Origin of the sequence: Paenibacillus montaniterrae (assembly GCF_018403185.1) — a bacterium.
Taxonomy (GTDB): Bacteria; Bacillota; Bacilli; order Paenibacillales; family Paenibacillaceae; genus Pristimantibacillus; species Pristimantibacillus montaniterrae.
In genome coordinates this window covers 516366-574036 of the sequence record NZ_BOSE01000001.1, presented here as the reverse complement: position 1 = coordinate 574036, position 57671 = coordinate 516366, and the positions used below count along the sequence as shown (strand labels likewise).

The window sequence follows — 57671 nt, the reverse complement described above, 5'->3', positions numbered from 1 at the left end:
CAAAAGTATTTTGTAAACGGTGTTATGCTCGGTGCTGTCAAGGAGTAAAGGATAAATATGTAACAGCTAACCATTAAAAAGGAGGCAATTTATAATGAGAATGAAAAAAAGCGCAATGGTTTTGTTAGCTTTGGTCATGGTTTTAAGCTTGCTCGCAGCCTGCAGCAAGAATAACAATGGTGGCGCAACGAACAATAATCCAACTTCTCAGCCTACCGCAACAAATAATGAAGAAGGAAATAGCGAGGTAGATTACTCACAAGGCTTCCCGGAAAATGTAACGATTGAAATTCCAGTTTACGAGCGCGCATTTGAAGGCTGGAATGTATCGGACAACTACTATACGCGCTGGATTCAAAAGGAGTTTGGCGATAAATACAATGTAACGGTTAAATATGTGCCGATTTCCCGCAGCAATGAAGTACAGGACTTCCAGCAGCTGCTGGCAGCGCATAAAGCACCAGATATTATTTTCCACTATGATATGCCGCAGCAAATCGCCTATTACGGTGAAGGCGTATTGCAGCCGATCGACTGGGATGAAATTGCCAAATACGCGCCAACCTATTGGGCGAATATGAGCTCTACAATTGAGCAATATGGCACAATTAACGATGAAAAAATCTTCTTCTTTGCAGCAAGACCAGATGCTGACAACTTTACAACGCTGATCCGCAAAGACTGGGTGGAGCAGGTTGGCATGAAGGTTGAGGATCTAACATCGCTAGAGAAATATAATGAAATGCTAGTGAAATGGAAGGAAGCGGGCCTTGGTGTAGCAGGAGGCAGCCTGACGCGCAACAACTTTACGTACAGCTATGGCTTCCGCGACTGGCCAATTGACGAGAAGGAGCGCGCGCTATATTCCGATCTGTCAATCGCAGACTTTACAACTGTAGCAACTGAGCGCTGGCTGCGCAATCTTAACTATCAATACAACAATGGACTTATTGATAAAGAATTCTACTTGAGAGATGATGACAACAAAATCAAATCTGAATTTGTTGCTGGCAGAACAGGCACTTACGGCAGTTATTTGACAAGCAATTCGGATGTCATTTCCGCTACACTTACGAACAATCCAGATGCAGATTTTGCAATTTTGCCGCCAACTGCTGGTATTCCTGAAGGACTTGTGCCGCAGCAGCGCGCTTACTGGCCATTTGGCTTTATTATGGGCATTAACTATGAAACACCTGAGCTGGAGCGCATCGCAGTATGGATGTTCCTTGAGTGGATGAGTCAGCCAGAGAACCTGTTCTTCCTGCAAAATGGTGTGGAAGGCGAAAACTATACGATTGATGAGGACGGCATTCCAGTACGCAATCCGGATTTCCAAGGCGAATCGGTACTTTCGGCCAACAACAATAAAGATTACTGGGCGCTCGTTATTGAAAGCGTAGTCTACGATGATCCGGAAGTAAACAAAAAGGCGCAAATTCGCAACTGGGCACCTCCAGGCTATGAGCATCTTGTTGAGCAGCATCTGAAGTACTATGAAGAAGCAGCTCCTTACCGTACACCAGATGCATTGTTCACGGAAGTAGTAGAAACAGTAAGCGAGTACAAAGCTGATTTGAATGAGCTGTTCCAGGAGCTATACATTAAAGTAGCGACAGCGCCTGAAGATCAATTCGATGCGGTGTATGAGCAAGCTAAGCAAACCTATCTCGATGCAGGCTATCAGGACATTCTTGATGAGAAGCAAGAGATCATTGACAAAGGAAATTACAGATAATATAGATAACGAAGCTGTGAATACTACACTTGCCAAAGCCCTTGCTTATGCCAGGGCTTTGGTTCATGGAGGTCAAGCATGCTGAATTTGAAAATCGACAAGGCTGAATTGAACAATGTCATTGATTGTGTTGTGGACTATACCTTGAACATGGATTTAACATGGGATTGGCCATGCGGCGTAGCTTATTACGGAGTCAGTCGCGCCTTTGAGGTAACGGGCGAACAAAATTATTTGGACAGAATGGCTGCCTGGTGTGATGAATACATGGAAGCGGGGCTGCCGATCTGGACGGTCAATACATGCGCGATGGGGCACATGCTAGTGACGCTTTACAAGCAAACGAATGAACAGAAATATCTCGATCTCATCATGAGCAAAATCGCTTACTTGAAAAATGAAGCGTTGCGCTTCGGCGATCGAGTGCTTCAGCATACTGTTTCGGCTAATAATGACTTTCCTGAGCAGTGCTGGGCAGATACGTTGTTTATGGCGGCTTATTTCCAGCTTCGCGTAGGCGTAATGCTGGACGATAAAGCGTTAATTGAAGATGCTTTGCATCAATACTACTGGCATATTAATTATTTGCAGGATGAGAACACAGGCTTATGGTATCATGGTTACAATCATATCAATCGGGATCATATGTCAGGCATTTACTGGGCGCGCGCCAATGCATGGGCTGCTTATACGATGTCCAGAGTTGGCTGGGTGCTGCCGCAGCCGTATCTATACCCGCCATTTATGCATATAGATTGCTCGCTGCGCGATCAGCTCGCTTCATTAAAAAGGTTGCAGCGGGAAGATGGCTTATGGGGGACGGTGCTGGATTATGCTGAATCTTATGGAGAGGTTTCAGCTTCTTCAGGCATTGCAGCTGCTATGGTGATGCAAGGCAATCCATTGCATGGCAAATATGTGCAAAAAGCGTATGAAGGCATACGCAGCAACTTTGCAGACAATGGAAGAGTGCTCAATGTGTCGGCAGGGACAGCGGTTATGAATGATATACAAGGATACCTCGACATTCCTAAAAAGTGGGCGCAAGGCTGGGGCCAAGGCTTGGCTCTTGCATTTTTATCGGCGCTTGCGGAGCGGCTGAAATCATAGTAGAAAGCGAAGCGCTTGAATGAGCTAACATAAGATAATTTTGGCGAACAAGGAATGGAGATTATAATGAAAAAGGTTGGAATTATTACGCTTTGCCGTGGGTTATTGCTGATAGAGCTCGCTCGAAAAAATATCCTTGCTTCACATGTTAATGCCTTAGACTTTGTTTCTGTTCGTGAAAAAAGTGCAATCTCTTTTGTGTCAACGATGAAAAATGGAGAGGTTACTCATGTATTGGATTCTGTAATGTTTCTTGATACATCCGAATGGGATGATATTGCTGCTGCTCCACCAGAAAAAGCGTATATACTTACTTATGATTTAGGAGATACAGGGCTTCAGAAATATGCTGAAGCCCTGTCGCAAAAGTACGGACACGAAATAATCTCTCTTGCAACTGCTGGAGCAGCTACGGTTGGTCCGAAGGAATTTGTAGGGTACATAAAACACGCAAAGTATTTTATTACTAGCGCTTTTCATGGGGCTGTTTTTGCCATCTTATATATGGTTCCATTTTTGGTTTTCCCGGTATCTAATAATCCACAAGATCCCAAATCAATGGATTCACGACTGATAGCTCTGCTCGATGCGTTTGACTTATCTTCTTGCTATGTTTATGATCCATTTCTAAAAGATGCTTTGGAATCTTAAATTCGTTAGTCGTTCGCCTGAATCACTAGCAGCTTGCCGCTGCCAATTACGATTGTTCCCTGCTCCTCCAGCAGCTCATTGCTAATGCCTATCGACAGCCCTCTTGTTAAGGTGGCATCGGTCAGCGGATATTTAAAGCCGTGCAGCGTAATGCCGGTCACCTTTTCAGTGTGGGGGAGCAATGAAACATAGCGATACCCGTTGCGTGTAATCTGCAGCTGCTGCTCCATTAGCTGCAGCACATTATGCTCGTCGATGATCATCATTGCAATCTTTCTCTCCAGCGCCAGCTCCAGCAGCTGAATATTAGCGAGCGAATGATCAAAACGGCTGCCCAGCGCCCCGACAATGATAATGCGCTCTGGCTTAAGCTCCAGCGCGTGCATAACAGCGAGCTGCGTGTCGGTATAATCCTTGTCGATTGCATCAAACCCGAGAAAGGTGCTGCTCATTTTTTCAATGCGTTCATACTGCTCGCTGCTTACAGAGTCAAAATCCCCCAGCGCCAAATGCGGTGTAAAGCCTTGCTCCACTAAAAAATGAGCCCCCTGATCGGCTCCAATCAAATAATCAGCTTGCTCAAAATAGGGAACGGCCCATTGACCAACGCTGCCACCACTGCAAATCGTAACAATCATCCTCTACTGTCCTTTCTTTAACGTAACCTCTATGATCTCATATTATCGTAACAAGTAGCAGTCCAATAAACAACTCCCTAAAATGCCGTCGACTAAGCTACAAAGAAGTTACCTCGTCATCAAAGTCCGGTGGTTTAAACTTCCTCTCTAAAAGGTTGTTTGGAGTAGCGGGATTCGCTATAGTAATACTGATACCAATTGAAATGAGGGTGTACATTGAAGCAGAAGGTTTTGTTTGTGTGCTTGGGCAATATTTGCCGTTCGCCGATGGCGGAAGCGGTCATGCGCCACTTTGTGGAGCAGGAGGGACTGTCCCATTTAATTGAGGTTGATTCGGCTGGTACAGGGGACTGGCATATTGGCAAGCCGCCGCATGAAGGTACGCGCAAGCTGCTGGATGAGAAAGTAATTTCCTATGCAGGCATGAAGGCAAGACAAGTCAGAGCAGAGGATCTTTACGATTTTACTTATATTGTGTGCATGGACAATCAAAATTTTAAAGATGTGCAGCGTGTTTTCAAGCAGGCAGCAGAGGAAGGACAGCAAGGCAAGGTAATCACGTTTATGAGCCTTGTAACAGGCGCCCATGTTACGGAAGTGCCTGATCCATACTATACGGGCAACTTTGAAGAGGTATACCAGCTGGTGGAGCAGGGCTGTCGTACCTTGCTTGCTGAAATAAAGCGCAGTCTTGCATCATAGACAAGCATTTATAAACGAATAAAAGGAGTGCGGCAGTCCCGCGGCTGGCAGACTGCTGCACTCCCAAGCATGCTGTTCTCTTTAAAACTGAGGGATAAAGTAGCGGATCGCCTGCGGCACTTCCTTTTGCCAGAAGCCCCACTGGTGCTTGCCGTCTTTTTCCTCATAATGAATTGTAGCGTTGCGCTCCTGAAGCAAACGATGCATGTCGCGGTTCAGCTGGACAAAATTATAGACGCCGCGATCGGTTTCAAATGCTTCCTCCTGCAAGCCGACAATCATAAAAATAGTGAGCCAGTCCAAATCGCCTGTAGCAGCAACGATGGCTTGCGAAGCCTCGTAAAATGCGCCAGACATGCTCATAACGCGAGTGAACAGCTCCGGATGCTGCAAAGCAATATGCAATGATACTGTACCGCCAAGCGAATCGCCGGCGAGCACCCGCTCGTCCGCATTTTGACGGACTGGATATTTGCCTTCAATATAAGGAAGCAGCTCAAGCGCAAAAAAATCTACATAAGCCTGATGTCTGGTTCCGTCCGGAGAGTATTCCTCTGTGCGGACAGATTTATCTACATCTACACCAACAATAATGAACGGCTCTATCCCTTCATCCAAAATAAGCTGCTGTGCTGAAGTAGCAATTCGTCCAAAGTTGAAAAAGTCCTCGCCATCCTGGCAATAAATGACGGGATAGCTTAATACCTCGTTATAGCCGGGCGGTAAATAAATACGCAGGTTTCGTTTGCCTTCAATTAAATAGCTGCTGTCAATGCTATCTTTCAAGATTGTGCGCTTTAAGAAGCGATCGTCTGTCATGATGAAAATCTCCTTTAAACTGTAGTATGGAATGGATGGGAATAGGGAAAATAAAAATAGAATTTGCATTTTCATTCAAGTTGCAGCTTTGCAAATACTATTATGTGGAAAAAAACAGCTTTGTATTATGCTGTTATACTGAATTTATGTAGCTGTTATATATACAATTTGCTGATCAAATGGTGTGAATTCGTTAAAATTAGAGAGTTTTCACTTTTTTGCTTTGACCATTTACATTGAACAGCGGTATAATAATTCTATAACAGAGACACACAATTTTCAAATATTATAAGATGAGGTGAGCGTTCTCAATGAGCAAATTGCCATATGAGGTTCAAACAGAGCCAGTTACACCGTTATCCGTGCTGACACTAGATGGTGATGTAGCACATCCAGAGTATATGCCAGATCTTACTGACGAGCAATTGAAAGAAATTATGTACCGCATGGTGTTTACACGCACTTGGGATGAGCGTGCGATTAACCTTGGTCGTCAAGGTCGTCTTGGCTTCTATGCACCAGTTTCTGGTCAAGAAGCATCCATGATTGGTAGTGAATATGCATTGAATAAAGAGGACTTTATCTGTCCTGGTTACCGTGACATGCCGCAAATCGTATGGCATGGCTTGCCGCTTTACCAAGCTTTCTTGTATTCCCGCGGCCATCAGCATGGCGGTCAAATTCCAGAAGGCGTAAACGTACTTATGCCGCAAATCATCATCGGTGCGCAAGTGCTGCACGCGATGGGCGTTGCAATGGCGTTCAAAAAGAAAAATGAAAAACGCGTTGCGATTACATTTACTGGTGATGGCGGTTCTTCCGAAGGCGATTTCTATGAAGCATTGAACTTCGCTGGAGCTTACAAGCTTCCTGCAATCTTTGTTGTACAAAACAACGGTTATGCGATTACAACACCTTTCTCCAAGCAAACTGCTGCGCTGTCTATTGCGCATAAAGCGGTTGCTGCAGGTATCAAAGGTGCGCAAGTAGACGGTATGGACGTGCTTGCCGTAATTAAGGCTGTGCAAGAGGCGGCAAAACGCGGCTACGATGGAGAAGGCGCTACATTGCTTGAGCTTATTACGTACCGTTATCGTCCACATTCCCTTGCAGACGATACAACCAAATATCGTACTAAAGATGAAGAAGCAGAAAAAGCATTGCTTGATCCACTTACTCGCTTCGGTAAATTCCTTGAGAAAAAAGGTCTATGGACTGAAGAAGATACAGCTCGCGTAAAAGAAGAAGCTAAAGCGGCTGTTGCTGAGCATATCAAAAAGGCAGAGCAAACAGAAAAAATGACTGTATCTGGACTAATTGATTCGATGTTCGAAACTACACCGCAGCACTTGCAAGCTCAAAAAGCTGATTTCGAGTAATAGGGAGGATTAATCGACAATGGCACAAATGAATATGTTAGAAGCAATTCGCGATGCGATGCGCGTTGAACTTAATCGTGATCCTAATGTCGTCATCTTCGGTGAAGACGTAGGTCATGTCGGCGGTGTATTCCGTGTAACTGAAGGTTTGCAAAAAGAATTTGGTGAAGATCGTGTATTTGATACTCCGCTAGCGGAATCAGCTATTGCTGGTATGGCTGTCGGTATGGGGATTCAAGGCTTCCGCCCAATCGCTGAAATCCAGTTCGTAGGGTTTATTTTCGAAGCGCTTGACCAAATGTTCGTACAAGCAGCTCGTATGCGTTATCGCTCTGGCGGTCGCTACAACTCTCCAATCGTTTTCCGTACGCCATTTGGCGGTGGAGTAAAGGCTGCTGAGCTGCACACTGACTCTTTAGAGGGCTTGGCTATCCAAACACCTGGTATCAAGGTTGTAATTCCATCCAATCCGTACGATGCTAAAGGTCTTTTGATCTCTGCTATTCGCGACAACGATCCTGTATTCTTTATGGAGCATCTTAACCTGTACCGCGCGTTCCGCGATGAAGTTCCTGAAGGCGAATATACAGTTGAAATCGGCAAAGCAAATGTTGTCAAGGAAGGCAAGGATGTTACAATTGTTGCCTACGGCATGATGGTTCATACGGCTAAAAAAGCAGCTGAAGAGCTTGAAAAGCAAGGCGTTAGCGTTGAAATTATCGACCTTCGCACATTGCTTCCGCTTGATATCGATACAATTGTGGCATCGATCAAGAAAACAAATCGCTGCATCGTTGTACAAGAAGCACAAAAAACTTCTGGTGCTGCTGCGGAAATCATCGCTCAAATTAACGAGCATGCTATTTTGCACTTGGAAGCTCCAGTGCTTCGTGTTGCTGGTCCTGATACTGTATATCCATTTGCACAAATCGAGGATCAATGGCTTCCTACGCCAGCGCGCATTATTGCTGCAGTGAACAATGTATTAAATTTCTAATCGTTACGACATACTGAAATAGATATAAGGCGACGGTCTGCAAATGAGCAGGCTGCGCAACAAGGAGGTAAATATCGGTGGCTAAATTCGAATACCGATTTCCAGAGCTAGGTGAAGGTCTTCACGAAGGCGAAATTGTTAAAGTACTCATCACACCTGGGCAAGCTGTAACAGACGATGATGTCATCATGGAAGTGCAAAACGATAAAGCAATCGTTGAAGTTCCATGTCCGGTAAATGGTAAAGTTGTCGAAGTGCTTATGAAGGACGGAGACGTGAAAAAGGTCGGCGAGGTTGTAGCGATCATCGAGGCTGAAGGCGATATTCCTGAAGGCTTTGGCGCTCCTGCTGAGGAAGCGAAAGAAGAAGCTCCTGCTCCAGCAGCGGCAGCACCGGCGGCTGCGGCTCCAGCAGCACCAGCTGAAGAATCAGCAGTTGTGCTAGCTACGCCAAGCGTTCGCAAATTTGCACGCGAGCAAGGTGTTGATCTGAAGCAAGTAACTGGCACAGGCAAAAATGGCCGTATTACACGCGAGGATGTTGCAGGCTTTACTGGCGCACCAGCTGCTGCTCCAGCAGCAGCACCAGCAGCTCAAGACGCTGCTCCTGCTCAAGAAGAAAAAGCAGCAGCTCCGGTTGCTACAGGCGGCGCATATCGTCCGGAAGAGCGCGTACCATTTAAAGGCATCCGCAAAGTGATTGCAAACGCAATGTCCAAATCCGTGTACACTGCACCTCATGTAACGATTATGGACGAAGTAGATGTTACTGAGCTAGTAGCGCTTCGCGCGAAATATAAGCCTTATGCAGAGAAAAAAGGCTCCAAGCTTACGTATTTGCCATTTATCGTTAAAGCGCTAGTATCGGCTTGCCGCGAGTTCCCGATTATGAACTCTACGCTTGATGAGGCAAATCAAGAAATCGTATACCGCAAATACTACAACATCGGGATTGCAACAGATACAGAGAACGGCTTGATCGTTCCAGTTATCGAAGATGCGGATCGCAAAAACCTGTTTACGATCGCTGACAACATCCGTGATCTGGCTGTTCGCGGCCGTGACGGCAAGCTTGCTCCTAACGAGCTAAAAGGCAGCACCATTACAATTTCCAACATTGGTTCTGCTGGCGGTATGTTCTTTACTCCAGTTATCAACTTCCCTGAAGTTGCGATTCTGGGTACAGGCCGCATTTCAGAAAAAGCTGTTGTACGTGATGGTGAGCTTGTAGCTGCTCCTGTCATGGCGCTTTCCTTAAGCTTTGACCATCGTCTAATTGATGGTGCAACTGCACAGAACTTTATGAACCACATTAAAAAGCTTTTGGCACAGCCTGAGCTATTCATTATGGAGGTGTAAGACATGGTAGTAGGTGACGCTTCATTAGATATTGATACACTAGTCATCGGTGCTGGTCCTGGTGGTTATGTAGCAGCCATTCGTGCGGCTCAGCTTGGTCAAAAGGTGCTTTGTGTAGATAAAGCAAATGTTGGTGGTGTATGTCTTAACGTTGGATGTATTCCTTCCAAAGCGTTGATCTCCGCATCTCATCAATATGAGAATGCATTGCATGCTGAAACATTCGGTATTGAAATCAGCAAGCCAAATGTTGACTGGAACAAGGTGCAGGAATTTAAAAACGGCATCGTGTCCAAATTGACAGGCGGTGTAGCTGCGCTTCTTAAAGCAAACAAAGTGGATTATTTCAACGGCGAGGTTATGTTTATTAACGAAAACGAAGCTCGTGTATTCAACGATCAAGAGGCTCCTCGTTACCGTTTCAAAAACTGTATCATCGCAACTGGCTCTCGTCCAATTGAGCTAAAAGCATTCCCTTACGGCGGACGCATCGTTTCTTCTACAGAAGCGTTGTCCTTGCCTGAAATTCCAAAAAGCCTTGTAGTAATTGGCGGCGGCTATATCGGTATCGAGCTTAGCCAAATGTATTCGAACTACGGTACGCAAGTAACGGTAATCGAAGGCTCCGATTCAATTCTTCCTGGCTTTGATAAGGATGTATCTGCTGTTGTTGCGAAGAAATTCAAAGCCAAAGGCGCAAACATTATTACTGGCGCTCAAGCGAAAGCTGCAACGCAAACCGATAAAGACGTTACTGTAACCTATACAGTTGGCGACAAAGAAGAATCTGTAACGGCTGACTACTTGCTTGTTACAGTTGGACGTCGTCCAAATACAGACGGCGAGCTAGGTCTTGATCTAATCGGCGTGAATGTAACTGACCGCGGTCTAATCGAGGTTGATGAGTTCGGCCGTACGAACATTCCTCATATTTATGCAATCGGCGATATCGTTCCTGGTCTTGCGCTTGCGCATAAAGCAATGTACGAAGGTCGCGTTGCGGCTGAGCATATTGCAGGCGAAGCTTCTGCTGTTGACTACAAAGCGATCCCTGCTGTCTGCTTCTCCGATCCGGAAATCGGCAGCGTAGGTATTAGCGAAACAGAAGCGAAAGCAAAAGGTCTGAACATTAAAGTTGGCAAATTCAACTACGGTGTTAACGGTCGTGCAATGAGCTTGAATGCAACTGAAGGCTTCGTGAAGCTGATCGGCGATGCAGAAACTGGTCTATTGCTAGGTGCGCAAATCGTCGGTGTTGAAGCTTCCAACATGATCGCTGAGCTTGCACTAGCAATTGAAATGGGTGCGACAGTTGAAGACATCGCGCTTACGATTCATGCTCACCCAACGCTTGGCGAAATCGTGCTTGATGCAGCAGAAATGCTGTTAGGCCATCCAATTCACGCTATTGCGAAAAAATAAGCAGTTCGCTTCATAACGGATTTATACATTCTTTAGTTTCAGGTTGCATATGCATGCGTATGCAGCCTGAAACTTTTTTGATAGAGGAGAGTGGAGCATGGATAAGAAGAAGCCGCAAGATTCACTAACGCTTATGACACAATTAATTTTTCCGTCCGATACGAATCATTATGATACGATGTTTGGCGGACGGCTGATTGAATATATGGATAAAGCAGCCGCTATTGCAGCGATGCGGCATGCCCGCACAAGAGCGGTTACCGCTTCGATGGACAGCATCGACTTTCTAACACCAATTATGGTAGGAGAGGTTATTGAGGTGAAAGCATTTGTATCGTGGACGCATCGCAGCTCGATGGAGATCTATGTAAGTGTAACGAGTGAAAACTTGCTTAGCGGAGAAAAGAAAAACAATGCGCAAGCCTTTTTTACCTTTGTCGCACTCGGTGAAAATGGCAGACCGACACCAATCGCAGAAATCGAGCCGGCTACAGCATTTGAGAAAAAATTGTTTGCCGATGCGCCTGAACGCTATGCACAGCGCAAAAAGCGCAAGCAGGAACGGTTAATGGAAGCGGAGGGGCCGGAGCCGCAGCAGTAAGATGTGGATACGGCGGATAGTAAAAAAGCTCCAATAGGAGCTTTAATCAAGCAAGTGAAAATGATAAATGGATAGAAGCTGGACATTAGAAGTATTTACGTGTTTCCCGATCCTCTTTAATGATTTCCACCGCTTCGCGGAAACGCAAAGAATGCACAATCTCGCGTTCTCTTAAAAATTTCAGGCTATCCTGCAAATCCACATCGTCAGTCAAATCGATTAGCCATTGGTAAGTCGCGCGCGCCTTTTCCTCGGCTGCTATATCTTCATAGAGATCTGCGATTGGATCGCCTTTAGCTTGAATGTAGGCGGCAGTCCAAGGAACACCCGCTGCATTGTTGTAGAATAAAGCACTATCATGATTGACAAAATGAGGGCCCAGGCCTGCTGCTTCCAGCTGCTCAGGCTTCGCATCCTTCGTCAGCTTGTAAACCATGGTTGCGATCATTTCCAGATGTGCAAATTCTTCAGTACCGATGTCCGTAAGCAAGCCGATAACTTTGTCTGGAATCGTATAGCGTTGATTCAAGTAGCGAAGTGCAGCCGCAAGCTCGCCGTCTGCTCCGCCGTATTGCTCGATCAACAGCTTCGCCATCATTGGATCGCATTTGCTTACCCTTACGGGGTACTGCAGCTTTTTCTCATAAATCCACATATCCAACCTCCAGTTATCATTTAATTAAACCTGCCATGGCCAAGGCGGTTCACTCCATTTCCAGCTTCCAGGAGAAGGGCTGCGGCCAAATTGCAATAACGGTCCATAATTTGCCTCATAGTGATGAGCGACCTTTTTACGAAGCTCGGCAAATTGATTGAATTGCTGCAGGGCTGCATCATCATGTGGATGAGTGTCCAGGTACAGCGTTAATTCAACGAGTACAAAGTCGATCGCTTGCAGCTCGTGCAACAGGGTGTAATACGCTTCATCAAGCTGTATGCTCATGCTTTCACTCCTTCCTTAGCGGCTGCCGTACGGACTATAAAGCGGCTGCCACAGCGTACCTAACCTCAGTGCGTCATACGGTGAAAATTGCGGCCAATTAGGAGGCTGAAACGTCACAAATTGGTTCGGAGGAACAACATAGCTTTTTACCCCAATTGGTGGACATGGATCAAACGGCCCGCGAAACGGTTCATAATAACGGACTTGATCGTTATTCATAGAAATCTCCTTTCCTATTATGTTTAGTTAACAATATGTAAGAAGAAACTTGTCTTATGCTTAAAACCTAACAGTGGAATGCAATCACCGCTTAAAAAGCATGAATCTCAAAAAAAGCAGGACTTTCAGGACCAAGAGGGAGGCACGTTACTAGAAGGAAGGGAGCAAATTAGCTGAGGTACAAGCGTCGGTTTAATGGAAGCTTAAAGCAAATGGGACAAAAACATGAGAAAAGATGAAAGGAACGTTAATTTGGTTAATTCTTTTTAAATCCGCTGCAAAGAAGCGTCTTCCAACTCATACGAAAATTAGTGCTTGCTTAAAACCAGTAGCATAATATATATTTAAGAGAACATATGTTCTTATTTAGTGAGAAGGAGATGCTACTTTATGGCGGGTAAGTTAGAAGGTAACGGAGTTTGGAAATTATCTCGAATGACGTTACCCGAGCACGTCCAGGTGATAAACGTTTGTAACGAGAATTTAAACCGCATGCCACCTAAACAACTTGCAGAATATGAGATGGAACAATTAAATCATATGTTGCAACAGTCGATGCTCAATCGTGTGCCACTTTGCATTAAAATGTACGACTCACTCGAAGATTTGTACATAGTAGGTGTTGTAGAGGCAATCAGCCGATTATACGGACGGTTTAAGGTTGGTGATGATTGGTTCTTGGTTGAGGACATTGAAGCCATAGAACAGGATGATGGTCCATGTTAGGAGTTCAGCGCAGCGTAGGCACTTACTACGAGAGCACCGAAGCCTTCGGCAGCGTGACATATTCGAAGGCGACTAAGCTACAGAGAAGTCGCCTCGTCATCAAAGTTGGCTTTTTAACTACCTCTTTCAATGAAGTTTAAAAATTGGGCTTTCAGGACCAAGAAGATGGCACGATACTAGAAGGCGAGGAGCGCAGCGTAGGCACTTGCTACGAGAGCACCGTAGCCTTCGGTAGCGTGACATATTCGAAGGCGACTAAGCTACAGAGAAGTCGCCTCGTCATCAAAGTCCAGCTTTTTAAATCTCCTCTTCCAATGAAGGTTCAAAAGCTGGGCTTTCAGGACCAAGAAGATAGCATGAAGCTAGGGAATGAGGAGCGCAGCGTACGGTTTTTGGTACGTGAGCACCGCAGGCTCCCGATGAATGCTATATTCGCCGTCGACTACGCCACTTTGACATCACCTCGTCATCAAAGTCCAGCTTTTTAACTACCTTTAAATGATTTTAGAGTGGTGTACATGGGTATATTCCCTAACCCAGTCCTCATAATCGTAAACTGATCTACCTGCCATGCAAGCGGGGGCAATCCATCAGCAAGCGCTGCAGCCTGGAAAGGCTGCTTGCCTTCATAGTAACGGGCAATTGTAATATGCGGACGATAGCTGCGCTCCTCTGCTTGAAAGCCGCTGTTTGCGACAACCTGCTGCTGCAATTGCTGCAACGCAGGCAAGTCGCCAGACAATCCCGCCCATAGTATGCGCGGCGCTTGCTTGGAGCCGAAGCTGCCAAGCTCATTCAGCTGCAATTGGAAGGGAGAAAGCTTTACTGAAGCTAAGGCTTGGCATAGCTGCTCATATTGCTCCTGGCTCGTGTCGCCAAGAAACTGCAGCGTTATATGATAATCCTCCGGATGTGTCCATTTGCGAAATGACAGCTGATGCTTATGGCTCGAAACCCATTGCTGAAGTGCTTCTTTAACCGATGAAGGCAACGGAACGGCAATAAATAACCGCAATGTATCTTGTTTTTGTGACATATTGACACCTCCGAATATAAAATTGAAGCCTTGCGTTAATTCGCCATAGTTTGCCCGAAAGGGCAGGTATGTATCATTCTAATCTTAATCGTTGTATGGTATAATGTCACGAAGTGAGCGATAGCATGCATGTCATGCTATTCATATATAATGAAGAAACTGGGAGTGACTACGGTGCAAACAAGTGAACAAACCTATTTGCAGCTGCTGCGCGATGTTTTGGACAAGGGGGAGCGGAAGGAGGATCGCACTGGAACAGGAACGATATCATTGTTCGGTTATCAAATGCGATTTCCACTGGCTGACGGCTTTCCTCTTCTTACGACCAAGCGCGTTCCATTTAAGCTCGTCGCTAGCGAGCTGCTTTGGTTTATTAAAGGCGATACGAATATTAGATATTTGCTGCAGCATAATAACAATATATGGAATGAATGGGCCTTTAAACGCTGGGTGGAATCCAGTGAATATACAGGTCCAGATATGACCAACTTCGGTTTGCGCTCACAGCAGGATCAAGCATTTGCCAAGCTTTATGAGCAGCAGCTCGAGCTATTTAAGGCTCAAGTGCTTAATGACGATGCATTTGCTGCAAAATACGGCGAGTTGGGTGATGTGTACGGTAAGCAGTGGCGGGCCTGGCGCACAACGCAAAATGATGTAATTGACCAACTGGCCGACGTAATTGCAATGATCAAAAACAATCCGGATTCGCGCCGCATGATCGTTTCTGCCTGGAATCCAGAGGATATTCCGACTATGGCGCTGCCGCCATGCCATACGTTGTTCCAGTTTTACGTTTCACATGGCAAGCTAAGCTGTCAGCTTTATCAGCGCAGCGCTGATATTTTCCTCGGTATTCCATTTAATATTGCAAGCTATGCGCTGCTGACTCATTTGATTGCTCATGAATGCGGGCTTGAGGTTGGCGATTTTGTTCATACGTTGGGCGATGCTCATATTTATTTGAACCATTTGGAGCAAATTGAAACACAGCTGTCGAGAACGCCTCGCGCTCTGCCGAAGCTAATTATAAACAGTGACAAGACTTCTGTATTTGACTTTGATCTTGATGATCTGAAAATAGAGGGCTATGATCCTCATCCGACGATTAAAGCTCCAGTTGCGGTTTAATCGGACAAGCATGCAAAAGAAGGCGGGGAGCAAAGATGACGGTATCTTTAATTGCTGCAATGAGCAGGGAGCGTGCGATTGGCGCAGATAACAAAATGCTGTGGCATTTGCCAAAGGAGCTGGCTCATTTCAAGCGTACGACGCTGAACAAAACGGTGCTGATGGGACGTAAAACGTATGAGTCGCTTGGCAAGCCGCTGCCTAATCGGCACAATGTCATTTTAACAAGGCAGACAGGTCTGCAGATCGAGGGCTGCGACATCGTTCACTCTGTGGAGGAGGCACTGCAAAAGTATGGTGACGGCGAGCTGATGATTACTGGCGGTGGGGAAATTTATCAGCTATTTATGCCAATCGCGGATCGTCTTTATCTTACTGAGGTTGATGTAAATATTGCAAATGCGGACGCGTTTTTTCCTGAGTTTGATGAGAATCAATTTCAGTTAATTAGCTCTGAGAAAGTGGAAAAAGACGAAAAAAATAAATACAGCTTTACGATCCATACATATGATCGTGTAAAATAGTGCAAATTATCTCGTTTGTGTATAGATTATAAATTCATACAAAAAGTGCAAATGATTGTGCTGATAGTCCATTACTGAAATGCCAGTTCAAATGATAGCATATGTGTATAACCTACGGATACACTGCCTCTTTTGAGGATGAATAAATTTGACTGTTTTCAGCTCATTTTAACACTCGGAGCTGAGAAAATCGGTAAATGGAGGAACGCTATCATGTCTATGCCAACTGGATTTATGGACTTTCAACGAGAAGTGCCAGCAGATCGTGATCCGCTTCAGCGTGTAAACGACTGGAGAGAATTTCACAAGCATATGTCTGATCAACAACTACAAACGCAAGGTGCACGCTGCATGGACTGTGGTACGCCTTATTGCCACACTGGAATGGAATTCGAAAATACGGTGTCTGGCTGTCCCGTCAACAATCTGATTCCTGAGTGGAACAATCTTGTTTATCGTGGACAGTGGAAGGATGCGTTGGAGCGTCTGCACAAAACGAACAACTTCCCTGAATTTACAGGTCGCGTATGCCCTGCGCCATGTGAAGGCTCTTGCACAGTCGGCTTGATCGGTGATCCTGTTACGATTAAAACAATTGAAGAAGCGATTATTGAGCGCGGCTTTGCTGAAGGCTGGGTTGTGCCGCAGCCTCCGAAAGCTCGTACTGGCAAAAAGGTTGCTGTCGTTGGTTCTGGACCAGCAGGCTTGGCAGCAGCTGCACAGCTGAACAAAGCTGGACATACTGTTACAGTCTATGAACGCGCTGATCGCATTGGCGGCTTGCTAACCTACGGCATTCCTACAATGAAGCTGGAAAAGCATGTAGTAGATCGCCGCGTTAATTTGCTTAAACAGGAAGGCATCAGCTTTGTAACGAATACGGAAATCGGCAAAGACATTGCTGCTGCTGATCTATTAAAGGAATTTGATGCAGTTGTGCTTGCGCTTGGAGCAACGAAGGCTCGTTCTGTCAACATTGAAGGCTCTGATCTGAAAGGGATTTATCCGGCAATGGACTATTTGAACAGCACGATCAAAAGCTATTTGGATACAAACTTAGAGGATGGCACTTACATTAGCGCTAAAGATAAAAATGTCGTTGTGATCGGCGGCGGCGATACAGGCACTGACTGCGTAGCGACTGCACTGCGTCACGGCTGTAAATCGGTTGTACAATTCGGTACTGTAGCGAAAGCGCCTGAAAAGCGTGACCAGGACAACAATCCATGGCCGCAATTTCCTAATGTATATACGCTGGATTATGCGCATGAGGAAGCAAAAGCTGTTTTTGGCGAGGATCCGCGTCAGTTCTCTATTCTTACGAAAAAATTTGTGGGCGATGAGAACGGCAATTTGAAGGAGCTGCACACTGTTAAAATCGAACGCTATATCGATGAGCAAGGCCGCAAAATTTACAAAGAGATCGAGGGCACAGAGCAAGTATGGCCTGTAGATCTGGCATTGGTTGCGATTGGCTTTGAAGGACCGGAAGCGACTATTATCGAAGAGCTGGAGCTGGCAACAGATTCTCGCTCCAACATTAAAGCGCGCTATGGCGAGTATCGCACGAATATTGACAAAGTGTTCGCTGCTGGTGATGTTCGCAGAGGGCAAAGCCTTGTAGTTTGGGCGATTAATGAAGGGCGTCAAGTAGCACGTGAAGTAGATAAATATTTGATGGGAAGCACGATGCTGCCTTAACCGCGGCTGGCTGGCGACGCATCAGCTATTGGACGAATAGAAAACGATAGTAACACTTGGCAAGAGCATTGCTGCAGGAATTTTCCACGCGGCAATGCTCTTTTTCGTTGCATGATGCAGATGCTACATCCAACGTTTTTGTACCTTGCCTGTTAGCTTTCAACGCTGCAATATTGATTCGTAAAAGGCAATTCTATTAAGCTATTAGCAAATATGGTAAACTAGAGGTATTGGAAATACTAGCGCGAATACTATGAAAAGTTTGAGGAGAATAACTGTGATTAAGTATGGCTCAGATCGAATCGAGGAATTGAAATTTGCCAGCTTCAAGACGCTGATAGAACGGCGCAACGAACAATGGATCGATATTAATCTTGTTCCGCAATTGTCGCCGGACAGCGCAGAGCTGCCGACGGATTTGATTGATTTTTCTATTTTGGTAATATGCAATCATTCAGGTGTTATTGCACAAATGGTGCCCCAGGATATTGGCTGCGATTGTGAGTATCAGCTCACCTTTTCGGAGAAAGAGCAGGTTAAGGCGTGGATCACGACTGAAACGGTCCAAAGTCAAATTAAACTGGCAGCTGAGCTTTCGGGCGAATAGCCGCGAATCAAGCTTTTAAAGTGAGGCGAATATGGTGGAGCAACGGGATGTTTTATCTTTGGCTTCTGTTGATCGAATTCGTTTTTATGTTAGAAGAAAATATGAGCATCTGCCCAAGGAAAAGCATGCGGAAATTGTAGCGGATGCAATTGTCAAAATTATAACGCGCCAGCTTCCGCATTTCGACGCCGAGTTAAACGAAACCATTTGCCAGCAATTGATTAAGCATGTCATCATTGCGGAAAAGCGTCCTGTCCATCTGCAGGATATTGACCAAATGTGCACGCGTTGTACGCTTGATCGGCCAGAGGCGCAGCAGTTATTGTCCGCATGGAGAGCAGAGCATGGTTTAGCAGGCAATGGCTTGAATGCTTCGCCAGCTGAGACAGGCTGTAAAGCTGAAGCTCGTGGCAAGCTGCAGAGATGGCTGGACAAGCTCGCAGCCGCAGCTAATCAGCGAAATAAGGCAATCCGCTATGGACTCGGCTGCCTGGCTATTGTCGGTGGTGCTTTAACAGCGCAGCTGCTGCATGAGCAGGAGACCAACGTTGCCAAGGAGCAGCCGATTGTGCTGGCTGAATCGCTGAAGCAGGCGGAAATATTGCCAGAAAACGAGCTGCCTGAGAAATATCAGTATCATGAGGTCGATCATGACAAGCTGAAGGCTTATTTGGAGACGAGATCGTCGCTGCTTGCGGAGCAGCAATATTATGATGTCATAGTCGAAACAGCCAAGCAGTTCAACATATCGCCAGTGCTGCTGTTTGCTATTACCGGGCAAGAGCAAGGCTTTGTACAGCGTGATCATGAGCTGGCGGAGGAAATTGTCAACAACCCGTTTAATGTATTTCACAGCTGGCAGGATTATAATACAACAATCGCAGATTCTACAGCAATTGCGGCCCGAACGATAGTTAATTTAAGCAAGGATCGCCCGGAAGATGTCGAAGCGATTGTCTGGATCAATCGCAAATATGCCGAGGACCCGAATTGGTCCAAAGGGGTATCGAGCCTATTTGAAACGATCATTAACTATATAAATGATTAATGCCATAAACAATTCCGTTGCCATGCCTGATTGCAAGTTTCTAAGCTGGCGTCAGGCGGGCAACGGTACGCGATGGATAATTGTGTTCGAACAATGATGATAGAGGAGTTATGATGAAAACGTTAATTATAGCGGAGAAGCCGGATATGGGGCGGAATATCGCAGCTGCAATAGAACGCAATGCGAAAAATATGAGAAGCTATATTGAAGGGGATCAGTACATTATTACTTGGGCAATCGGTCATTTGGTGTCGCTTGCAGAGCCGGATGCTTATGATGAGCGCTACAAGAAGTGGAACATTGCCCATTTGCCGATTATTCCTTCACGCTTCAAGCTTGTTGCCAATAAGCGCACGGCAGATCAGCTAAAGGTGATTAAAGAGCTGGCTGCGCGCTGCGACTCAATAGTCAATGCATGCGATGCTGGACGGGAAGGACAATATATTTTCTCGCTTATTCAGCGCTATTTGCAGCTGAAACAGCCGGTGCAGCGCTTATGGATTTCTGATTTGACAGCGGAAACGATTAGAAAAGGCTTCGCTGAGCTGAAGCCTGGCCAAGCGTATGATAATTTAACGAAAGCAGCCTCGGCGCGCAGTGAAGCGGATTGGCTGATTGGCATGAATGGCTCACGCGCTTTTACAACAAGGCATAATGAGCTTCTGTCAGTAGGCCGTGTGCAAACCCCTGTTCTTGCGCTTATTTATGATCGTGAAGCGGAAATTGCCAAGTTCCAATCCGATACTTATTATGTCGTCGAAGCCAGCTTCAAGCAGGGGAAGACGACCTATAAGGGGCTTTGGCAGGGCGATCGCCTGACAGATCAGGCAAAGGCCCAGCAGATCGCGACAGCGGTCAAGGGACAAGCTGCTCAAATCGAGCATTATGAGCAGAAAGAGGTAAAGGAATATCCGCATCGCCTCTATGATTTGACGCTGCTGCAGCGTGAAGCGAACAGCAAGCTTAATTTTTCTGCCAAAAAGACGCTGGATATTGCGCAAAGCTTGTATGAAAAGCATAAGCTCATTACCTATCCGCGTACCAATTCCAACTATGTGAATGAGCAAAATATTCCCGAGATGCATAAAGCGCTGCAGGCGCTGCAAGGAACGTCGTACGGGCAATGGGTGGAAGGAGCGAATCGCTCCTTCGTACATGCTGGCAATAAAAGCATTTGCAATCCGGCAAAGGTCGAGGATCATCATGCGATTTTGCCGACCGCTAAAAAAGCGGGCTCCTTGTCGAGCGACGAACAGAAGCTTTATGATCTGATCGTCAAGCGGTTTCTGTCGCAATATTACCCGCCAGCCCAATACATTAACCATCTCATCATGACCAAGGTGGGCGAGCATCGCTTTAAAACGACGATTAAGCAGCTTGTTGCGTTAGGCTGGAAGGTCATTTACGGCGATCAACAGGAAACGCCGAGCAAGCGGAAAACGAAAACAAGCAATGAAGAGGACGAAATTGTAGAGCTGAGCGGCAGCTTTGAGCTTGATGCCAAAGCGCCGGTGCAATGTCAGCAGGCCGTGGCAAAGGAGAAGGAAACACAGCCTCCCAAGTCATATACAGAGGGCACATTGCTCAAGGCTATGGAAAGCGCGGGCAAGCAGATCGAAGACGATGATATGCGAGAGGCGATGAAGGATTGTGGTCTTGGTACGCCAGCAACCCGTGCGGCCACGATCGAACGCTTGAAGCAGGTTGGCTATATTCATATACAAGGCAAAAAAATTACGATAACCAATAAAGGCAAGGCCGCCATTGAGCTCGTCCGTGGTGCTGGCGTTGAGCTGCTAACCTCGCCCGAGATGACGGGCATGTGGGAGAAGAGGCTGAATGATATAGCTCGAGGTCAAGCTTCGGCTGAACAATTTATGGAGAATGTGAAGAAGTTCGCCAGCATGATTGTCGATAAGGTAAAAATCCAGCCGGCCGCGGCAAAGGATCAATTTGCACAAGCCGAGAAGCCTGTCAAGAAGAAAGGCGCACGCACAGCAGCCGCTAAGGCTGGTAAAGGGAGTACAGCATCCGGCAAGCAAAGGGCAGCAGCGGCAGCAGTTAAGTCGCTAACCAGCATTGCTGCTTGTCCGCGCCCTAATTGTTCTGGTTTTATTATTAAAGGCAAGAGGGGCTATGGCTGTTCCAACTATAAAAGCGGCTGCGGCTTCGTGATATGGAAGGATTCATTTGGACGCGAGCTGACAGACAGTCAAATTAAGGCGCTTGCAGAAAAAGGTAAAACAGCACGCCTTAAGCTGATTATGTCCAACGGTGAAGAAGTACAAGGGAAAATTATATTGAAAAATCGCAGCAGCGGCGAATTAGATATAGAGATGTAATATCGTGCAAGCAACAGGAAGCAGTCAGTTGTCGATCGTGTATCGGCGGCTGGCTTTTTTTTGTTGGCAATGTTGACGAAAGAGAGAATCAGTTGTTAAAATCTGAACTATATCAATTAATCCGATTGGTTTACTTGAAATTAATTTCAGCCTATCACAGCATAAAAGGGAAGGAATGGCAACTTATGTATCATGTTGTTGTAGCGGAGGATGAGCATTGGATTCGCAGTGGAATTGTAAAAATGCTAGAGCGTATCTCATCGGGGTTTACGGTTGTTGGCGAGGCAGAGGATGGAGCAGAAGCGTGGCAGTTGATACAAGAGCTGAGTCCCAATGTATTAATTACTGATATTGAAATGCCTCATAAGGATGGACTGGCTCTGCTTAAAGAAATTCATGAACATCAGTTGCCGGTAATTAGCATCATTTTGAGCAGCTATGACAAATTTGAGTATGCACAGCAAGGCATTCGATATGGCGTGTCAGAGTATTTGTTGAAGCCGGTCAGGGAAGAGGTGCTGAAGGAATCGTTGCAGCGCTCGATTGACAGATTGGAAATGCTAAAGCCCATTCATGAGCAAATGTTGAAAATTAATGCTTTTCTTGAACGGCTACCGTTGATGGATGAACAACAGGTACAGCAGGAACAGTCGAAAATCGTACAAGCAATTATGAGCAGTCGCCATAGCCATCCCAGTTCAAAAATCGGGTTGCTGCGTATTTTCACTGTGAAATGGAACGAACTGCTGAAAGTTTATTATCCTGAAGACATAAGCATAGCTAGCGAAACAAATGAAGCTGGTGAAGCGGCAGGTCATGCTGATGCTGCTGCGTACAAACAACAAATTCAGCAGTTGGCAGATCGCTGGTGTGGTAAAAGCCAAAGCGGACAAACCAAACGATCATATCGGCTGGCTATAAAACAGGCGTGCAGCTATGCAGAAACTTCCTATATGCATGAGATCAGGATGAACAGTGTAGCTGAGCATGTCGGGCTTAGCGTATCGCATTTTAGTGCATTATTTAAACAGCATACCGGGGAAACATTCGGCAATTATGTCAACCTGATCAGAATCGAGAAAGCTAAACAATTGCTGCTTGAACCGGATTTGAAAGCATACGAGGTAGCTGAATTGGTCGGTTTCACCTCTGCCCCCTATTTTACGCGACTGTTTAAAAATACAACAGGCTTGTCGCCGAATGAATATCGAAAAAGGCTGGGCTTGCTATGACACATATATGGCGTAAAGTCAATCTTCGCTGGAGCATGAGTCTGCTGTTCCTTGGCATTAGTCTGCTGTCTATGATATGGGTTGCTCTGTTTTCTCATATCAATTACAGTCAGGCAGTAAAAGAGGATTTTCACACCGTCACGGATGAAGCTGCCAAAAGGCTCAATCATCATATTGAGTTTTATTTGGATCATATATCAAGCTCTACCCGTACGTTGGCTAACACAGACAACGTTCAAGCTTGGTTTGAGCATGGCGAAAGCATGAGCCTGCTTGAGATTGAGGATATAGAAGCACAATTGCGGCGCAGCATTGCTTTTCAGTTTCCAGAAGTAGTCGGTATTTTTCTTAAATCGACAGATCGGCGTGTATTGTCTGCACCGAGTTATTCCTTCAAAGAGCCAGACTACAATCAAGAGCCGTGGTATGATATTGCTGTTTCGGCAGAGCGAAGACTGCTTGCTACTCATACGATCAGCTACCCGCAAAACAAAAGCATGAATGTAATCTCCATACTGGTTCCCGTATTTAGCAGAACGAATCTGGCCTTGATCGGAGATATTGTCATTGATTTATCGCTTAGTGAAATAGAAACGACGATGACCCGCTCCAAAATAGGAGAGACGGGTCAATTTATGCTGCTTTCTCATAGAGATACGATCGTCTACGCCGATGAAAAAAGCTGGCGAGGCGCCAAGTTGTCTGATACGCCGCTCAAATCTATTAAAATGCCCGATGATGGCGGTGTGCAAGCTGCTGATTGGCATGGTACAAGCGTGCTGCTGTCGGCGAGTACATCACAGGTTACGGGCTGGAAAGTCGTTGCGATGGTTCCGTTTGATGAAATGGCAAGCGGCTATTACTCCGCTCGTCAAGCTGCGATTTTTTCCTTTGCTGTCATTGCATTTGTCGTCATGCTTATTATCCCCGTTCTTTCCAATTTGTTCGTTTCTCCTATTTTACGGCTGCAATATCAAATGAAAAAGGTAGCGCAAGGCGATTATACTGCAAGAGCCAACCCTGAGCATGCGAACGGCGAATTTCAAAAGCTGAGTGAAAGCTTTAACCAAATGGTGGCTCAACTGGAATATCAGTTGCAGCAAATTACCGATCTTAAGCTTCAGGAACTGCAAGCACGATTGCAACAGAAGGAAGCGCAAATCCAAGCGCTGCAAAATCAAATCAACCCTCATCTGCTGTACAACTCACTAGATGTCATCAAAAGCATTGGTCTGGTTAATGACGATCAACTAGTCGTTAGCATGGCGGGCAACTTGGCGGATGTTTATCGCTATACTGCCGATATAAGTGACGATGAAGTGCTGCTGATCGAGGAGTTGACTATTCTTGAAAAATATTTGGAAATGACGGCTATTCGCTTTCCAAAAAAATTTAAAAGAGTAATTAAGGTGGAGCCGGTGCTTTACAACTGCCGTGTAGTCAAGCTGGTGCTTCAGCCGATCGTGGAAAATGCTGTGAAATATGCCGTGGAGTCGGGGACGAGAGGTTCGCTTATTAAAGTGCATGCTTATGAGGATAATGGAGATCTAGTAATGGAAGTATCCGATAACGGCAGTGGCATGCTTCCAGAAGTGCAAGCCAAGCTGTCGCAGGATTTGCAAGCTATTACGCATAACAGCAGCTATCAGGAAATGAAACAGCGAAAATCACTAGGGCTTGCCAATGTTCATGCACGATTGTTTCTGCGATATGGTCAGCCATACGGTATCAGCATCGCTTCAGTGCAAGGTGAAGGCACTTTAATTACAATTCGTCACCCTCTAAAACCAAGTAATTAACTCAGGATAAGAAATCAGAGAATCGGATAAGGCGTAATTTGGTTTAATACGCTACTATTATATAAAGTTAATTAAACCAATGGAATTAGAGGGGATTAAGATGAAAAAGATTTTAAGTGTTGTGCTGCTAACGATTATGCTGCTCGGAGTGTTGGCAGGATGCTCCAGCCAAGTTGCTAATGAGAACAGCGCTAATGTCAGCGGTGGCGGTAAAAGCGGCAATGAGCAGGCTGCTGCTAACGAGGTCGATAATTTTAATGAACAACTGGATATTACGTGGATGGTTCGCTCCTTTCAAGGAGGAGGCTGGCCAGAAGATCATCCGATGATTGAAGCGATTAACGAAAAGTTTAATGTAAACCTGCATATTCAGTGGATACCTGCTGCCAATTATGCTGAAAAATTGAATGTGCTTGCGGCATCTAATGATTTCCCCGATATGTATCTCGTGCTTTCAGAGGAATTCAGCAAGTGGAAGGATAAAGGCTTGTTTCTTGATATTCAGCCATTGCTTGTCGACTATCCGCACCTGGCCGCTATTCCAGCAGAAGATTTGCACAATCTTAATCCGAAAGGACAAGTGCTCGGCCTTCCTTATTACTTGACCAAAGCGAGAGATTCTCTGTCCGTACGCGAAGATTGGCTGGAAAAATTAAATTTGCAAGTGCCTGAAACACTGGACGAGTTTTATGAAGTAGCCAAAGCTTTCGCCACGCAGGACCCGGATAACAACGGACAGCATGATACAAGCGGCTTTTCCTTATATATCGATCATACCTCGGGTACATTAGTTGGAATTGAGTATATTATGGCAGGGTTTGGGCTTGCCAATCAGTGGAAGGAAGAAGATGGCAAGCTGATTCCTTATCAGACGCAAGTTACAGAATGGAAGCAAGTGCTTGCCTACTTGAATCGCGCTTACACCGAAGGCGTGCTTGATCGTGATTTTGCTGTTAATAAGCTGGGAGCGCCGCTGGAGAAGCTGGAAACGAACAAAATCGGCTTTGCCTATGCAAATCCTAATCAGTATCAAACTAGCATCAACAGCTTGAAGAAGTTAGTTCCAGAAGGCAATATCGTGCCGATCACTCCTCCAACAGGACAGACTGGATTAACTGGCACCAGTACACTGAACATGCTCGATAAAAATGTGATTAATGCCAATATTGATTTAAAGAAGCAAAAACGGATTTTAGCGATTTTGGATTATTTTCTATCACCAGAAGGCTCAGACTTTATTAAGCACGGAATTGAAGGCGTTCATTACAATAAAATTTCCGAAGATCAGTACGAGAAGCTGGAAGCAGCAGATAAAGACCGGCAAAATTTAATCAATAACTGGATTTTCCGCCCATTTGATCCAGGTATTCAAATGTATAAGTGGGATAATGCCGAAACGCATCAAAAGATTGCCCGGATGTTTGCTGAAAATGAGCAGCATATTTGGCAAAATCCCGCAGCAGGTCTTGAATCCGACACATTAAACAAAAGCGGCGCCAACATTAACGGCAAATTTATTAGTACAGTAGCTGAAATTATAGTAGGACGTAAGCAGGTAGATGAAATCGAGCAAGCCTCTGCCGATTGGCTGGCGAGTGGCGGAAGTAAAATAGCCGAAGAAATCAATGAAGCATATGCCATCACGCAATGAGCTGAGAGCTGAAACAGGAGAGGAATTTCATGCAGCAACAACGATTCTCTAATCCCGTCCTATTTGTGAAGAATCGGATTAAACAAGCATCTTGGACACATTGGAAGCGGGGGATTCCGCTATATGTGATGATTTTGCCGGGCTTGCTGTATTTTTTAATATTCCGTTATTTGCCGATGGGCGGCATTATTATAGCGTTTCAAGACTTCAATCCATTTAGCGGACATTCAGGCAGTGAATGGGTTGGGTTGGCGCAGTTTGAACGCTTGTTCAGCGATGTTGATTTTTGGCCGCTGCTGAAAAACACATTATTGTTAAGCGCATTAAATTTATTTCTATTCTTTCCAGCTCCCATTGCGCTTGCATTGGCGATTAATGAAGTGAGGCTGAGATGGTTCCGCAAAGCAGTGCAGACCGCACTTTATATGCCGCATTTTTTGTCTTGGGTAGTTGTAGTTGGCATGACGATTACGCTGTTTGCGACGCAGGACGGCACAGTCAATAAGCTGCTTGCCAGCTTAGGTTTGAATCGGATCGAAGTGATGACCGATCCTGCTTACTTCCGCTATGTATATGTATTGCAAAACATTTGGAAGGAAGCAGGTTGGAATGCGATTATCTTTTTAGCGGCACTTGCTGCCGTCAATCCTGCCTTGTATGAAGCAGGAGTGATGGACGGAGCGAGCCGCTGGCAACTGATCTGGCATGTTACACTACCTGCGATTCGCTCGACGATTATTGTATTGTTTATTTTACGGCTTGGCGATGTACTCGATATTGGCTTTGAGCACATTTATTTGCTGCAAAACAGCTTGAATTTGCAAGTATCCGACGTATTTGATACCTATGTGTATCGTACGGGCGTGCTGCAAGGAGAATTCAGCTATACAACGGCAGTGGGCTTGTTCAAGTCGGTTGTCGGTTTAATTCTCATTGCCTCGAGTAACTATTTGTTCCGCAAATTTGGCGAAGAGGGGGTTTACTAGCATGAAGGCTTTGCGCTACCGTGGCAGCGATCTGTTGTTTGTTGTTTGTGTGTACAGCTTTTTGCTGTTATCTCTGCTTGTCGTCGGTTTGCCGTTTTTTTACGTGATAACCAGCTCCTTTACAACGGAGCATGAATATTTAAGTCGCGGCTTTTTTCTCATTCCGCGTGAATGGACTATTGAAGCCTACGGATATTTGCTCCATAATCGAAACTTTTTGCAAGCCTTTGAAAATTCAATAATGATTACGTTTTTTGGCACATTAATCAACATTGTGCTGACCAGTCTAATGGCTTACGGCTTATCGAAAAGCTGGCTGAAAGGCCGTCGTCTGCTCAATTTTATGGTACTGTTTTCGATGATTTTTGCGGGAGGGCTTATTCCGACTTATTTGGTTACTCGTGAGCTGGGGCTGTTGAACAGCTATTGGGCGTTGTTTCTAAACTCTGCAATTGCCCCTTTTAATTTAATTGTGATGCGCAGCTTTTTTCAGGCGATACCTACCGAGCTTGAGGAAGCTGCCAAAATTGACGGCAGCTCGGAATACCGGATATTTGTGCAAATTATGTTGCCGTTATCGCTGCCGGCGCTGGCTACGTTTACCCTTTTTTATGCCGTGTTTAATTGGAATACGTATTTTTATGCGATTTTATTTTTGAACAACTCGTCAGACTGGCCATTGCAAGTATTTTTGCGGCAAATGCTAATTGAATCCGATCAGTCGATGGAAGCAGACGCCGGCATGTTCCAATATACACCTGCGGTTAAAATGGCGGCTGTGCTCGTTTCTTCTGCGCCACTGCTCGTCGTGTATCCATTCTTGCAAAAGTATTTTAATAAAGGCATGCTGCTAGGTTCGGTTAAAGGCTAGAAGGGAGAACGGTCAATGAAAATATTATTTTTGGATTTGGATGCTTTAAGCCCTGCTCATCTGGGCTGCTATGGCTATCATCGCAATACATCGCCGAATATTGACAACATTGCCGCTGAAGGAGTCAGGTTTACGAACTACTATACATCGGATGCACCGTGTGCGCCTTCGCGAACTGCATTGATGAGTGGAAAGTTTGGCATTGTCAATGGGCTTGTCGGGCACGGAGGAACGGCCGGAGATATGAAGCCGGAAGGGATTTCACGAGAGTTGATGGGAAAGTTAACAAGAGGAACAGCACTGCCTTCCTATTTGGGGCTAGTTAAAAATATGAATACAGTGCTGATCAGTCCATTTGCGCAGCGGCACTCTACCTTTTCGTTTTATGCTGGTTTTAATGAAATTATAAATACGGGGCAGTATGGCAATGAATCGGCAGAAAAGGTGACGCCGATTGCGCTCGACTGGATAGAGCGCAATGCGCAGAAGCAGGATTGGTTTTTATATATCAACTATTGGGATGCTCACACGCCGTATCGAGCGCCGCAGTCATTTGGCAATCCGTTTGCAGAAGAGCCGTTGCCAGCGTGGCTTAATGAAGTAGTCTTGGAGCAGCATAAGAAGCTGGTAGGTTCCCACAGCTCGTCTGAGTTGAAAATTGATTTTAGAAACAAGACCTATACCAATGAAAGCGACGCTTTATTTCCACGACAGCCGGGGGAAATTGGCAATATGCACGATTTGCGCACGATGATCGATGGCTATGATTGTGGAATTGCTTACATGGATCATCATCTGGGCATGCTGTTCGATGCGCTGCGCGAGCAAGGGGTAATGGATGAGCTGATTGTTATCATTACTGCAGATCATGGTGAAAACATGGGGCAGCTTGGCATTTACGGGGAGCATGCCACTGCCGATCAGGCTACTTGCCGCATTCCGATGATTATTCGCTGGCCAGGTATGCAGCAGGGGCTTGTTGATGAAGGGCTGCATTATCATCTCGATTTGCTGCCGACGCTTGCCGAGCTGCTGAATGGACCGATTTTGCCAGACTGGAGCGGCAGCAGTTACGCGCCTGTTTTGACGAGCGCAGCAGACTGCGGCAGAGATTATTTAGTTATTTCCCAATGTGCACATGTGCTGCAAAGAAGCGTTCGCTTCCGTGGTTGGCTGTATATTCGAACGTACCATGATGGTTTTCATTTATTTGATCGCGAAATGCTATTTAATGTAGAGAATGATCCTAACGAGCAGTTTAATGTGGCAGCCGAGCGCAAAGATTTATGCATGGAAGCGGTGTACTATTTGCAGGAGTGGCACGATGAGCAAATGCGCGCGTCCAGCGATGATCGCGATCCACTTTGGACAGTACACAAAGAAGGTGGTCCGTTTCATGCCAGAGGGTATTTGCCCGCTTATATTGAAAGGCTCCAACAAACGGGACGCGAATATGCTGTGCCTGAGCTGATAAAGCGGCATCCTCAGGAATTTCCTGTCGTGCCTTCGGCAGCTCATGCGCAACTGCAAGCTTTGCTTGGCGCTAAAATGAGAGGCTCGGCAGCAGCGGGCGAGGAGGTGTAGCTCAGCATGGGAACAAAAGAAAAGCCTGATATTCTGCTTTTTATTAGCGATCAGCATCATGCCCATTATATGGGCTGCGCAGGGCATGAACTCGTTCGCACGCCTTGGCTCGATCAGTTGGCAAGCGAAGGAACGATGCTGTGCAATGCCTATACAGCATCGCCGCTATGCGTTCCATCAAGAGTTGCACTGTTAACTGGGCTGCTTCCTTCCCATACAGGTGTGTTTACTAATGAAGGGGCAATTGCAACGGACCATGCGACTTTTTTGCACAGCATTGCTGCCGAAGGCTATGACACGGTTTTATGCGGCAGAATGCACTTTATGGGCGAGGATCAGCGACATGGCTTTACGAAGCGGATTATGGGTGAAATGACGCCGCTGTTTTGGGGACGTTACGGTCCTGCTCGCAATGATTTGGGACCGTATGTCGGGACAATGGCAAATGACAGCTTAAAAATTGTAGGCGGCGGTACATCGCCTGTACTTGAATACGATAAAGCGGTCATTCAAGCGGCGCTAGAATATTTACAGGCTGATCATGCCAAGCCGCAATGCATTGTCGTAGGCACTTATGGACCGCATCATACGTATGTTTCGCCGCCGCATTTGTACCAGTACTATAAGCAGGCTGCCAGCGTTCCAGACACTTTTACCGAAGTGTTGGAGCATCCTGTACTGGCAACAATGAAAAAAGCGGAATTAACACGCGAAGTTTTGGAAAAGCTGCGAGCTGCTTATTTGGGAATGGTAGAAACGATGGACAGCCAGCTAGGTGAAGTTCGAACTGCCTGGCAGCATTATTTGCAGCGAACGGGCAGAAAAGGGCTTTTCGTCTATATGTCCGATCATGGTGAGCAAGCGGGAGAGCATGGGCTGATTGGCAAGTCTACGTTTTATGAAGGTTCAGCTAAAATCCCTGTTATCGTGGTTGGCGATCATGTGCCACAAGGCAAGCGACTTGAACAGCCAACAAGCATTTTGGATATTGGCCCGACGTTATGCGATTGGATTCATGCTGAAGCTCCTCCTAGACAGGACGGGATCAGTCTTAAAGCGCAAATTGTCGACACTGCTCAAGCTGAATCGCGCATCATTATAAGCGAATCACTCCAGTTAGTGGGCGGGCAGGCTGTAGCAGGAATTATGCTGCGACAAGCAGGATGGAAATTTATAGCATATGCCGGATTTGAGGCGTACAATCAACTGTTTCAAGTGAATGAAGATCCTCAGGAGCGCCATAATCGCTACAGCGAGCAGCCAGAGCTTGTGCAGCAATTTGAACAGTATCTTAAAGAACATTGGAACGCTGAAGCAATTGTGGAAATATGCAGGCAAAGACGCGAACATCATGCTTTATTAGCCAAATGGGGAAGAAATGTCGATGTTGTTGAAACGGAAAGATGGGTTGTGCCCGAGCATGCTAAAGTACTGCCGATCGTGCAATGATTATGAGACAATGATAAATGGGGTGAAGCAATTGAGAAGAAATGTAATGATGATTTCTACCGATCAGCAGCAAGCTAAGGCAATGGGCTGTATCGATTCCAGCTACTATACCCCCAATCTTAATAGGCTGGCGAAGAAGTCGGTTTCATTTACCGGAGCAATTAGCACTTCTGCGCAGTGCACGCCGTCACGCGCAAGCTGGATGACAGGCAAGTTTCCGCATCAGGTCGGTGTCTATCAGATTGGTCATATTCTTGATCCGCAAGAGTGGAGCATTGCCAAGGAATTTAATCGGGCTGGCTATGAGACAGTATACTTTGGAAAATGGCATCTCGGTTTGTCTCCAGCAGATCATCAGTTTGCAGTTACCGATTATCGCACAGATGGCATGCAGCTTGCTGGGGCGAACGAAGACCCGCGCTTTCACAGCAACAAAGACGCGGTAACGACTGCAAAAGCGTTAAATTACTTGCAGGACTACGATGGTGCTCAGCCTTTTTTTATGAAATTATGCTGGTATATGCCGCATCCTAATGCGCCGACGGATGGTCCTTTTGAGCTGATTGATCGCTATGCAGAGCATTTTCCTTTGCAAGATATGCCAGTGCCAGCCAGCTTCTATCAGGATGATTTGTCAGGCAAGCCGGCATTTCAACAAGAGCGTTCAGAGACAGGCGAATCAGCGTTGACGGAACAAATTGTACGCCGTGATGCTCAGCGTTACCGCACGATGCTTGCTTTACTGGATTCGTATTTGGGACAATTGCTGGACAAGCTTGAGGCTAAGCAACTGCTCGATCAGACGGTAATTTTGTTTACGAGCGATCATGGCGATATGCAAGGTGCGCACAGGCTGCGGCTCAAAGGCGTGCTACCTTATAAAGAACTGTACAATGTGCCGCTGCTGCTTTACGTTCCTGGTATGCGCCCTAAACGAAACGTTATTGCAGACCTTGTATCGACGGCGGCTATACCAGGAACGCTGCTGGCTGCTGCGGGCATAACACTGCCCAAGGAATGCGAAGGAGGCACGCTAATGCCGGCACTAGAGCGTAATCAGGCTTCAGAAGATGAACACGTCTTTTTTGAGCATTATAAAGCTTACTGGGGACGGCATCCACTAATCGGCATTCAGACTAAAGCGTGGAAATATATTTATTATATAGACGATCAAGTTGAGGAAATGTACGATTTGCAGCATGATCCAGATGAAATTGTCAATATTGCAGGACAGCAGCAAGTGGAGCAGGTGCGCTTGCGCTTAAAGCAAACTGTAGAGCAGTGGTGGACAAGCACAGGAGGATTTTCGAAAGCTCCAATTGAAGATCAGACTAGCCCATGGATCACAAATAAGGTTAAGCATAATCGTTAGAATGTCCATTGCCTCCAATCGGATCATTTCCGGTACCCACATTCTTTAAACCTTGACTTTATCCGTTAAAAGCCTGCTCTAACTCGGCAGGCTTTTAACGGTTTCATCTCACAGCTTCACTGAACCGGATACTCCCTCGATAAAATATTTCTGGAACGCTACGAATACGATAATAATTGGCAGCAGAGCAATGACTGCGGCGGCAGCCATCCCTGTATAATCAATCGAATACTCGCCGACGAAGGAATACATCCCTACCGCCAATGTGCGCAGCTCCGGTTTGTTAAGCGTAAACACTAATGGTACAAAAAATGAATTCCATGTGAAAATAAATTGCATAATCGCAGTTGTGGCGATAATCGGTTTGGACAGCGGCAGCATAATTTGCAGAAAGGTACGCAAAAAGCCAGCGCCATCAATTTCGGCTGCTTCTGTCAGTTCAACTGGCAGCGTCCGGTAAAAGGTCATAAACATCAGGATAAAAATAATATGTACGCCCGAAGCTTCTACTAGAATGACACCTTCTATTGTATTGAGCAAGCCAAGCTGCTTAATGATTTGAAACACAGGTATAATGGTATATCCTTTAGGGATGAACAGCACTGCGGCAAACAGAAACAGCAGTGCTTTCTTGCCAGGGAAATTAACTCTTCCCAGTGCGTAGCCTGTCAGTATGCTCAATAACGTTACGATAATGACAGCTCCAACTGTAATGACAACAGAGTTTTGAAAATAGGTAGAAAATTGCCCGACGCCCCACGCTCTAGTATAATTGTCCCATTGAAGCTGCTGCGGCAGCAGCCGCAGCCCTGAGCTGATATACTCGGTATTCGTCTTCAACGAAGAGAAAATCATCCACAGAAATGGATAGATCCAGATGAGACAGAAGGGAATCAGCAGCAGATGCAGCAGTCTGTTCAGTCTACGATTGCGTTTCATAAGATACTCATTCCTTTCCAATTGCGATTGATCGCTGCCTGCGCATCGCCAACTGAACAATTGCACCCAACACTAGCGAAATAACGAATATAGACATGCCGAATATAATGCCGGCAGCTGAAGCGTAGCCTTGCTGCGGGAAGCCTCCTGTACCGAAGGCATAGCGATAGATGTAAAGATCGACCATGTCGGTAGCAAAGAAAGGGCCTCCGCCAGTTAGTGTTGTAACAAGATCGAATACATGAATGCCGTTCATTACCGTTAGCAGTAAAATGACTGCACTGACTGGCAGCAGCAGCGGAATCGTAATATAGCGCAAAGCCGCCCACCAGCCCGCACCATCGATGCGAGCAGCTTCATAGATTTCTTTAGGTAGTGATTGCAAGCCAGCCAGCCAGTAGATCATAATCATGCCAAATACTTTCCAGATACCGGCCCCGATTAATACGAGCATCGACGTGTAAGGGCCCGACAGCCAGCCAATCGGTTCTTTAATCAAGTTGAATTGCTGTAGTACCAGATTGACGATCGCATTGTCTGTGCCGAACATTGATTTCAATACGACACCAACAATTGCAGTTGTAGTGACAACGGGAAGGAAAAGCAGCGTACGATAAACGACTTTTCCTTTGAAATAAGCCAGATTTAGCAGCAAAGCCGCCAGCAATGCTGCGGGAAGTGTAATCAGCACCGTAAAGCCGATATAAATCAAGTTATTGCGATAGGCATTCCAAAAATAACGATCTGTCATAACAGAATAAAAGTTATCCCAACCGATGAATTGTTGCAGGGGGCCAATTCCGCTCCAATCGTAAAAAGAGTATACATAGCTCATCACAATTGGATAAATGGTGAATACTGCAAGCATCAGAAGCTGAGGGAGCATAAACAGATACGCCCAACTGTATAGTGATTTATTTCTGCGATTCATATAAGTTGTTCCTCTCCTGTCTGTCACTGCCTTGTGATGAAGTGTCTTGTGTTGAACTGCCTTGATATAGCTTTCTTGCGTCTAGCAGTTTATCGTTATTGATACGGTTGGTATGGAACCCAATCGGCAAATGCATAGTCATCCAATGTAATGCTGCCACCGGCAGCGTTGACTTTAGCAATGCCTTCTTCCAGCACTTGATTAGCTTGCTGTGACAGCTCCAGCAATGCTGCTTCCACATCTTTAATCTGACCTGTTAAATACCCTTCAGCAATGTTGCCCAGCGTCGTTTTAGGCAGCTTGCCGCTCGTTTCCAGCACTACTTTAAGTGAATCAGCATTGCGTTCAAACGGTCTTGGAATAAGCAAGGATACTTCATCCTGAATGCGCAGCGCTTCAGCAGCAACTGGATGGTTAATCGTAGTTGCTTCATTAACGGCTGGCAGAGGTGAATACTCTACCCCGTCTGCTACCAGCTTAGGATACAGATGCTCTTTAATAAATTGCAGGAACAGCTTTGTTTCCTCGTAATGCTCGGTATGCTTTGATACATAAAATGCTACGCGAGATTCACCTTGAAATGCTGCATATTGCGGCTTGCCGTCTTTCGTTGGCAGGGGAGCGACACCGAAGCTGTCAAGTTTATCTGCATTAAGCTGCGATGCGTAAAACGAACCGTCAATCGTCAGCACAGCTTGTCCTTCCTCCATTAATGCCGTACCTTCCCGGAAGCTCATAACCAGACTGCTTGGGTGCAGCAGTTTTTCATCTTGCAGTTTTTTGAACAGCTCCAATCCTTGTACAATGCCTTGAGCATGATATTCGTATTGGCCCGTGCGGTAATTGAATAGATCCGTTGGCGAAACATCCGGCGTAATCGCCGTTGCCATCTGAGAGATCGCCCCGCTTAAGAAGCTTAACTCCTTCACGCCAATTACGAGCCCGTACAGCTTGCCATCTGTATTTTGTTGCACCTGTTTACTGAAGCTGTACAGTTCATCCCATGTTGCAGGAATATCATCTTCTGTAAGCCCTGCTGCATGCAGTGCTTCCTTATTGTAATAAAGCATCATCGCCGGACGTTTCGGATTGAATACTGGAATCGCATACGTTTGACCGTCAATAAGCGTATAGCCTTCCGACCATGTTCCTTCGTAATACTCCGCTTTTTGTTCGGCCGTCAACACATCATCCAACGGATGCAGCACGTCCAGATTTACAAGCAATGAGGTCGGAATGCTTTGATGGTAGCCAATAATGTCAGGCAAGGTATTGCCAGAAATTGCTGCCTGGATTTGCGCTACATATTGCGAGCCTGGTACATTCGTATATTTGACCTTAATGTGTGGATGCTGCTGTTGGAATTCTGCAATGGTTTCTTCCATCTGCCCAAGCATTTCCTCCCAACGACCCCATACTTCCAGTTCAACTTGCTTTACTTCTGCTGTGGGGCTACTGGTTGCCCCTTGGGTATTGTTAGCTGCATGGCTATTGGTTGTCGACTGATTGCTGCTGCATGCTGCCAGCAGTAACATTGCTAGTGAACTCAGCAGCAGCAGTTTGATCGATTGTGTGTTAGGCTTCATAAAAATTCCTCCCGAATAATGAACAAGTGTTAAATTTTGTAAGGTACATCCTGTAGGGCAGCGCCTGTAGGTTTGTTGAGAAATCTGCCCGGATCGTTGTCACGCGGCACAACATCGGAGGTGTGCACATACCACTGCAATACATCAAGCCGCAGCTTGTCTCTTATTTCTCTATAGGCTGGATCATTATACACATTGTGCAGCTCCTGCGGATCATGAATGAGATCATACAGCTCGCTTTGTTCGGCAGTGCGTTCAATCAGCTTGAATTCATTGGTGCGCGCCATTATTCCGCGGCTGACGGAGGCCGGTTGTTCCTGCTGCTGTCTTGCCTTTGGATAATAGATGCTGCTCGGATTATTGGCAAACCAGGCATCGCGCACAGGATCACCTTCAAAGCAATGAGGCTCGCGGCTATCGTAGCCGCCCTCCGCATAGACAATGCGTTGAGGATCACCGTTTGCTCCTTGTAGTTGAGGCACAAGAGATCGAGCAAAATGATCATGCTCGGCTTCGATGCCGCTCAGATCAAGCACGGTTGCCATAATGTCAAACAGTTCAACTTGTTCTTGCACAACATGCCCGCTGGCATTGCCTGGTGTGCGAATAATAAGCGGCACTCTGGTCAGTACATCTTCAAAGCCGTTTGGCCATTTTTCTACCAAGCCGTAATCGCCAGCATAATCTCCATGATCTGACGCTACAATAATGGTTGTGTGTTCTGCGAGTCCGCTTCGTTCAAGTGCCTCTATTAGTTGTCCAAACATATAATCGACATAGCTGATCATGCCAAGATAAACAGCTTGTACCTGCTCCAGCGTATCATCTACAATATGGTGCAAACGACGATATTGTCTGATGAACGAATGATAGGACGGCTTGCCTTCTAACTGAGCTGGTCTAAGCGGCGGCAGCGTTTTTCCTTTATACATGCTGTGGTAAGGCTCAGGCACTACATAGGGTGCGTGCGGCAGCAATGTGGGTAAGTAAAGCATAAAGGGTTGTTGCCGTGCTGCTTCCGATTGCAGAAAAGTAATCGCTTTGTTGATCGAAACCGCTGTTTCCGTACTATCGAGAGCTTGTTCCGGCTCTGGCTCCATAAGAAAACTGTAGAAGCGCGGATCGTCCTCGGCATAGGGATTGCGTTTGCCAAATGTACCGATCATCGCTTCAATTTGTTCTTGCGGCTCCATTTCTGCCTCGTTTCCTAATATTTCACGCAAGTATTCATCGTTGTATAGATGATTTTTTCCGTACCATTTTAGCTGATAGCCCGATTTTTTTAGGTAGCGGAATAAGCTCGGCTCATGCGGTCTGAGCAGATGCCACAGTGTTCGATGTCCCGCTACATGCGGATACCAGCCTGTCATTAGACTGCAGCGGGAAGGACTGCATACGGTATTCTGTACATGACATTGTTCGAAGCGAACACCTTGCTGCGCCAAGCGATCAAGATTGGGAGTTTGTACGAGCGGATGTCCGTAGCAGCCCAGGCTTTCAGCGCGCAGCTCATCGGGAAAGAAAAAGATATAATTCATATTAGAATGACTCATTCCTACATATCACCTCGGAATAATAAGATTTATGTATCTAGTATAGTAATAATATCTTCGCAAAAAATAGAGGGGATATTTAACCTGAACCTAGAATCTTTTAACAATTTTCATATAATTCCTATAAGTATACTTGTATTTATGCTATAATGCCCCTAGTTTAATAGGGGGGATAGATAATGAGCTGGAGTAACCTCTCGTTACGCAATAAATTATTTATTATATTAATTGTTATTTCTATCGTGCCCAGCGTTACAATTTACTTGTTGTCGCAGCATTTTATGATGTCTTCCCAAACAAGTCAGTCTTCGCGTGCCGCCGCTACTTTGCTGGCATCAGTAGCGAGAGATGTGGATGAATATGTAACTGAAATTAATCAATCATTAAATGCACTGTATGTGACGTATGAATTTCAGCAATTTACTCAAGCTGACGCCGATGATTACGTTGCTCAAGCATATTGGGCAGCGGGCTTTAAGACGCTTGTGCAAAACTTGCTGCAAACACATCCGGAGATTACTGGCTTGCTTTATCTCGATCAGTGGGAAAAAGTGTATTATCAATCGAATGCGTTCTTTTTGAATTACAGCTATAGGTTTCAGGAAGACCCGTTTTACAGCATGGAGAGTTGGCCGCAAACACCGTCACTGTCAGTTCCCCATCAGGCAAGCTATATGATAAATGACCAGCAGGATGTCATTTCATATTTTTTTCCGATACGCAATTTGCGCACAGGAGCTTATCATGCAGGTATCATTATTGAGCTGAAAACCGATTATATCCGGCAGCTAATTGCATCATCACCCGAGGTCAGCTCGCAGCTTCTACTGTATGATCAAGCAACAGCAAGTTTCGTAACTGCCTCTTCGTCTGATCTGCATTTGCCGCAAGCGTTGGCTGAGCTGCTGCATGCAAAGCTGAATGGGCGGCAAGTGGACGCCATGACGCTGCAAACGAAGCATAATAATAATCGTTACGAGCTGTATGCATATCCGCTAGGTTATGGACAATGGCAGCTTGTGTGGCTTGCTTCACTGGATGAGCTTAACAGCGGGGTTCGCGGCTCGCTCCGTGCTTTGTTGATTGTAACGGCTGTTACGTTATGTGCCGCTTTGATTATTGCCTATCCGCTTATGCATTTGGTATGGCGTCCGATGCAGCGTTTGAAAACGAGCATGGATCAACTCAGTCGCGGTATTCATATTCCTGTGCCGCCAAGCAGTCAGCGTGATGAGATCAGTTATCTGATTCGTGTATTTAATCGCATGCTTGGCAATATGAAGGAACTGGAGCAAGAAGTAATTTCCAGTCATCTGAAGGAAAAGGAGCGGGAATTGTTGCAACTGCAAGCGCAGATCAATCCGCATTTTTTGTTTAATACGTTGGAGACCATCGATGAGTACGCAAGCAGAGGGGATAGCACAGCGGTTGAACAAATGATTCAAAGTCTGTCCAAAATGACAAGATACAGTGCCCGAGTCGATCGAGGCTTTGCTGCGCTCGCTGAAGAAGTTGCTTACGTGCAGGAATACTTGCGGCTGCATAGTTGGCGCAATGATACAACGATTAAGACAAATTGGCAGATCGATCCTCGCTGTTTGCAGGAAAACGTCATGAAGTTGAGCATTCAGCCATTTGTGGAAAATGCGATCAAATATGGCTGGGAGCCTGATATGGAATTATCCGCTCTAGTTTTTACGATTACGATTTCAGTACGGAGAGAGGAACAGAAGCTGATATTCTCTGTTCATAATACAGGTAAGACGATGAGTAAGCAGCTTGTGCAAAAGCTGCAATTGCTGGCTTCTGCCGACATGATGACAAAGGATGATTTTTTTGAGCGTCATACAGGAATATATAATGTGTTTCGCAGATTGTTTCTGGCATACGGCAAGGCGCTTCAGGTACAAATCTCCAGTGAGGAAGGGGAGGGGACGAGCATAGGTTGGTGCATAGATCAAGGAAAACTGTGAAAAAAAAGGAGTTCTACAGCTTGCGGAACTCCCTCGGAGATTGACCGAATTTCTTTTTGAACAGTGTGCGAAAGTGCTGCTCGTCAGTATAGCCTACTGCTTGAGCGATATCGCTAATCGATAACTTGGTAGATTGCAGCATATCCATAGCTTTCTGCAAGCGAAGCTTCGTCAAGTAATTGACGAAATTGTCGCCGGTCTGCTGCTTGAACATACGGCTTAGCGTAACGGGATGCACGCCTACATGTCTTGCTACTGTAGCAAGCGTCAACTGCATGTCGCTTGATTGCACCATATACGCAATTGCCTTGTCCAGCCAGTGTTGCTCTTGTGCCTCATAATCTGCCAATTCCTTCATTGCTGTGCATACGTCCAGCAGCAGACTGATCAAAGCGTGTTGCAGCAAGCTCCAGCGATTATGCTGATTCACCCAGCACTGCCAATAATGCAGTGATGCTTCAGGTATGCTGCCGCTGGCTGTTTGTCCTTTGCCAAGAGAACTGTCGACTTGCCGCAGCAGCTCCGCACATGCATACTGCACGCGGGCAAGCTCAAAGCTTTGAATTTGCTCCAGCCATCGCCGCAGCAGCGTTTCTAGTGCAGAAATTTGCCCTTGTTCGAGCAGTTGAGTGATTTCGGCTGCAAGCTCCCTATAAGAATGGAAGTGCAATGCCGCTGCTGTCGGCTGTACTTGCTGTTCACGAATACCGGAGCTGGAGCGAATATCGAAAAATTGCTGCTGCAAGCGTTTGTGCCAAGCCTGGCGAAGCGCATCTACCCATTGCTCTGCACGCTTGAACGTTCCTTCATAATCGTGAACAACGGAGCCTTCAATAGCTTGATTAATGCGAAAAGTAAATAGCGTAAGATTTCTTGGTGTTTGTTGCGACATACTTTGCTCGTGCTCGCTTGGCAGAGTATGTTGCGCATGCACTTTATGATCGGTTTCATCATCATGCCAAACAATTCGTTTGCCGATATCTTCATTATGCCATAAGCTCAACTGGCAGCAGATGATGTCATCAATCGTTATTTGCTCCTGCTGCAACTGCTGCTGATAAGGTCGTAGCTGCTGCAAAAACTGCATCTGCAGCTCTATTTTCAGCTTGAATAACGTTTCTCCAAGTTGCTTGCGATCAACTGGCTTGAGCAAATAATCGTATGCGCCTAGTTGAAGCGCTCTGCGCGCGTATGAAAATTCTTCAAAGCCGCTCAGCATAATGACTTGAATCCATGGGTGAGATTGTTTTATTTTTTCTAACAGTTCTAATCCATTCATGCCGGGCATTTGAATATCGAGCAGCACAACATCAGGTTTAATTTTGTAAAGTTCCTGCAAGGCTGCCTCGCCGTAGCCCAAATTAAAAATCGTACAGGAGTGATCGACTTCACCAAGCTTTCGAATAATGCTTCTACGAGTAGCTGCTTCATCGTCGACAACACAAATTTTCAGTATGCATTGCTGCTCCATACCTATACACGCCTTTCGCTTTCCCAGTTTGTTGCTCAAAATCTTAATCCAATAATTCCTATGTGTCAAGTGAGGATTAGGTGTATAATTATTTTTGAAGGAGGCAAATCAAGATGGAAAATATTAAATCATGCTGCGGGGCAGCCCGGCAACAACTGGTGGCTGTCAAAAAAACGATCGCTGTCAATACGGAGGGCATTCAGCAGAGCAACGAGACGCATGTCAACGCCGACCACTTTGTAATGATTCCCGAAGGCAGTTTCATAATGGGAACGGATGATGAAGACGGTTTTCCCAATGATGGTGAAGGTCCGGCTCGACAAGTAACGGTTAGTGCTTTTGCTATAAGCAAGTACCCTGTAACGAATGCTCAGTTTGCGCAATTTGTTGAAGCAACAGGTTATGTAACGGAAGCAGAGCAATTCGGCTGGTCGTATGTATTTAGCGATTTTGTTTCAGAGCCCAATAAACAGCATAGTCTCGGCAATCCAGGAGGGCTGCATTGGTGGACAGCGGTTAACGGTGCATATTGGGCTTGTCCGGAAGGACCGGGAACAAGCTGGGAAGATCGCAGCGAGCATCCTGTCGTACATATTTCATGGAACGATGCAGTCGCCTATTGCAACTGGGCGGGCGGAAGATTGCCGACAGAAGCAGAATGGGAGTACGCCGCAAGAGGCGGTTTGCAAAGAAGACGTTATCCTTGGGGTGATGAGCTGCATCCGAACAAGCAGCATATGTGCAATATTTGGCAAGGGAAATTTCCGCTTAAAAATCACGGCAGCGATGGATATATCGGTACTGCGCCCGTACATGCTTTCCAACCTAATGGATATGGTTTATATCAGATGTCGGGAAATGTATGGGAATGGTGTCATGATTATTTTGATCCACGCTATCACCAGCTTACTTCTAATGTTAATCCAATCTGGTCTGAGCCGACAAAAAATCGTTCTATGCGCGGCGGCTCCTATTTATGCCATCGTGATTATTGCAATCGTTACCGTGTAGCAGCACGAAATTCCAATTCTCCTGATTCATCGACTGGACATTGCGGCTTCAGAATGGTATTAAATGTAAATCATGATAGCCAATAAAGGCAAGGCAATAAAAAAAGCAATGAAACAAAAAAACTATCCACTTCACTCGAGCCTATGCGATGTAATGCAGGCAGGTGAAGGCTGGATAGTTTTTTAAATGGTGCGTGCCAGGGCGGGAGGAATTTGATGCAGCGACTTTACAGCCAGAAATTGGCCTTTTGGCTGAACGTTTACGTCAATGATGTTGTAGCACCATTCATCTGGACGCTCCACGTGGATCGCATGTATTCCAGCATGAAGTGCTGGGACGATATCGTTGCGGATCGAATTGCCGATCATCCAGGTGCGCTGCCGCTCAAATGCTTGTATGTCAAGCAGCTCGTCCAACGCTGCAATATTTTTCATTTGGCGTATATAAATGCGATCATCAAAATATTTGGCAAGTCCCATATCTTCAACCTTGCGCAGTTGGATTTTCGGCTCGCCTCCCGTGTACAGATGAAGCTCATGTCCTTGATGCTTCAACTGCTCCAGCGTTTCCTCCATATGCGGATATGGCTCTGTCTCGTGCTCGTACACCTCAATGCCGACCTGCCACAGCCAGTCCTTTTCCTGGGGACATTGCGAGCGACCAAGCAGCTCGCAGTAATAACGATACGTTTCCAGAAAGGAATGTGGAAAGTGCTCGCTCTTGAAGCCGGTCTGCGAAATCATATCCGCATCGATGCTCGCTTGCTTGTTTTTTATCTCTTCCAGCGAAATGCTGGCTTCATCAAACCAGGTTGCAAGCTGCTCGGCAAAGCGATCAATCGCACGAAAAAAATAACGATTGCAGTAGATTAATGTATCATCAAGATCGAATAAAATTTGCTGCGACATCTTAAAGTCTCCTTATTCATGCGTGTTCATCTTGTATGAACAATCTACCTTATATTAGTGAAACCGTCAATTGTAAGTAGCAGGAAAAAAGCCAAACAGAGCATAAAGTCAAACAATATTACGCAAAGCGTTCCTTCGCCTGCTGCAGCCTGTTTTTAATAAATGAAATGCGATGCTTAACATAAAACTCCTTACTGTCGCTTCGCAATTGGGAAGGGGTGATCAGCTCACCTGTCTCATTATTTTCAATAATAAGTCTCCCATCACTGAAAAAAGTAAAGGTTAAATCGCGCTTCGGCGGCACCTTCTCAATAAATCGATAATGCTGACAAGTATGGTTCATGCTGATCAAGCCTCCTTATACGATAATAATGATTATTCAGAACGTATGTTCTGAAACTATTATAGCAAACATTTGTTCGTATGGAAAGAGGGGATTATTTATCGTAAACTAATTTAATAGAAGCGTTTGCATTTACGGAAAGGATGACGATATGTTACGGATACAAAATCTTACGAAAACAATACCTGGTGGACCGAAGCTGCTTAAAAATATTACGTTTGATGCATATGAAGGCGATTTTATAGCTGTGAAGGGTGCTAGTGGAAGTGGGAAGTCGACCTTGCTTAAATGTTTAGCTTTGCAAGAAAACTGGACGTCTGGCAAGTATATTTTTAACGGAAAAAATGTGTTTGAGGGCGGCATTCGCGCAAAAATGCAGGTCAAAAAGGAAGTTGCATACTTGGAGGAAAAGCCGTTTCTTTTTCCTGACAAAACTGCCTTGAAAAATGTTATTATCGGAGCGGTAGGGCAAACGCCGGCATGGAGACGTTGGACAGGCATGGTGCGCAGCGACGATTATATGGGCGCGATGGATATGATTGAAAAGCGCGGACTGCTGGACAAAGCAAAAATGAAGGCAAGACATCTGTCGGGTGGGGAGCAGCAAAGAATTGCGATTGCTCGCGCGCTGGTGCATGGCGCTAAGGTTATCGTAGCCGACGAGCCGGTAGCAGGACTTGACCCTCATAATGCAGATATCGTGCTGGGCGAGCTTAAAAGATTGTGCAAGGAGCAGGGGATTATCGTAATCTCGGTTTTACATCAGGGAGATTGGGCGGAACGCTTTGCTGATCGGATTCTCGGCTTGAACGGCGGCGAGCTGGTGTTGGATGTGTATGGGCGGAGGTTAACAGAAAGAGAAAAAAACCTGCTTTAAGGTGGTTCAAAATCCGGCTTTGATGACGATGTGACTTCTCAGTAGCGTAGTCGACGGCGAATATGACCGCCTACCGAAAGCTCCGGTGCTCACGTAGCGGTTATCTACGCTGCGCTCCTCGCTTTCTAGTATGCGGTCATCTTCTTGGTCCTGAAAGCCGAATTTTGAACTTTCATTGGAAGGGTGGTTCAAAATCCGACTTTGATGACGATGTGACTTCTCTGTAGCGTAGTCGACGGCGAATCTTGAACGCTAGCGAAAACTGCGGTGCTCACGTAGCAAGTGCCTACGCTGCGCTCCTCATTTTCTACTAGCGTCCAATCTTCTTGGTCCTGAAAGCCGAATTTTGAACTTTCATTGGAAGGGTAGTTCAAAATCCGGCTTTGATGACGATGGATCGCTTCGCAGCTTAGTTGACAGCGGCGAATCTTGAATGCTGGCGAAATCTTTTAGATGCCCCACGGTTAGTGGGGTTATTTGTCTTGCTTCCAAATTTTTTTGGCGTATTCGTCTCGTCGTTAGTGCTGTGCAGTGCTTAATCATGACATGCTATCAACTACCCTTACATATACTCGACTATGGAGGTGTAGTGATGATAGGAATTATGTTGTTTATGCTGCTAGTGCTGACAGCAGTTGTTTGTATGCTGCTTATTACAATCAAGGCCCAGAAGGGCTTGCGCAGTATAAACTATATTAGTGGCTTGCGCTATGGGAAGGTTGTGCAGCAGCTGCAAGACAAATATGAGCTGCATCGTTTTGGCTTCGGTCAATATTTGAGACGCCAGTATGGTGAGGTCTCTATATTTAGTATTGCGATGAACGCGATCGGAATTCTACCAATTCTACTGCTTATGCTAGCACCAATCATGATGAATGGGGGACTAGGGAGCAGCTTATTTGTTTATTGTGGACTAGGTTTGTTTTTTATTATGCTGTTCGCACTGGTTGGTCAGTATTTATCCGCACAGCCAACAGCGGGCGGTCTTTATCATGTTGCTTTGCGAAAAGGCGGAACATGGCTTGGAAGCATTATCGGCAGCCTGCAATTGATTGGACAAACGCTGCTGTTGATCGGTTACAGTTATGGCTTTGTGTTTTTTCTTAAGCTTTTGCTTCCTGTGTCCATTTCCTGGCTTAATCAGCCTGGAGGAATGACGATTGCAGTAGCGATCTGTGTCTTGACTCAAGTGATTTTGGCGTGGCTGAAAAGCACTGTGTATCGTACCTTTCACATCATTGCATGGTTGCTGCAGCTATGCGGAATTGTGCTGCTGATCGTTTGCGCCGTGATGGTTTGGAGAGGAGACAGCTACAATGGCATGCATCTTTTTCTTGCCGATGCATCGGTAGCAGGCTGGTTTCCTGCAGTAAGCGAGCTTGACCCGGCAAACTGGGGACTTCTGCTTGCATTAATGTGTCGCTGCTTTATTGGGGGAGATATTAGCGCCCAGCATGCTGAAGAAACGATCGAACCCAAAATTAAAGTTTCTTGGGCGACGCTGTTGTCAACCTGTTATTCCTACATGATCGGGCTGGTGCTTATACTGGTACTGGCAATTTTATATATGAACTTTGGCATTGCTGGAGCTGGACAAACGGGAGAAGCATGGCTTGTTTACCTGTTAGGACAATCCTCTGTTCTTGGTTACGCTTTGGTGGCAGTGGCAATGCTTAGCTGCTGGGCATCAAGCTCGACACTGCTGCAAAGCGGCGCTCGCACATTAATGGCATTGGCGCGAGACGGTTTGCTGCCTTTTAAACAGCAGCTTGCGGCAATGCATTATTTGAAGCAGTCTCCGCAGCGCGCGCTGTTTGCTGTTACTGTACTTGCATTGCTTATGCTGGCAGCCATCTATTACATTCCGACAGAAGATATATTTATAACTTCAACGCTGCTGGCCGTTATCTGTTATGGCAGTCTGTACGCAATTCTTTTTTTCTTCACACCGTTGGCTGATCAAGCTTCGCTTTGGAAGGTGGCAGGCTGGGAAAAGGCGATTCGCTTTGGCAGCATGCTGCTTCTAACAGCGCTTGTCAGTGCGGCAGGGGCTAGCTTGCCGCTGACAGCTTTGCTTATTATAGCTGTGCCGTTGCTTGTAATTAGCATCTATGCAATGATGACTAAAGGAGTTGTCAGCAAGCCGTTGTCCTATGACACGAAAGGAAGCAACGATTTATTCGAGATAGAGAGAAGAATGCCGCTGCAATAAAGAATTATTGCACAGGGAAATTATTGCGTTTATTTCCCGGGCAAGCGCAGATGTTTACAAAAGTCGCCCTGCTTTCGACGGGAGCAGCAAGCTGCCTGGCGCTTTCAATTTGTCGAAACGAGACAAATCTTCCAGCAATTTTGCCAATTTCGTCATAATGAAGCTATAATGGAATTAGGTGGTGATTGTATGGGAAATGAGCTGGAAAATGGCTCAGCCAACGCAACAATCGTATCGTTTCATGTTGGCAAGCCAAGGGAAATCGCGCACGGCAGCAAGCAGGTGCTGAGTGCTATATTTAAGGATGCCTCCACAGCAGTGCATCACGTAAGCGCTACTGGTGTGGAAGGCGATGCGCAGGGAGACACTGAAAATCATGGTGGCCCTGATAAAGCGATCTGCGTCTATTTGCAGTCGAGCTACAGCTATTGGCAGCAGCTAGGTCGTGCTCTTGCGCCAGGCTCGTTCGGCGAAAATATGACGCTGAGCAGCTGGACGGAAGATAGCGTAAATATCGGGGACATTTATCGTGTTGGCAGTCTCGTCGTTCAGGTTAGTCAGCCAAGACAGCCTTGCTTCAAGCTTGGCATTCGCAATCAGTGGCCCGAGCTCGTTCAGCTTTCCAGAGAAAGCGGCTATACCGGTTTTTATTTGCGAGTGCTGGAAGAAGGAGAAGTTGGCACTGGCATGGAATTCATACCTGTAAGCCGCGCGCAGCATTCTATGTCAATATTTGAAGCAAATCGCATCATGTATGGCAAGGCGAGCACACTGGAGCAGTACGAACAGCTGGCCTCCATCCCTGAGCTTGCGGATGTCTGGAAACAGAGCATACATAGAAAAATAGAACGATTAAAATAAGCGGTATATCTTTAAAATTAGATAAATGAAGTGAGTAAAAGGTTAGAGTAATGGTAAGGGAGATCGGCAAATGAGCAAGCATCAAAGCGAAGAGTTGGACAATGTGCTGGCTCAATATGTCTGGCAAGGGAAGCCACGGGTGATCCCGGGGCCGAGTGGTATGAACAATACAACGGTAATGATCGAGGATGATCAAGACAAACGTGTGGTGCGAATTTACAACAACCACGCTGATCGAAGCAAGCTGCAATTCGAGCATACGATGCTTGCCGAGCTGAAGCAGACAAGACTGGCTATTGCTACACCGCAGCCTATTGCCAATAAACAGCATTCAATAATAACTCAGTTGCAAAACGGCAAGCTGGCTGCTGCCTTCGTCTACATTGACGGAGAGCGGCCGTCTGCCGAAAATATGCAGAGCATGGTCAGCTTGGCTGATGCGGCGGCGCAGTTAAGCAAAGCCTTTGCACAGCTGCAAATCGAGGAAGCACCAGCCTATACGCCATATTATGAGCTGGAGAGCAATTACCCGCCGTTTGATAATAATGCGCTGCAGGTGCTGCTTGAGGATGCTCAGCTGGCCAAGCAGAAGGATGAGCTGCTGCTTATTCAAGCTGAACGTGTCGAGCTGGAGCAATTAAAGCCGCAGCTGCAGGCTTTGCCGCATCAATGGATTCACGGTGATCTCAATTGCAGCAATTCATTGGCCATTAGGCAAAGCATCGTGGCTGTGCTTGACTTTGAATTTGTAACATGGGATTTAAGGGCAATGGAGCTGGCTGTTCTGCTTTCTGAAATGATAAAGCCAACGACAGAGCAGCTTGAACCGAGGCTGGAAGCTATGCTGCAGGCATTTATCGCGACGGTGCCTTTGCAGAAGGAGGAATTGACGCTGCTGCCGGCGCTGATCAAGCTGCGCAGTGTTGATGTTGCGATGCATTTTATTGAGCGCTTCAAGCAAGGGCTTGATTCGCCAGAGGTTTTGTGCGGCATTATTGCCCATGCAGCGTATGTCATAACCTGTATGAATCAATTAAAGCTAGTAACGCAATAGAAGGCGAGGGATGCAGAATGAGTTTGGCGACACAGTTGGGATACTCTGAGCAGGATCGGCTGCTTATTATTAACTGCGATGACTTTGGCTTGAGCGCTTCCTTTAACGAAGGGATTCAGCAGCTGCTGCAGGCTCGTACCGTCAGCTCGGCGACTGTGATGCTGCCATGCGCCTATGCTCGGGCTGCAGCGAGCTGGAGTGCTGCCAACTCTCAGTATGATGTTGGGGTGCACTTCACCTTTACAAGCGAATGGGACACCTATAAATGGGGGCCTGTTACGCGCAATGCGGATGTGTCGAGTCTGGTAACGAAGGAGGGCTACTTTTACGCGGATTGCCAAGGCTTTGAGCAAGCAGCTTCTCCGAGTCAAGTAGCGCTTGAGCTTAATCACCAGATTGAATTGGCATTGACGCTAGGCATGAAGCCGACGCATGCAGACAGCCATATGGGCAGCTTGTACGGCCTGGTGACCGGCAGACATTTTTTGCTGGAAGTATTTGATGTTTGTGCGCATTACGGCTTGCCGTTTCGACTGCCGCGCTTTATCAATCCAGCACAGCAAGAGGTTGTGCCGCAGGCGGTAGAGCCGCAATTGAGAGCGCTTGCGCAGCTTGCCGATCAGAAGGGAGTTGTGCTGATCGATTATTTGATCGGACTTCCATTTGAATCGACTGAAGGTGAAACGACGGATGGATTTCTACAGCAGTTGACCGATTATTTAAAAAAGCTGAAGCCGGGCGTATCCGAACTCATTGTGCATCCAAGCGCGCCATCCGCAGAGCTTTCCTATTTTCATAGGCATGCAGGCAAGCGAATTATAGAATGGGAAGCGCTGCAGCGTCCAGAGCTGCAGCAGTTTTTGCAGGATGAAGGAATCAAGCTAATAGGGTGGCGCGAGTTGCAGGATGTACAACGCCAAAACTCAAAGCGCACGTACCCTTTTTAGAGGTGGTTTAAAAATTGGACTTTGATGACGATGTAACTTCGTTGTAGCTTATTCGGCGTCGAATCTTGAACGCTAGCGAGAGGGATCATGCTTCCGAAGTATGTTTCCTACGGAAACATTTCAGGTGCTCACGTAGCTTTTTGCCTACGCTGCGCTCCTCATTTTCTACTAGCGTCCAAGCTTCTTGGTCCTGAAAGCCCAATTTTTAAACTCTCATTGGTAGAGGTGGTTTAAAAATCGGACTTTGATGACGATGTGCTGCTTCGTAGCGTACTCGACGGCGAATATGTCACGCTACCGAAAGCTGCGGTGCTCACGTAGCTTTTGCCTACGCTGCGCTCCTCATTTTCTACTAGCGTCCAAGCTTCTTGGTCCTGAAAGCCCAATTTTTAAACTCTCATTGGTAGAGGTAGTTTAAAAATTGGACTTTGATGACGATGCTGGGCGTTGTGGATTAGTCGACGTCGAATCTTGAACGCTAGCGAAAATTCCAGTGCTCACGTAGCTTTTTGCCTACGCTGCGCTCCTCATTTTCTACTAGCGTCCAAGCTACTTTGTCCTACACTCAAAAAAAGCTACAGCGGAGGAGCAAAGCATCCGAAAAACGGAGAGGGTCGCCTTTAACATCGTAATACAACCTTAAAAAATTTAAATAAGAGCATTACGATTAAAAAAGCGACTGGAGGATGCTTTGCTCCGGAGCGCTGATTTAAAAAGCGACTGGAGGATGCTTTGCTCCGGAGCAATGATGCAAAATAATTTGTCGGAGGCGTTAATGTGGGAAATACGGCGATACAGCAAATTTATCAAGCAGTAAATGATAATATCGGAAAAGTTATTGTTGGCAAGGAGGATGTTACGAGACTTCTTGTTATTGCGCTTATTACGGGTGGACATGTTCTGTTGGAGGATGTGCCTGGCACAGGGAAAACGATGCTGGCAAAATCGTTGGCGAGCTCGCTTTCGCTGCAGTTTAAGCGGATTCAGTTTACGCCGGACCTTTTACCTTCTGATTTGAGCGGCATCCAATATTTTAATCAAAAAAGTGGTGAGTTTGAATTCCGTGCTGGCCCGATTTTCAGCAATATTTTGCTTGCCGATGAGATTAACCGCGCTACGCCGCGCACGCAATCGAGCTTGCTGGAATGTATGGAGGAGCGGCAGGTCAGCGTAGACGGCATGACGATGGCGCTTGATTCGCCATTTATGGTTATTGCAACGCAAAACCCGATTGAGCAGCAGGGAACCTTTCCACTTCCGGAAGCTCAGCTTGACCGTTTTCTGTTCAAAATTAAAATGGGCTATCCGTCAAGCGATGAAGGTGTAGAGCTGCTGAGACGCTTTAAGGAAGCTAACCCTCTGCAGCAGCTTCAGCCTGTTATTACGCAGCAGCAGGTGCTGGAAGCAGGGAAGGACTATGCTAAGATCAGCATACACGATGAACTGCTGCGCTATATCGTGGAGCTGGTAGAAGCTACGCGCGCCAAGGAAGAGGTGCTGATCGGCGTATCGCCGCGCGGCAGCCAGGCGCTGCTGAGAGCGTCTCAGGTACACGCCGCATTAATGGGCAGAAGCTATGTTGTACCGGACGATATTAAAGCAATGGCGCTTCCGGTTCTTGCACACAGGCTCGCTCTGAAAGGTATAAATCGCGGTACAGCAGCAGCGGAGCGTGTCATTGAGCAAGTGCTGCAGCAGGTAGCTGTGCCGGCAGAGCCACTGCCTGAAAGAGTATAGTGCCATGGTCGTATTCTGGTTTATACTAATTGCTATGCTTGCTGTGCTGCTGCAGCATTTGCTGTTTAAGCGTTTTGTGTTGAAAAATGTGCAGTATACAAGATATTTTACGGAGAAAACCTGCTTTCAAGATGAGCCGATTGGCATGGTTGAAGTGCTTTCGAACAGCAAGCGTCTGCCGATTCCATGGCTGTACGTGGAATCTTCGCTTGATGCTTCGCTGCAATTTGCCGGGCAGGAAAATTTTTCGGTAAGCAGGGGCCAATATGATCAAAATCATGGAAGCTTTTTTACGCTTTCCGGTTATCAGCGTATTCGCAGAACGCATACGCTAAAGCCGCGCCGACGCGGCATTTATATGCTGCGCACGGTAACGCTGACTAGCGGAGACTTGTTTGGCATGAGTCGTGTTACAAAGCAAATTCCGCTTGATTCCAAAATTACGGTCTATCCGAAGCCGCTGCAGCTGCCGCTCGAGCAGATGCCCTACCATTCCTGGCAAGGCGATCATATCGTAAAACGATTTATATTGCCCGATCCATTTGTCGTGGCTGGCACGCGGCCTTATCAATACGGCGATTCGCTTAAGCATGTGAACTGGAAAGCGACAGCCCGCTCTGGTCAGCTGCAGGTGCATCAGTATGAATTTACTGCCAACCGCAAGCTGCTTGTCGTCGTTAATATTGACGATAATGAAGAAATGTGGAGAACGGTTACCAATCAGGACCTGATCGAACGCTCGATTAATGTAGCCGCGGGCATAACGAGAGAGGTTATTGCTCAAGGCATGGAGGCAGGCTTTGCTGCCAATATGCGCAGTCTTGAGCAAGCTGACAGCGCCTTGCTGCTGCCTGCGGCTGGCGAAGGTCATTGGCAGGCAATTCTTGAGCTAATGGCAGGGCTTGTCCTGGAACGAACGGAATCTTTGAGCGATATGCTGCACCGCTTTGCTGATGAAGGCTTGAGCCAGCACGATATACTAGTTATTAGCACGTACTGGAACGAGGCTGCCGAGCAAGCGGCTTATTTGCTCCGACAGCGACAAAATGCCGTGCTGGCTTTGCTGACAAGTGAAATCGACAATTTGCTGGAAGGGGAGGGATTCGATAATGGCACGCCAGATCGCATTCCTTCTTAAGCCTTTTCTGCGAGCCGTCATTGAGCTGATTTTCTATGCTCCTATCTGGCTTACAATCGGTATTTATTTGTTGCCATCGGCGCAGCTGCCGCTATGGGCAGCATTGCTGGTCATCGTCTATTGTGTGCCGCAATTTGTGTTTCGTTCTGGAAAAGCGATTAAAAACGGCTATCGGATACTGTCCGTCGCCATTCTTGGCATACTGCCTGTTGCGTTGCTGGCTGCGCTTTTGCCTGCGCAAATAGACGAATGGGCCTGGATCGCTTGCGGGCTCGTCGGTATTGCCTTTGTTGAAAGCAGCTTTCGCTCGCTGCTTCACAACTGGTATAACAGCTTTTCAACGCTGATTATGCTGATCATGCTATTTGCAGCGGTTGGCTTGCAAATCTTAAAGGTTATTACGCTTGCCAAGCTAGCCCTTTTCAATAGCATTTTCTTTGCGCTTGGCATTGTTGCATGCATTCTATTTTTATATATTCACAATGAGCGCACGGTGCGCGATCAGCAAATGATTGATAACGCATCCACGACGATTCGACGCTCTGTTGCAATGAATCGCTTGTATATTACAATCATCGCTTTAGTTGTTGTTGGAATTGCGCTGATAAGGAGTGTACAGGAAAAGCTGGAGCAGTGGTTGAAGCAGCTTTATCAATGGCTGCTTGGATGGCTTTCCCGTGAGCCAGCCGCCGAGCAGCAGCCTGTTGAGCAGCCGCAGCAGCCGCAATTCGATTTGGGAGAGCTGGAAGAGGCAAGTGAGCCTTCCCGCTTTTGGCTGGTGCTGGAGCAAATCCTGAAATGGCTGGCTATTGCTTTCATTGTTGTCGCGGTATTAGTCGCTATCTATTATATCGTGACCAAGCTGATTCCGCTGCTGCTGAAGCTGATTCATCGCATGCTTAACCGCCGGGCGCTGCTCAAGCAAAGCGGTGAAGGCTATACCGATGAAATCGAGGGCATTATTCCGCAAAAAAACAAGCATAAACGTAAGCGAGTCAGAGGTTTGGCAAGGCCGAGTCTGAAGCAATGGAGCAAGCTCAGCAGCCGCGAAAAGGTGAAGGCGCTCTATGTGCTAGCCTTATCCTTTGGCCTAAAGCAAGGCGAGCCGATTGCGGCAAGCAAAACGGCTCAGGAAAACTTGAAGCTGCTGATGAAGGATCAACCAACAACGGAAATTTACAACGAGCTATTGCACAGCTATAACGAAATTCGCTATGGCAATGTTGAACCTGACGCACAGCATGTTGAGGGCTTGCGGCATAAGGTGGAAGAGCAAAAAAATTAACTTCATGGATATATTTGTGGAGCATATGCAAAAAGAGCACCGTTTTTCGCGCTTATATTTGCTCTTATAGCCGGGAGATCATCTGCTAAAACAGTAGATGATCTCTCGGCTTTTTTGTCTATCATTTATTTAATCACATTAAATTTCAACAATATGTTTAATTGTAATTTAGTAAGTGTCAACAAAGCCCTGTATTATAATATAAAAATTTATTTACATTTACTAATTGTCAATTTTTCATATTCAACTATAATAAAGTAGAAACATAACAAGTGGAGGGATAGAGATGAAGAAAGGTTTTTCAAAGCTAGTTCTTGCTCTAACAGCCAGTGCCATGTTGTTGTCTGCGTGTACAGCGACTAATAACAGCAGCGAGTCTGGCAACGACAAGGGCAGCTCGGGGGGAGCCGGGTCTAAAGTACTTACCTATGCAGTGAATAAAGAACCAGGTACTTTGGACAGTGGCAAAAGTCAGGATGACCTGGCTAATGAAATCCTGTATCACATTAGTGAGGGCTTGGTTCGTACATACGACAATAAAATCGAGCCTGGCATCGCTGAAACTTGGGATATTTCCGACGACGGTTTGACGTATACGTTCCATTTGCGTCAATCTACCTGGTCTGATGGCACACCATTAACAGCGAAAGATTTTGAGTACTCGTTGCTTCGTTTTATCGACCCGAACACTGGCTCAGCTTTCGTAGAAACATTGTACGATGTTGCCAATGCCGAAGCGTTCAATAAAGGGGAAATTACAGATCCTGCTCAAGTTGGCATTAAAGCGCTGGATGAATATACGCTTGAAATCAAGCTTGCTCGCCCTGTCAGCTTTTTCTTGACGGTACTGGCCTCAAACTCTTACTTTTACCCTGTAAAGCAGGAATTGGTTGAACAGCACGGCGACCAATACGCAGCAGATGCAAGCAAAATGATTACCAACGGTCCATTCAAGCTGGAAAATTGGGTGCATGAGTCCGAGCTTGTGTTGGTGAAAAATGAAAACTACTGGGACAAGGACCGCATTAAGCTTGACGGCATTACACAGCTGATTATTCCAGATGCCAACACGATGTCAAGCATGTTTGATTCCGGACAGATCGACTATATCCCGGATATTGCGGCACAGCTTATTAGCAAATACCCAGATGCCAAGTCAGCACTAGGCGGTTCGTCCCAAATGCTTCAGTTCAACATGGACGGCACATCGCCTGAGGCTGGCAAGCTGATCAGCAATCGCAACTTCCGCAAAGCGCTAAGCTATGCGATTGATCGTACTGGCGTAGCGAATGCAGTTGCTGCTCCAGGTACACAAGCTGCAAACCGCTTTATTTTGCCGACAACAGTTGCATCGGCAGCAACGTTCCATGTGCAATTCCCATTCCAAGGCATCGGCTCTACAGCAGATGTTGATCTTGCAAAAAGCTACTTGAACAAAGCGCTTGAGGAAACTGGCATGACGCTTGACAATCTTCCTAAGCTGACTTATGTCGCCATGGAAGGACGTCAAAAGCTGTACGCAGAGGCGCTGCAGGATGCATGGAGCACTAACCTTGGCCTAACGAATATCGAAATTACAGTAATGCCTACACCGCAGGCGATTCAAGCAACAATGAACCGCGAATATGACATTTACGTGCAAAGTCTTGATGCTTCTGAGGATGCATCGACGATTCTTGGCTATTGGCTAGCTAACGGCAGCATCAACTGGACAGGCTGGAATGATGAAACCTTCACGAATATGTACAACACAGCCATGGCTCAAATGGATGAAGGAGCACGTTATTCCGGATTGTTTGAAGCTGAGAAATATTTGTTTGAAAATGGACCGTTGGAGCCATTCCTGTATCCAGGAACGAGCTACATCGCCAAAGATTATGTAAGCGGCATTGTCCGTTCACCACTTGGCGCTGCTTCGCAGCTGCTTTATGCTGATGTGACGAAGTAATGTAAAACAATAGGAAAGGAGGGGAGATGCGTCCCCTTCTTTCTTGCTATTTTGTTTAGAGGTAAAGTTCGGGAAGTCCACGCTTGTTGAACAGTTATGAATAGGGACCTGCGGAGGTGATCGTTTGCTTAAATATATTCTAAAGAGGTTGATAATTTCTCTTATTACAATTTGGTTGCTGGCAACCGTCTCATTCTTCCTGTTGCGCTCCCTTCCAGGTAATCCTTTTCAAACAGAGGTACTACTTTCGGCAGAGGTACAACAAAGGATGATCAGCTACTACGGTTTGGACAGGCCGTTGTACGAGCAGTACTTTACGTATTTGGGCAATTTGGTTCAAGGAGATTTGGGCTATTCTCTTAAATATGTCAATCGCTCTGTAAACAGCATTATTGCGGAATCTTTCCCTGTTTCCGCTGAGCTGGGCCTGCGTGCGCTTGCTTTTGCTTTGCCAATTGGCCTGGCGCTAGGTGTTGTGGCAGCCAGAAGGCGCGGCAAAGCAGCGGATTATATGTCCGTTCTGGTTGCTGTTATAGGGATTTCTGTACCAAGCTTTATTATGGGAACGCTGCTGCAATATGGCTTCAGCGTCAAGCTGGGGTGGTTTCCGGTGGCACAGTGGAAGGGCTGGGAATATACCGTTCTGCCTTCGATTGCAATGGGTTTGGGCTTGCTGGCCACGCTTACAAGGCTGATGCGGGCAAGCATGCTGGAGGTTACTACCCAGGATTATATTAAAACAGCAAGAGCCAAAGGCTTGAATGAACGGCAAATTGTATGGAGCCACCAGCTTCGCAATGCAATGCTGCCGATTGTTACAGTATTAGGGCCATTGGTTGCAAATGTACTGATGGGAACGTTTGTCGTTGAGCAAATTTTTGCAATTCCTGGACTGGGAATGCATTTTGTGCAATCGGTCCAGTCCTTGGATTATACGATGGCGCTTGGCTTGACTGTATTTTTTGGCGCCTTTCTAGTGGCAGCCAACTTTATCGTCGATCTCGTATACGGTGTAATTGATCCCCGTATTCGTGTAGCGGATTAAGGAGGTGCATGATGAATTCTACGAGTGAAGCGAAGTCTGCCAACAAAAAGTTCAACTTTATTAATAAAGCTGAGCTTCAGCATGAAGCGATTGTTCGTCCCAGCCTTTCCTTCTGGAAGGATGCGATGAACCGTCTGGTCAAAAACAAGGTGGCAATGCTCGGCTTGTCGATTATTGTGCTGACAATCGTGATGGCGATTGTTGGACCATGGTTGACGCCGTATTCATATAACCAAACGAATTTGAGCAATATCAATGCACCTGTGTCATCAACGCACTGGTTTGGCACCGACACGCTAGGACGCGATTTATGGGCGCGCATATGGATGGGAGCCAGAGTATCGCTGGCAGTCGGCATTATTGGAGCGATTATTCCGAGCTTGCTAGGGATGGTTATCGGTGGTATTTCAGGCTATTTTGGCGGCAAAACCGACATGATCATTATGCGCATTACCGACATCGGCATGTGTGTGCCGCAGCTTATTTACGTCATTTTAATTATGATTTATTTTGGTTCGGGTCCGCTGCCGATCATTTTAGCTTTCGCTTTGACAGGCTGGATGGGAGCAGCGCGCAACATTCGCGGCCTCGTCTTGCAGCTTAAGGAGCGAGAGTTTGTATTGGCTTCAAGAGCGCTTGGCGCATCCTCCTGGCGATTGATTTTCAAGCATTTAATTCCGAATACGCTAAGCATTTTAATTGTCAGCATGACGATGGCGATTCCTTCAGCGATCTTTTATGAAGCGTACTTAAGCTTTATTGGTATCGGCATTAAGCCTCCGATGTCCAGCTGGGGTCAGCTTGTCAATAGCGGTATTAGCGTGTTCCAGATTTACCCTTCGCAGCTGTTTATTCCTGCGGCACTCATCAGCTTAATTATGCTAAGCTTCAATCTGTTCGGCGATGGACTGCGCGATGCATTCGATCCAAAGCTTAGAAATTAGGAGGAGCACCATGGAGAAAATTCTTGATGTACAACAATTGACGGTGTCGTTTGATACGTATGCAGGCGAGGTTCAAGCTGTTCGTGGTGTTTCCTTCCATTTGAACAAGGGGGAAACGCTTGCCATTGTTGGAGAATCCGGCAGCGGCAAAAGTGTGACGATTCAGTCGGTTATGGGACTGCTGCCTACACCTCCGGCACGGTTGAAGCAAGGCAAAATACTGTTCAAGGGCGTTGATATCGCGCAATATTCGGAAAAGCAAATGGAAAAGC

52 protein-coding genes (2 of these 52 cut by a window edge) are annotated in these 57671 nt (G+C 46.3%); 39 read left to right on the top strand and 13 right to left on the bottom strand.

Features of this window, described 5'->3' with window-relative positions; all coding sequences use genetic code 11:
- From KJS52_RS02715 to KJS52_RS02700, 4 genes are all read left to right on the top strand, one after another.
- Positions 1-48, top strand: partial view of a carbohydrate ABC transporter permease gene (locus tag KJS52_RS02715; protein ID WP_213513089.1) — the end only. Its footprint begins 852 nt before the window's first position; only the last 48 of its 900 coding nucleotides appear in the window; its start codon lies off the left edge, out of view; the stop codon is at positions 46-48.
- Positions 49-94: 46 nt separating this feature from the next.
- Positions 95-1738 carry an extracellular solute-binding protein gene (locus KJS52_RS02710; protein WP_213513088.1) on the top strand — a complete coding sequence of 548 codons (1644 nt, stop codon included), beginning with the start codon at positions 95-97 and terminating at the stop codon, positions 1736-1738.
- A 78-nt stretch (positions 1739-1816) separates the two neighbouring features.
- Complete coding sequence (locus tag KJS52_RS02705; RefSeq protein ID WP_213513087.1) at positions 1817-2848, top strand: glycoside hydrolase family 88/105 protein; 1032 nt, start codon at positions 1817-1819, stop codon at positions 2846-2848.
- 66 nt (positions 2849-2914) lie between these two features.
- Complete coding sequence (locus KJS52_RS02700; protein WP_213513086.1) at positions 2915-3499, top strand: polysaccharide pyruvyl transferase family protein; 585 nt, start codon at positions 2915-2917, stop codon at positions 3497-3499.
- Positions 3500-3504: 5 nt separating this feature from the next.
- On the opposite strand, the gene KJS52_RS02695 is transcribed toward KJS52_RS02700, so the two are convergent.
- Positions 3505-4137, bottom strand: a complete 633-nt coding sequence (locus tag KJS52_RS02695) for a thiamine diphosphokinase (protein ID WP_213513085.1) — start codon at positions 4135-4137, stop codon at positions 3505-3507.
- Between the two features lie 267 nt (positions 4138-4404).
- On the opposite strand from KJS52_RS02695, the gene KJS52_RS02690 reads away from it, so the two are divergent.
- Positions 4405-4839, top strand: a complete 435-nt coding sequence (locus tag KJS52_RS02690; protein ID WP_213513781.1) for a low molecular weight protein-tyrosine-phosphatase — start codon at positions 4405-4407, stop codon at positions 4837-4839.
- Positions 4840-4920: 81 nt separating this feature from the next.
- Here KJS52_RS02690 and KJS52_RS02685 read toward each other — a convergent pair whose 3' ends face one another.
- A complete protein-coding gene (locus KJS52_RS02685) occupies positions 4921-5658 on the bottom strand; it encodes an alpha/beta hydrolase (protein WP_213513084.1) in 738 nt (245 codons plus the stop codon).
- Positions 5659-5969: 311 nt separating this feature from the next.
- On the opposite strand from KJS52_RS02685, the gene pdhA reads away from it, so the two are divergent.
- The 5 genes from pdhA (at position 5970) to KJS52_RS02660 (ending at position 11415) form a co-directional block, all read left to right on the top strand.
- On the top strand, positions 5970-7037 hold the full coding sequence (pdhA, locus tag KJS52_RS02680; RefSeq protein ID WP_213513083.1) for a pyruvate dehydrogenase (acetyl-transferring) E1 component subunit alpha: 1068 nt from the start codon (positions 5970-5972) through the stop codon (positions 7035-7037).
- A 19-nt stretch (positions 7038-7056) separates the two neighbouring features.
- Positions 7057-8034 (top strand): alpha-ketoacid dehydrogenase subunit beta, encoded by a 978-nt coding sequence (locus KJS52_RS02675; RefSeq protein WP_213513082.1) that lies wholly within the window; start codon positions 7057-7059, stop codon positions 8032-8034.
- A gap of 77 nt (positions 8035-8111) precedes the next feature.
- Positions 8112-9392, top strand: a complete 1281-nt coding sequence (locus tag KJS52_RS02670) for a dihydrolipoamide acetyltransferase family protein (protein ID WP_213513081.1) — start codon at positions 8112-8114, stop codon at positions 9390-9392.
- A gap of 3 nt (positions 9393-9395) precedes the next feature.
- A complete protein-coding gene (lpdA, locus tag KJS52_RS02665) occupies positions 9396-10814 on the top strand; it encodes a dihydrolipoyl dehydrogenase (RefSeq protein ID WP_213513080.1) in 1419 nt (472 codons plus the stop codon).
- A 97-nt stretch (positions 10815-10911) separates the two neighbouring features.
- Positions 10912-11415, top strand: coding sequence for an acyl-CoA thioesterase (locus tag KJS52_RS02660; RefSeq protein WP_213513079.1), 504 nt, complete (start codon positions 10912-10914; stop codon positions 11413-11415).
- A gap of 85 nt (positions 11416-11500) precedes the next feature.
- On the opposite strand, the gene KJS52_RS02655 is transcribed toward KJS52_RS02660, so the two are convergent.
- From KJS52_RS02655 to KJS52_RS02645, 3 genes are read right to left on the bottom strand one after another with little or no spacing between them, the layout of a single operon-like run.
- Positions 11501-12070: a manganese catalase family protein gene (locus tag KJS52_RS02655; RefSeq protein WP_213513078.1), complete on the bottom strand. Its 570-nt coding sequence runs from the start codon at positions 12068-12070 to the stop codon at positions 11501-11503.
- 24 nt (positions 12071-12094) lie between these two features.
- On the bottom strand, positions 12095-12358 hold the full coding sequence (locus KJS52_RS02650; RefSeq protein WP_213513077.1) for a spore coat protein CotJB: 264 nt from the start codon (positions 12356-12358) through the stop codon (positions 12095-12097).
- A gap of 15 nt (positions 12359-12373) precedes the next feature.
- On the bottom strand, positions 12374-12577 hold the full coding sequence (locus KJS52_RS02645; protein ID WP_213513076.1) for a spore coat associated protein CotJA: 204 nt from the start codon (positions 12575-12577) through the stop codon (positions 12374-12376).
- 390 nt (positions 12578-12967) lie between these two features.
- On the opposite strand from KJS52_RS02645, the gene KJS52_RS02640 reads away from it, so the two are divergent.
- On the top strand, positions 12968-13303 hold the full coding sequence (locus tag KJS52_RS02640) for a YolD-like family protein (RefSeq protein WP_213513075.1): 336 nt from the start codon (positions 12968-12970) through the stop codon (positions 13301-13303).
- Between the two features lie 484 nt (positions 13304-13787).
- Here the strand turns inward: KJS52_RS02640 and thpR are convergent, their stop codons facing one another.
- Complete coding sequence (gene thpR / locus KJS52_RS02635) at positions 13788-14339, bottom strand: RNA 2',3'-cyclic phosphodiesterase (protein WP_213513074.1); 552 nt, start codon at positions 14337-14339, stop codon at positions 13788-13790.
- A 150-nt stretch (positions 14340-14489) separates the two neighbouring features.
- On the opposite strand from thpR, the gene KJS52_RS02630 reads away from it, so the two are divergent.
- The 14 genes from KJS52_RS02630 (at position 14490) to KJS52_RS02565 (ending at position 32636) form a co-directional block, all read left to right on the top strand.
- Positions 14490-15470 carry a thymidylate synthase gene (locus KJS52_RS02630; protein WP_373871327.1) on the top strand — a complete coding sequence of 327 codons (981 nt, stop codon included), beginning with the start codon at positions 14490-14492 and terminating at the stop codon, positions 15468-15470.
- Positions 15471-15505: 35 nt separating this feature from the next.
- The gene (locus tag KJS52_RS02625; protein ID WP_213513073.1) at positions 15506-15994 is read left to right on the top strand and encodes a dihydrofolate reductase; all 489 of its coding nucleotides are present in this window, start codon (positions 15506-15508) and stop codon (positions 15992-15994) included.
- A gap of 213 nt (positions 15995-16207) precedes the next feature.
- Complete coding sequence (locus KJS52_RS02620) at positions 16208-17695, top strand: glutamate synthase subunit beta (RefSeq protein WP_213513072.1); 1488 nt, start codon at positions 16208-16210, stop codon at positions 17693-17695.
- A gap of 277 nt (positions 17696-17972) precedes the next feature.
- Positions 17973-18302, top strand: a complete 330-nt coding sequence (locus tag KJS52_RS02615) for a hypothetical protein (protein WP_213513071.1) — start codon at positions 17973-17975, stop codon at positions 18300-18302.
- Positions 18303-18333: 31 nt separating this feature from the next.
- Positions 18334-19350 (top strand): glucosaminidase domain-containing protein, encoded by a 1017-nt coding sequence (locus tag KJS52_RS02610; protein WP_213513070.1) that lies wholly within the window; start codon positions 18334-18336, stop codon positions 19348-19350.
- Between the two features lie 113 nt (positions 19351-19463).
- Positions 19464-21692, top strand: coding sequence for a type IA DNA topoisomerase (locus tag KJS52_RS02605; RefSeq protein ID WP_213513069.1), 2229 nt, complete (start codon positions 19464-19466; stop codon positions 21690-21692).
- Positions 21693-21784: 92 nt separating this feature from the next.
- Complete coding sequence (locus KJS52_RS02600) at positions 21785-22924, top strand: response regulator transcription factor (RefSeq protein ID WP_246563067.1); 1140 nt, start codon at positions 21785-21787, stop codon at positions 22922-22924.
- A complete protein-coding gene (locus KJS52_RS02595) occupies positions 22921-24723 on the top strand; it encodes a sensor histidine kinase (RefSeq protein ID WP_213513068.1) in 1803 nt (600 codons plus the stop codon). The genes KJS52_RS02600 and KJS52_RS02595 overlap by 4 nt, the downstream gene beginning before the upstream one ends.
- Positions 24724-24823: 100 nt before the next feature.
- A complete protein-coding gene (locus tag KJS52_RS02590) occupies positions 24824-26374 on the top strand; it encodes an extracellular solute-binding protein (RefSeq protein WP_213513067.1) in 1551 nt (516 codons plus the stop codon).
- 128 nt (positions 26375-26502) lie between these two features.
- On the top strand, positions 26503-27360 hold the full coding sequence (locus KJS52_RS02585; protein ID WP_373871343.1) for an ABC transporter permease: 858 nt from the start codon (positions 26503-26505) through the stop codon (positions 27358-27360).
- 1 nt (position 27361) lies between these two features.
- The gene (locus KJS52_RS02580) at positions 27362-28231 is read left to right on the top strand and encodes a carbohydrate ABC transporter permease (protein WP_213513065.1); all 870 of its coding nucleotides are present in this window, start codon (positions 27362-27364) and stop codon (positions 28229-28231) included.
- 15 nt (positions 28232-28246) lie between these two features.
- Positions 28247-29815: a sulfatase family protein gene (locus tag KJS52_RS02575; RefSeq protein WP_213513064.1), complete on the top strand. Its 1569-nt coding sequence runs from the start codon at positions 28247-28249 to the stop codon at positions 29813-29815.
- A gap of 6 nt (positions 29816-29821) precedes the next feature.
- Positions 29822-31264 carry a sulfatase family protein gene (locus tag KJS52_RS02570; protein ID WP_213513063.1) on the top strand — a complete coding sequence of 481 codons (1443 nt, stop codon included), beginning with the start codon at positions 29822-29824 and terminating at the stop codon, positions 31262-31264.
- 22 nt (positions 31265-31286) lie between these two features.
- Positions 31287-32636: a sulfatase family protein gene (locus tag KJS52_RS02565; protein WP_213513062.1), complete on the top strand. Its 1350-nt coding sequence runs from the start codon at positions 31287-31289 to the stop codon at positions 32634-32636.
- A 108-nt stretch (positions 32637-32744) separates the two neighbouring features.
- Here KJS52_RS02565 and KJS52_RS02560 read toward each other — a convergent pair whose 3' ends face one another.
- From KJS52_RS02560 to KJS52_RS02545, 4 genes are all read right to left on the bottom strand, one after another.
- A complete protein-coding gene (locus tag KJS52_RS02560; RefSeq protein WP_213513061.1) occupies positions 32745-33575 on the bottom strand; it encodes a carbohydrate ABC transporter permease in 831 nt (276 codons plus the stop codon).
- Positions 33576-33582: 7 nt separating this feature from the next.
- Entirely contained in the window at positions 33583-34506 is a 924-nt protein-coding gene (locus KJS52_RS02555) for a carbohydrate ABC transporter permease (RefSeq protein WP_213513060.1), read from the bottom strand.
- Between the two features lie 95 nt (positions 34507-34601).
- A complete protein-coding gene (locus KJS52_RS02550; protein ID WP_213513059.1) occupies positions 34602-36092 on the bottom strand; it encodes an ABC transporter substrate-binding protein in 1491 nt (496 codons plus the stop codon).
- Between the two features lie 29 nt (positions 36093-36121).
- Positions 36122-37645, bottom strand: a complete 1524-nt coding sequence (locus KJS52_RS02545; RefSeq protein WP_213513058.1) for a sulfatase family protein — start codon at positions 37643-37645, stop codon at positions 36122-36124.
- Positions 37646-37824: 179 nt separating this feature from the next.
- Between KJS52_RS02545 and KJS52_RS02540 the strand changes: the two genes are divergently transcribed.
- Positions 37825-39618: a cache domain-containing sensor histidine kinase gene (locus KJS52_RS02540; RefSeq protein WP_213513057.1), complete on the top strand. Its 1794-nt coding sequence runs from the start codon at positions 37825-37827 to the stop codon at positions 39616-39618.
- Between the two features lie 13 nt (positions 39619-39631).
- Here KJS52_RS02540 and KJS52_RS02535 read toward each other — a convergent pair whose 3' ends face one another.
- The gene (locus KJS52_RS02535; RefSeq protein ID WP_213513056.1) at positions 39632-41089 is read right to left on the bottom strand and encodes a response regulator; all 1458 of its coding nucleotides are present in this window, start codon (positions 41087-41089) and stop codon (positions 39632-39634) included.
- A 113-nt stretch (positions 41090-41202) separates the two neighbouring features.
- Here KJS52_RS02535 and KJS52_RS02530 point away from each other — a divergent pair, with 113 nt between their 5' ends.
- On the top strand, positions 41203-42186 hold the full coding sequence (locus KJS52_RS02530) for a formylglycine-generating enzyme family protein (protein ID WP_213513055.1): 984 nt from the start codon (positions 41203-41205) through the stop codon (positions 42184-42186).
- A 96-nt stretch (positions 42187-42282) separates the two neighbouring features.
- Here the strand turns inward: KJS52_RS02530 and KJS52_RS02525 are convergent, their stop codons facing one another.
- Both KJS52_RS02525 and KJS52_RS02520 read right to left on the bottom strand, forming a co-directional pair.
- Entirely contained in the window at positions 42283-43008 is a 726-nt protein-coding gene (locus KJS52_RS02525) for an HAD family hydrolase (protein WP_213513054.1), read from the bottom strand.
- Positions 43009-43126: 118 nt separating this feature from the next.
- Positions 43127-43351: a hypothetical protein gene (locus KJS52_RS02520; RefSeq protein WP_213513053.1), complete on the bottom strand. Its 225-nt coding sequence runs from the start codon at positions 43349-43351 to the stop codon at positions 43127-43129.
- A 151-nt stretch (positions 43352-43502) separates the two neighbouring features.
- Between KJS52_RS02520 and KJS52_RS02515 the strand changes: the two genes are divergently transcribed.
- The 12 genes from KJS52_RS02515 to KJS52_RS02460 all read left to right on the top strand — a co-directional run.
- The gene (locus KJS52_RS02515; RefSeq protein WP_213513052.1) at positions 43503-44228 is read left to right on the top strand and encodes a phosphonate ABC transporter ATP-binding protein; all 726 of its coding nucleotides are present in this window, start codon (positions 43503-43505) and stop codon (positions 44226-44228) included.
- 592 nt (positions 44229-44820) lie between these two features.
- Positions 44821-46440: an APC family permease gene (locus KJS52_RS02510; RefSeq protein WP_213513051.1), complete on the top strand. Its 1620-nt coding sequence runs from the start codon at positions 44821-44823 to the stop codon at positions 46438-46440.
- A 189-nt stretch (positions 46441-46629) separates the two neighbouring features.
- Positions 46630-47301 carry an MOSC domain-containing protein gene (locus tag KJS52_RS02505; RefSeq protein WP_213513050.1) on the top strand — a complete coding sequence of 224 codons (672 nt, stop codon included), beginning with the start codon at positions 46630-46632 and terminating at the stop codon, positions 47299-47301.
- A 70-nt stretch (positions 47302-47371) separates the two neighbouring features.
- Entirely contained in the window at positions 47372-48355 is a 984-nt protein-coding gene (locus KJS52_RS02500; protein ID WP_213513049.1) for a phosphotransferase, read from the top strand.
- A gap of 17 nt (positions 48356-48372) precedes the next feature.
- Positions 48373-49302, top strand: a complete 930-nt coding sequence (locus KJS52_RS02495; RefSeq protein ID WP_213513048.1) for a polysaccharide deacetylase family protein — start codon at positions 48373-48375, stop codon at positions 49300-49302.
- Positions 49303-50079: 777 nt separating this feature from the next.
- A complete protein-coding gene (locus KJS52_RS02490) occupies positions 50080-51039 on the top strand; it encodes an AAA family ATPase (RefSeq protein WP_213513047.1) in 960 nt (319 codons plus the stop codon).
- Between the two features lie 4 nt (positions 51040-51043).
- Positions 51044-52177 (top strand): DUF58 domain-containing protein, encoded by a 1134-nt coding sequence (locus KJS52_RS02485; RefSeq protein WP_213513046.1) that lies wholly within the window; start codon positions 51044-51046, stop codon positions 52175-52177.
- Entirely contained in the window at positions 52149-53462 is a 1314-nt protein-coding gene (locus KJS52_RS02480) for a hypothetical protein (RefSeq protein ID WP_213513045.1), read from the top strand. Before KJS52_RS02485 ends, KJS52_RS02480 begins: the two co-directional genes overlap by 29 nt.
- Positions 53463-53748: 286 nt before the next feature.
- A complete protein-coding gene (locus KJS52_RS02475; RefSeq protein ID WP_213513044.1) occupies positions 53749-55410 on the top strand; it encodes a peptide ABC transporter substrate-binding protein in 1662 nt (553 codons plus the stop codon).
- 124 nt (positions 55411-55534) lie between these two features.
- A complete protein-coding gene (locus tag KJS52_RS02470; RefSeq protein WP_213513043.1) occupies positions 55535-56455 on the top strand; it encodes an ABC transporter permease in 921 nt (306 codons plus the stop codon).
- A gap of 8 nt (positions 56456-56463) precedes the next feature.
- Positions 56464-57399, top strand: coding sequence for an ABC transporter permease (locus KJS52_RS02465; RefSeq protein WP_373871324.1), 936 nt, complete (start codon positions 56464-56466; stop codon positions 57397-57399).
- Between the two features lie 10 nt (positions 57400-57409).
- On the top strand, positions 57410-57671 hold the 5' end (the start) of the coding sequence (locus KJS52_RS02460; protein WP_213513041.1) for an ABC transporter ATP-binding protein. 770 nt of this gene lie beyond the right edge of the window; the window shows 262 of its 1032 coding nt (coding positions 1-262); its start codon is at positions 57410-57412; its stop codon lies off the right edge, out of view.

Bases quoted from the DNA above. Each gene is read 5' to 3' on its own strand.
- KJS52_RS02710 (WP_213513088.1), top strand. From the start codon at position 95: ATGAGAATGAAAAAAAGCGCAATGGTTTTGTTAGCTTTGGTCATGGTT.
- KJS52_RS02705 (WP_213513087.1), top strand. From the start codon at position 1,817: ATGCTGAATTTGAAAATCGACAAGGCTGAATTGAACAATGTCATTGAT.
- KJS52_RS02700 (WP_213513086.1), top strand. From the start codon at position 2,915: ATGAAAAAGGTTGGAATTATTACGCTTTGCCGTGGGTTATTGCTGATA.
- KJS52_RS02695 (WP_213513085.1), bottom strand. From the start codon at position 4,137: ATGATTGTTACGATTTGCAGTGGTGGCAGCGTTGGTCAATGGGCCGTT.
- KJS52_RS02690 (WP_213513781.1), top strand. From the start codon at position 4,405: ATGGCGGAAGCGGTCATGCGCCACTTTGTGGAGCAGGAGGGACTGTCC.
- KJS52_RS02685 (WP_213513084.1), bottom strand. From the start codon at position 5,658: ATGACAGACGATCGCTTCTTAAAGCGCACAATCTTGAAAGATAGCATT.
- pdhA (WP_213513083.1), top strand. From the start codon at position 5,970: ATGAGCAAATTGCCATATGAGGTTCAAACAGAGCCAGTTACACCGTTA.
- KJS52_RS02675 (WP_213513082.1), top strand. From the start codon at position 7,057: ATGGCACAAATGAATATGTTAGAAGCAATTCGCGATGCGATGCGCGTT.
- lpdA (WP_213513080.1), top strand. From the start codon at position 9,396: ATGGTAGTAGGTGACGCTTCATTAGATATTGATACACTAGTCATCGGT.
- KJS52_RS02660 (WP_213513079.1), top strand. From the start codon at position 10,912: ATGGATAAGAAGAAGCCGCAAGATTCACTAACGCTTATGACACAATTA.
- KJS52_RS02655 (WP_213513078.1), bottom strand. From the start codon at position 12,070: ATGTGGATTTATGAGAAAAAGCTGCAGTACCCCGTAAGGGTAAGCAAA.
- KJS52_RS02650 (WP_213513077.1), bottom strand. From the start codon at position 12,358: ATGAGCATACAGCTTGATGAAGCGTATTACACCCTGTTGCACGAGCTG.
- KJS52_RS02645 (WP_213513076.1), bottom strand. From the start codon at position 12,577: ATGAATAACGATCAAGTCCGTTATTATGAACCGTTTCGCGGGCCGTTT.
- KJS52_RS02640 (WP_213513075.1), top strand. From the start codon at position 12,968: ATGGCGGGTAAGTTAGAAGGTAACGGAGTTTGGAAATTATCTCGAATG.
- thpR (WP_213513074.1), bottom strand. From the start codon at position 14,339: ATGTCACAAAAACAAGATACATTGCGGTTATTTATTGCCGTTCCGTTG.
- KJS52_RS02630 (WP_373871327.1), top strand. From the start codon at position 14,490: ATGAAGAAACTGGGAGTGACTACGGTGCAAACAAGTGAACAAACCTAT.
- KJS52_RS02625 (WP_213513073.1), top strand. From the start codon at position 15,506: ATGACGGTATCTTTAATTGCTGCAATGAGCAGGGAGCGTGCGATTGGC.
- KJS52_RS02620 (WP_213513072.1), top strand. From the start codon at position 16,208: ATGTCTATGCCAACTGGATTTATGGACTTTCAACGAGAAGTGCCAGCA.
- KJS52_RS02610 (WP_213513070.1), top strand. From the start codon at position 18,334: ATGGTGGAGCAACGGGATGTTTTATCTTTGGCTTCTGTTGATCGAATT.
- KJS52_RS02605 (WP_213513069.1), top strand. From the start codon at position 19,464: ATGAAAACGTTAATTATAGCGGAGAAGCCGGATATGGGGCGGAATATC.
- KJS52_RS02595 (WP_213513068.1), top strand. From the start codon at position 22,921: ATGACACATATATGGCGTAAAGTCAATCTTCGCTGGAGCATGAGTCTG.
- KJS52_RS02590 (WP_213513067.1), top strand. From the start codon at position 24,824: ATGAAAAAGATTTTAAGTGTTGTGCTGCTAACGATTATGCTGCTCGGA.
- KJS52_RS02585 (WP_373871343.1), top strand. From the start codon at position 26,503: ATGATTTTGCCGGGCTTGCTGTATTTTTTAATATTCCGTTATTTGCCG.
- KJS52_RS02580 (WP_213513065.1), top strand. From the start codon at position 27,362: ATGAAGGCTTTGCGCTACCGTGGCAGCGATCTGTTGTTTGTTGTTTGT.
- KJS52_RS02575 (WP_213513064.1), top strand. From the start codon at position 28,247: ATGAAAATATTATTTTTGGATTTGGATGCTTTAAGCCCTGCTCATCTG.
- KJS52_RS02570 (WP_213513063.1), top strand. From the start codon at position 29,822: ATGGGAACAAAAGAAAAGCCTGATATTCTGCTTTTTATTAGCGATCAG.
- KJS52_RS02560 (WP_213513061.1), bottom strand. From the start codon at position 33,575: ATGAAACGCAATCGTAGACTGAACAGACTGCTGCATCTGCTGCTGATT.
- KJS52_RS02555 (WP_213513060.1), bottom strand. From the start codon at position 34,506: ATGAATCGCAGAAATAAATCACTATACAGTTGGGCGTATCTGTTTATG.
- KJS52_RS02550 (WP_213513059.1), bottom strand. From the start codon at position 36,092: ATGAAGCCTAACACACAATCGATCAAACTGCTGCTGCTGAGTTCACTA.
- KJS52_RS02545 (WP_213513058.1), bottom strand. From the start codon at position 37,645: ATGAGTCATTCTAATATGAATTATATCTTTTTCTTTCCCGATGAGCTG.
- KJS52_RS02540 (WP_213513057.1), top strand. From the start codon at position 37,825: ATGAGCTGGAGTAACCTCTCGTTACGCAATAAATTATTTATTATATTA.
- KJS52_RS02535 (WP_213513056.1), bottom strand. From the start codon at position 41,089: ATGGAGCAGCAATGCATACTGAAAATTTGTGTTGTCGACGATGAAGCA.
- KJS52_RS02530 (WP_213513055.1), top strand. From the start codon at position 41,203: ATGGAAAATATTAAATCATGCTGCGGGGCAGCCCGGCAACAACTGGTG.
- KJS52_RS02525 (WP_213513054.1), bottom strand. From the start codon at position 43,008: ATGTCGCAGCAAATTTTATTCGATCTTGATGATACATTAATCTACTGC.
- KJS52_RS02520 (WP_213513053.1), bottom strand. From the start codon at position 43,351: ATGAACCATACTTGTCAGCATTATCGATTTATTGAGAAGGTGCCGCCG.
- KJS52_RS02515 (WP_213513052.1), top strand. From the start codon at position 43,503: ATGTTACGGATACAAAATCTTACGAAAACAATACCTGGTGGACCGAAG.
- KJS52_RS02510 (WP_213513051.1), top strand. From the start codon at position 44,821: ATGATAGGAATTATGTTGTTTATGCTGCTAGTGCTGACAGCAGTTGTT.
- KJS52_RS02505 (WP_213513050.1), top strand. From the start codon at position 46,630: ATGGGAAATGAGCTGGAAAATGGCTCAGCCAACGCAACAATCGTATCG.
- KJS52_RS02500 (WP_213513049.1), top strand. From the start codon at position 47,372: ATGAGCAAGCATCAAAGCGAAGAGTTGGACAATGTGCTGGCTCAATAT.
- KJS52_RS02495 (WP_213513048.1), top strand. From the start codon at position 48,373: ATGAGTTTGGCGACACAGTTGGGATACTCTGAGCAGGATCGGCTGCTT.
- KJS52_RS02485 (WP_213513046.1), top strand. From the start codon at position 51,044: ATGGTCGTATTCTGGTTTATACTAATTGCTATGCTTGCTGTGCTGCTG.
- KJS52_RS02480 (WP_213513045.1), top strand. From the start codon at position 52,149: ATGGCACGCCAGATCGCATTCCTTCTTAAGCCTTTTCTGCGAGCCGTC.
- KJS52_RS02475 (WP_213513044.1), top strand. From the start codon at position 53,749: ATGAAGAAAGGTTTTTCAAAGCTAGTTCTTGCTCTAACAGCCAGTGCC.
- KJS52_RS02465 (WP_373871324.1), top strand. From the start codon at position 56,464: ATGATGAATTCTACGAGTGAAGCGAAGTCTGCCAACAAAAAGTTCAAC.